Annotated in this window: 35 protein-coding genes, 1 riboswitch and 1 other annotated feature; of the genes, 30 read left to right on the top strand and 5 right to left on the bottom strand. The window is 44.6% G+C overall.

Going from position 1 to position 40,769, the window contains the following annotated elements:
- The 16 genes from mutL to AOQ29_RS07480 all read left to right on the top strand — a co-directional run.
- Window positions 1-2,074, top strand: a 2,074-nt coding sequence (gene mutL, locus AOQ29_RS07555) for a DNA mismatch repair endonuclease MutL (protein ID WP_083989419.1), incomplete at its 5' end; no start/stop codon positions are given.
- A 21-nt stretch (window positions 2,075-2,095) separates the two neighbouring features.
- Window positions 2,096-2,584 carry a YehS family protein gene (locus tag AOQ29_RS07550; protein WP_061993868.1) on the top strand — a complete coding sequence of 163 codons (489 nt, stop codon included), beginning with the start codon at window positions 2,096-2,098 and terminating at the stop codon, window positions 2,582-2,584.
- Between the two features lie 152 nt (window positions 2,585-2,736).
- The gene (gene murB / locus AOQ29_RS07545; RefSeq protein WP_061993867.1) at window positions 2,737-3,615 is read left to right on the top strand and encodes a UDP-N-acetylmuramate dehydrogenase; all 879 of its coding nucleotides are present in this window, start codon (window positions 2,737-2,739) and stop codon (window positions 3,613-3,615) included.
- A 3-nt stretch (window positions 3,616-3,618) separates the two neighbouring features.
- Window positions 3,619-5,718, top strand: a complete 2,100-nt coding sequence (locus tag AOQ29_RS07540; protein WP_061993866.1) for a cation:proton antiporter — start codon at window positions 3,619-3,621, stop codon at window positions 5,716-5,718.
- 3 nt (window positions 5,719-5,721) lie between these two features.
- Complete coding sequence (gene cdaA, locus AOQ29_RS07535) at window positions 5,722-6,549, top strand: diadenylate cyclase CdaA (protein ID WP_061993865.1); 828 nt, start codon at window positions 5,722-5,724, stop codon at window positions 6,547-6,549.
- Window positions 6,546-7,565, top strand: coding sequence for a CdaR family protein (locus AOQ29_RS07530; protein ID WP_061993864.1), 1,020 nt, complete (start codon window positions 6,546-6,548; stop codon window positions 7,563-7,565). Before cdaA ends, AOQ29_RS07530 begins: the two co-directional genes overlap by 4 nt.
- Before the next feature lie 53 nt (window positions 7,566-7,618).
- The gene (gene glmM / locus AOQ29_RS07525; RefSeq protein ID WP_061993863.1) at window positions 7,619-8,980 is read left to right on the top strand and encodes a phosphoglucosamine mutase; all 1,362 of its coding nucleotides are present in this window, start codon (window positions 7,619-7,621) and stop codon (window positions 8,978-8,980) included.
- 125 nt (window positions 8,981-9,105) lie between these two features.
- Window positions 9,106-9,807, top strand: a complete 702-nt coding sequence (rnc, locus tag AOQ29_RS07520; RefSeq protein WP_061993862.1) for a ribonuclease III — start codon at window positions 9,106-9,108, stop codon at window positions 9,805-9,807.
- Between the two features lie 23 nt (window positions 9,808-9,830).
- Entirely contained in the window at window positions 9,831-13,388 is a 3,558-nt protein-coding gene (smc, locus tag AOQ29_RS07515) for a chromosome segregation protein SMC (RefSeq protein ID WP_061993861.1), read from the top strand.
- A 15-nt stretch (window positions 13,389-13,403) separates the two neighbouring features.
- A complete protein-coding gene (gene ftsY, locus AOQ29_RS07510) occupies window positions 13,404-14,690 on the top strand; it encodes a signal recognition particle-docking protein FtsY (RefSeq protein ID WP_061993860.1) in 1,287 nt (428 codons plus the stop codon).
- A complete protein-coding gene (gene ylxM / locus AOQ29_RS07505) occupies window positions 14,690-15,031 on the top strand; it encodes a YlxM family DNA-binding protein (protein WP_061993859.1) in 342 nt (113 codons plus the stop codon). Before ftsY ends, ylxM begins: the two co-directional genes overlap by 1 nt.
- Window positions 15,032-15,067: 36 nt before the next feature.
- A complete protein-coding gene (gene ffh / locus AOQ29_RS07500; protein ID WP_061993858.1) occupies window positions 15,068-16,543 on the top strand; it encodes a signal recognition particle protein in 1,476 nt (491 codons plus the stop codon).
- Window positions 16,544-16,632: 89 nt separating this feature from the next.
- Window positions 16,633-17,445 (top strand): HAD-IIB family hydrolase, encoded by an 813-nt coding sequence (locus AOQ29_RS07495; RefSeq protein WP_061993857.1) that lies wholly within the window; start codon window positions 16,633-16,635, stop codon window positions 17,443-17,445.
- 158 nt (window positions 17,446-17,603) lie between these two features.
- Window positions 17,604-18,365, top strand: a complete 762-nt coding sequence (locus tag AOQ29_RS07490) for a class A sortase (protein ID WP_061993856.1) — start codon at window positions 17,604-17,606, stop codon at window positions 18,363-18,365.
- Window positions 18,366-18,400: 35 nt separating this feature from the next.
- Window positions 18,401-19,009 (top strand): Holliday junction branch migration protein RuvA, encoded by a 609-nt coding sequence (gene ruvA, locus AOQ29_RS07485; protein ID WP_061993855.1) that lies wholly within the window; start codon window positions 18,401-18,403, stop codon window positions 19,007-19,009.
- Window positions 19,010-19,104: 95 nt separating this feature from the next.
- Complete coding sequence (locus AOQ29_RS07480; RefSeq protein WP_061993854.1) at window positions 19,105-19,740, top strand: deoxynucleoside kinase; 636 nt, start codon at window positions 19,105-19,107, stop codon at window positions 19,738-19,740.
- Between the two features lie 48 nt (window positions 19,741-19,788).
- On the opposite strand, the gene mscL is transcribed toward AOQ29_RS07480, so the two are convergent.
- From mscL to rpmF, 3 genes are all read right to left on the bottom strand, one after another.
- The gene (gene mscL / locus AOQ29_RS07475; protein ID WP_061993853.1) at window positions 19,789-20,181 is read right to left on the bottom strand and encodes a large conductance mechanosensitive channel protein MscL; all 393 of its coding nucleotides are present in this window, start codon (window positions 20,179-20,181) and stop codon (window positions 19,789-19,791) included.
- A 35-nt stretch (window positions 20,182-20,216) separates the two neighbouring features.
- Window positions 20,217-21,926: an Rqc2 family fibronectin-binding protein gene (locus AOQ29_RS07470; protein ID WP_061993852.1), complete on the bottom strand. Its 1,710-nt coding sequence runs from the start codon at window positions 21,924-21,926 to the stop codon at window positions 20,217-20,219.
- 120 nt (window positions 21,927-22,046) lie between these two features.
- Entirely contained in the window at window positions 22,047-22,220 is a 174-nt protein-coding gene (gene rpmF, locus AOQ29_RS07465; protein WP_047974236.1) for a 50S ribosomal protein L32, read from the bottom strand.
- A 223-nt stretch (window positions 22,221-22,443) separates the two neighbouring features.
- Here rpmF and AOQ29_RS07460 point away from each other — a divergent pair, with 223 nt between their 5' ends.
- The 7 genes from AOQ29_RS07460 (at window position 22,444) to tuf (ending at window position 29,005) form a co-directional block, all read left to right on the top strand.
- On the top strand, window positions 22,444-23,091 hold the full coding sequence (locus AOQ29_RS07460) for a DUF1361 domain-containing protein (protein WP_061993851.1): 648 nt from the start codon (window positions 22,444-22,446) through the stop codon (window positions 23,089-23,091).
- A 61-nt stretch (window positions 23,092-23,152) separates the two neighbouring features.
- Window positions 23,153-23,278 (top strand) — a sequence feature (ribosomal protein L20 leader region).
- Window positions 23,224-23,829, top strand: a complete 606-nt coding sequence (gene infC / locus AOQ29_RS07455) for a translation initiation factor IF-3 (protein ID WP_322788037.1) — start codon at window positions 23,224-23,226, stop codon at window positions 23,827-23,829. Its footprint overlaps the feature before it by 55 nt.
- Window positions 23,830-23,880: 51 nt before the next feature.
- Window positions 23,881-24,078 (top strand): 50S ribosomal protein L35, encoded by a 198-nt coding sequence (gene rpmI / locus AOQ29_RS07450; RefSeq protein WP_061993849.1) that lies wholly within the window; start codon window positions 23,881-23,883, stop codon window positions 24,076-24,078.
- Window positions 24,079-24,123: 45 nt separating this feature from the next.
- Window positions 24,124-24,543 (top strand): 50S ribosomal protein L20, encoded by a 420-nt coding sequence (gene rplT / locus AOQ29_RS07445; RefSeq protein WP_061993848.1) that lies wholly within the window; start codon window positions 24,124-24,126, stop codon window positions 24,541-24,543.
- Window positions 24,544-24,802: 259 nt separating this feature from the next.
- A complete protein-coding gene (locus AOQ29_RS07440) occupies window positions 24,803-26,674 on the top strand; it encodes a ribonuclease J (RefSeq protein WP_061993847.1) in 1,872 nt (623 codons plus the stop codon).
- A 62-nt stretch (window positions 26,675-26,736) separates the two neighbouring features.
- On the top strand, window positions 26,737-27,654 hold the full coding sequence (locus AOQ29_RS07435) for a hypothetical protein (protein WP_061993846.1): 918 nt from the start codon (window positions 26,737-26,739) through the stop codon (window positions 27,652-27,654).
- Between the two features lie 163 nt (window positions 27,655-27,817).
- Window positions 27,818-29,005: an elongation factor Tu gene (gene tuf / locus AOQ29_RS07430; protein ID WP_061993845.1), complete on the top strand. Its 1,188-nt coding sequence runs from the start codon at window positions 27,818-27,820 to the stop codon at window positions 29,003-29,005.
- A 112-nt stretch (window positions 29,006-29,117) separates the two neighbouring features.
- Here the strand turns inward: tuf and AOQ29_RS08370 are convergent, their stop codons facing one another.
- Together AOQ29_RS08370 and AOQ29_RS07425 are read right to left on the bottom strand one after the other, a co-directional pair.
- Window positions 29,118-29,249 (bottom strand): hypothetical protein, encoded by a 132-nt coding sequence (locus AOQ29_RS08370; protein WP_275936587.1) that lies wholly within the window; start codon window positions 29,247-29,249, stop codon window positions 29,118-29,120.
- 56 nt (window positions 29,250-29,305) lie between these two features.
- A complete protein-coding gene (locus AOQ29_RS07425) occupies window positions 29,306-29,836 on the bottom strand; it encodes a hypothetical protein (RefSeq protein ID WP_061993844.1) in 531 nt (176 codons plus the stop codon).
- Window positions 29,837-30,153: 317 nt separating this feature from the next.
- On the opposite strand from AOQ29_RS07425, the gene leuS reads away from it, so the two are divergent.
- The 7 genes from leuS (at window position 30,154) to AOQ29_RS07390 (ending at window position 40,731) form a co-directional block, all read left to right on the top strand.
- A complete protein-coding gene (gene leuS / locus AOQ29_RS07420) occupies window positions 30,154-32,589 on the top strand; it encodes a leucine--tRNA ligase (RefSeq protein WP_061993843.1) in 2,436 nt (811 codons plus the stop codon).
- Window positions 32,590-32,698: 109 nt separating this feature from the next.
- Entirely contained in the window at window positions 32,699-34,735 is a 2,037-nt protein-coding gene (locus tag AOQ29_RS07415) for a putative polysaccharide biosynthesis protein (protein WP_061993842.1), read from the top strand.
- A gap of 142 nt (window positions 34,736-34,877) precedes the next feature.
- Window positions 34,878-35,867, top strand: a complete 990-nt coding sequence (locus tag AOQ29_RS07410; protein WP_061993841.1) for a YitT family protein — start codon at window positions 34,878-34,880, stop codon at window positions 35,865-35,867.
- A gap of 102 nt (window positions 35,868-35,969) precedes the next feature.
- Window positions 35,970-36,066: riboswitch (purine riboswitch) on the top strand.
- A gap of 87 nt (window positions 36,067-36,153) precedes the next feature.
- On the top strand, window positions 36,154-37,266 hold the full coding sequence (gene guaB / locus AOQ29_RS07405; RefSeq protein WP_061993840.1) for an IMP dehydrogenase: 1,113 nt from the start codon (window positions 36,154-36,156) through the stop codon (window positions 37,264-37,266).
- Window positions 37,267-37,302: 36 nt separating this feature from the next.
- A complete protein-coding gene (locus AOQ29_RS07400) occupies window positions 37,303-38,262 on the top strand; it encodes an IMP dehydrogenase (RefSeq protein ID WP_061993839.1) in 960 nt (319 codons plus the stop codon).
- Window positions 38,263-38,265: 3 nt separating this feature from the next.
- On the top strand, window positions 38,266-39,807 hold the full coding sequence (guaA, locus tag AOQ29_RS07395) for a glutamine-hydrolyzing GMP synthase (protein WP_061993838.1): 1,542 nt from the start codon (window positions 38,266-38,268) through the stop codon (window positions 39,805-39,807).
- 225 nt (window positions 39,808-40,032) lie between these two features.
- A complete protein-coding gene (locus tag AOQ29_RS07390) occupies window positions 40,033-40,731 on the top strand; it encodes a hypothetical protein (protein ID WP_061993837.1) in 699 nt (232 codons plus the stop codon).
- Window positions 40,732-40,769: the final 38 nt, after the last annotated feature.

Raw genomic sequence — 40,769 nt, 5'->3', positions numbered from 1 at the left:
GGCCAACCAGATTGCGGCTGGTGAAGTGATTGAAAGACCGGCATCGGTCGTCAAAGAATTGGTGGAAAACGCCATCGATGCCCATGCCAGTCAAGTGGATGTCGTCATTGAAAATAGCGGTCTGGACCTGATTAAGGTGATTGATAACGGGGATGGAATTGCTAACGAAGATGTGCCATTGGCCTTTGTCCGCCATGCCACCTCAAAAATCCAAAACCGTCATGACCTTTTTAAAATCATGACCCTGGGTTTTCGTGGTGAAGCCTTGCCATCAATTGCCTCAGTGGCTAATGTGACTTTGCAAACTCGGGCTGCTGATTCTGAAACTGGTCTGACTTACCAAATTCAGGGTGGCCAGGTCGTCTCGGAAGCGCCAGCCGCTGGTCGGTTTGGGACCGCCGTTTCGGTTCGGTCGCTCTTTTACAACACACCGGCCCGGCTGAAGTACCTTAAAAAGCCACAGACGGAAATGTCACTGATTGTTGAGACACTCAATCACCTGGCCTTAGCCTATCCACAGATTGCTTTATCTTTGACTCACAACGGGAAATCCTTGTTGAAGACGGCCGGCAACGGCGATTTGAAGCAGGTCTTAGCCGTGGTTTACGACCGTAAGACTGCCGAGAAGTTGGTTGATTTTAAGGGAGCTTCAGAACACTTCAAAATTAACGGCTATTTGTCCTTGCCAGAGCAAACACGGTCATCACGGTCGTACTTCGCCGTAATTGTGAACCACCGCTTTGTTAAAAACTTTTCGGTTTCCAATGCTATTACCAGTGGTTACGGATCGAAGCTAATGGTTGGTCGTTTTCCTATCGGGGCCATCAATATCGAACTTGACCCACTCCTAGTCGATGTCAACGTCCACCCGCAAAAGGCGGAAATTCGCTTGAGTGAAGAGGGGGAGTTGACCAGCTTGATTGCCGCTGTAATTCGCGATCGGTTGAGTCAGGAAAATCTGATACCCCAGGCTTTGGAAAACTTGGGTCAGTCAGTTGATGACCAAGACGATACCTCGGCAGAGACTAGTCAGGTGCAACCCCAGCCGCAGCCAACTAGTCCTAAAAAGATTGAAGAGGTTGCAATTACTAACGAACCGGACCATGTGGTTGAAATCCAAGCTGAAGACCAGTTGACGAGTGGAGTAGTGGCCGACTTTGCTGACCGCTATGCCCACGAACAATACCAAGCTGTTTTTGAAGACCAGATGGACCAAGTAAATGTTGACCAGGTTGCAGAGCCAATGGCTAGCTATCAGAAGTCGGATGAGACAGAGACACCGAGTCAAAGTGACTCAACTGTTGTAACAAACGATGTTCTAGCTGACCAGGCTTTGAGCGAGGTTGGTATTGAATCAGCCACGACTACCAGCCCTGCCGAAAAAGAAGGAAGACCAGCTAAGCCGGTTAACCAAGACCTTGATTTGGCTGACCAGGAAGCTGAGAAAAATGGCTTTCCGACTTTGACCTATATTGGGCAAATGCACGGAACCTTTCTCTTTGCTCAAGACCAGGACCACTTGTACCTGGTTGACCAGCATGCGGCCCAGGAACGACTCAATTATGAGTACTATCGGCAAGCGGTAGGTGAGGTTAGTGATAACCAGCAGCAACTCCTTGCACCGATTACGCTAACCTATTCAACGGCCGATATGCTCAAAATTAACGACTATCACGATGTTTTGGCTCAGGTTGGTTTGACGGTTGAGGAGTTTGGACCGAACACGGTTGCGGTTTATGAGCACCCAACCTGGATACCAGTCGACCAAGCTGAGGCAACAATCGCCGAAATGATTGACTGGGTCCTACACGATGGTCAATTGACCGTGGCCGCCTTTCGTGAAAAGACCGCGATTATGATGTCTTGTAAGCGAGCCATTAAGGCTAATTGGCATATTTCTGACCAAGAAGCCAAGACGTTATTACATGACTTAGCCCGGGCCGAAAATCCCTATAACTGTCCGCATGGCCGGCCAGTCCTGACTTCATTTACATTAACTGAAATGGAACGGATGTTTAAGCGCATTCAGGACTCACATGAGTCTTGGCAGACCTATGATACCCACCCATTTTAATCATTATTTAAAGGAAAATTTATGAACTATAACGATATTATTATCCGTCTGCGTTACGCTTTGGACCTTTCAAACCAAGACATTATTGCTATCTTTGCCTTGGGTGGCTTGAAAGTTTCTCAAAGCCAATTGGACAAGATTTTAACTAAGCAAGACGATGATAGCCTGCCAAATCAAAACTTGTCAGCTCGGAATTTAGAGGCCTTTTTGAATGGCCTAGTGATTGAAAAGCGGGGTGAACGGACAGACAAGGACGGCAAAATCGTTCCACCAACTTTTGATATCACCAACCATGAATTAGTTAATAACGTGGCCATTAAGAAAATCAAAATTGCCATGGCTTACACGTCAGATGATATTCAAGAATTATTAGCATTGGCTGGGGACAAGATTTCTAATGGTGAATTATCAGCCATTCTTCGCCGTCCAGACCACCGCAATTACCGGCCAGCCGGTGACCGTTATCTGCGGAAAATGTTGGCAGGGATGAGTAAAAAGTACCGCGGCTAAGACTCCTAACCCATTTGCTGGGATGAATAAGACAACACTGCGGACCTGAATTCTGTTTTTCAGAAGAGGTCGGGCACGGTTGTCTTTTTTCTTTATATTACATTTATGAAAATTTGTTATGATAGATAGTAGAAGAATTATTGGAGATGACCATGGAAAAAGCCCCACTGCAAATCAAAGAACAGCAAGCCATTGCTCCCTATGCCTATACACAGGCCGGTGGGGTTGCAGATTATTTAGCAATTCCCCAGACTTTAACTGAATTGACGGATTTGTTAGCTTGGGCCAAAGACCAAGACTTACCAGTTCACATTTTTGGTCGGCTCTCAAACTTAGTGGTTCGCTCCGGCGGCCTCCGAGGCCTGGTCATCTTAACAACAGACTTAAAAGACATTCGCCAAGATGGACTGAAACTGACGGCTCAAGCCGGCTGCGATATTATTTGGTTAGCTGCAGTTGCCCAAGAAAAAGGATTGGCTGGTCTAGAATGGTCGGCAGGAATTCCTGGAACGGTTGGAGGGGCGGTCTTTATGAACGCTGGAGCCTACGGTGGCCAGGCTGATATGGTCGTCACAGAGGTCAAGGCGGTCATGCCCGATTTGACCCTCCAGACCTTTGCTCAAGATGACTTGGCCTTTGCCTATCGTCATTCAGTTTTCCAGGATAATGGGGGCGTAATTGTTGAGGTTACCTTTGCTTTAACTGAAGGTAACCAAGCCGATATTCGCGCTAAGATGGATGAAATTAACTACGCTCGGGCTAACAAGCAACCGCTGTCTTGGCCATCAAATGGTTCTGTCTTTAAACGACCAACGGGCCACTTTGCTGGTAAGTTAATTATGGATGCTGGCCTCCAAGGCACCCGGGTTGGTGGCGTTGAGGTATCCAAAAAGCATGCCGGCTTTATGGTTAATTTGGCCCAAGGAACTGGCAATGACTACGAAGATTTGATCCATTTAGTTCAAGAAAAAGTTTTTGAGGCCTACCAAGTTGAATTGGAGCCCGAGGTACGCATATTAGGAGACCGATAAATTATGGATATAATTGAGTTGATGATTGTTTTAGTGATAGGAGTTGCCCTTTCGAGTATCATTTCTCACTTTATCCCCGCTATTCCAATCTCACTATTCCAAATTTTGATTGGTTTTTTACTCGCCACCTTAGGCGGGACATACATAGAGGTTGATTCTCACTGGTTCATGATGCTTTTCGTTGCTCCAATCCTGTTTAACGATGCTTGGCGGTTTCCCAAACGTGAGCTGTGGAAGTTACGAGTGCCAATTTTGGCCAATGCGATTTGGCTGGTCTTATTAACAACCATTGTTGGTGGCTTTGCCATTTATTGGCTTGTGCCGGCATTACCACTGCCAGTGGCTTTGGCCTTAGCAGCGGTTGTTTCACCAACTGACCCGGTTGCCGTTCAAGCAATTGCTAAACGAGTGAAATTACCTGAAAACTTGTTACACGTCGTGACTGGTGAAAGTTTGGTTAATGACGCCACTGGTTTGGTTTCCTTTAATACGGCGATTAAAGCCGTTGTGGTGGGAACTTTTATGGTGACGGATGCCTTACTTAATTTTGCCTGGATGACATTGGCGGGAATTGTGACAGGAATCATTGTTGGTGCCGTTGTCATCTGGATTCGTGATTCAGTTTCACGCTTTGGCTTGGCGGATGTGGTCTTTTATACCATTGTCACCGTCTTGTTGCCCTTTATCATTTATTGGATTGCTGAGTACCCCTTACATGCCTCTGGCTTGATTGCGGTGGTAACGGGTGGCGTAACAGCCAAACTGTTGAATGACCGTCATGAGGGACAATTATCGGCTGAGGCAACCATTGTTTCCTTACATGCTTGGGAAGTTTTGGTTTATGTCTTAAATGGCTTAATTTTTGTTCTTTTAGGCGTAACCTTGCCTAATGCTTTGCATAACATTTTAGAAGATACTCAGATTGCCAACTGGCAAGCCTTGTTATATGGATTGCTCGTTTGGTTGATTGTCTTTGCTATCCGAGTGATATGGGCCTATGGAACGCAAGTTGGTCAAAAGTGGCGACACCATGGTCAAAATGTTTCCTTCAAGTCTGCGATTGTTTCTGGTTTAACGGGAGTTCGTGGTGCAGTGACTATGGCCGCTGTCTTGACTATCCCTCTGACAACCAAAGAGGGTGGGGCCTTTATTGGCCGCGACCTAGTGATTTTCATTGCCGCTGTCGTTGTAATTTTTTCGTTGATTGCTGCAGCTGTGATGTTACCAATCGTGACTAAGCAAAGCACCAAGCATGACTTTACTCGACCTGAAGGAGCCATGGAGGTCGACGATGATATTCCTGAAGACCACCGTGCAGACCTTTCAGAAGAACAGGCCCGCCTCTGGGTAACACGTGTTGGTATCCAACAATTACGGGATATGCAGACCAACCAAAACCGGCGAATTGTTCATGAACTGGTTGCCCGAAGACAGAAGAAGGTTCGTCAGTTAAGACGGTCTTTGCATGAAGATCAGGACCAGCGCGACTTCGTGGCCGAAAAAGATCTAGAATTGCAAGAATTAGCGGTTCGAGCACAAAAAGATCGTCTGCGTCAATTGTTAGTCAATGAAGAAATCACACCGATTACTTATTCTATCCAGGTTCGTTATTTAAACCAAGCTGAAGCTGATTTGGGTTCTAGTCAAGATTTCTACTCTAAAAAACGAATTAAGTGGTTATACCGTCGGGTGCGGGCAAACTTTTTGATTTGGTTGTCTGATGAAGAATCTGAAAAAGTACGTGACGAGAACGCCTACGCCAAACGGGAATTATTAAAGGCCGCAATCGCAGCAATTTCAAATTATGTTGCTTTGCAAGTTGGGGATACAGTTATGCAGCGTGTCCTGCGCCAAGAGGCGTATAATTTAATTGTTGTCTATCGGTTTGAAATTGAAAAAACGAAGCACGTTGCTTCCTTTGATCAACAAGAGAAAGATGATCGGATGCGATTAGAATTAGAGCTCAAGGCTTTGAATGCCGAACGAGATTTTATTCAGCAGCTTTATGAACAAAAACGAATTTCTCGACAAACTAGTATTAACTTAAGACAAGTGATAAACTATGCGGAAACTAGGATTTTAGTTGGCCGAAATGAGGAGTAAAAAATGGAAATTTGGGCGTACATGACCAGTAGTAATTTGGTCCACATACTCGATGTATTAATTATTTGGTTCTTACTTTACAAGGTAATTACCTTTGTGGAAGGGACGCGGGCTCTCCAAATTCTTTTAGGGGTTGGAGCCATTATCTTAATCAAGGTCGTTGCCTGGTACGTTGGTCTAGTCGTGGTTTCATGGCTGATGGACCAATTGATTACATGGGCACCAATCGCCTTAGTTGTGATTTTCCAGCAAGAAATTCGGCGTGGTTTAGAAAACCTTGGTCGTCGACTAACCGTTCGTCGACGACACTTAGATAATGAGCAGGCCCGGGAATTGATTAAGGGGCTCGATATGGCCTTGGAATATATGTCTAAGCGTCGAATTGGGGCTTTAATCACCATCAACGGGAAGGACAGTTTAGACGAGTATATCAAAACTGGGATTTCCCTTGACGCTGTTGTCACTGGTCAATTACTTATTAACATCTTTATTCCAAATACGCCACTGCATGACGGGGCTGTCATCATTAATGATGATAAAATCGCTGTTGCGGCTGCTTACTTGCCTTTGTCAGACTCAACTCGAATTCCAAAAGAATTGGGTACTCGACACCGAGCCGCAGTGGGAATTTCTGAAGCAACTGATGCGGTCACGGTCGTCGTTTCCGAAGAAACCGGGGAAATTTCGATCACCCAACGGGGTGACTTGCTCCGTAACATGGACCGTGATTCTTACCTGAATTTCTTTGAAAAGCAATGGGTTGAAACATCCCAGAAGAATAGCAAGAAATGGCCAATTGTTAATTTCTTGATTCGGGGGAAGAAACTATGAAAAAGTTGAGTTCATCAAAAGCACTTAGTTTACTTTTTTCATTTTTCTTGGCACTATTGATTGCTGCCTATGTTTTGTCGACCAAGCCAAGCTATTCCGGTTCGAATAGTTCACAGTATACGACCTCTTTGTTACCGGAAAAGAAGGCAACATTAACAGTGCCACTAACGGTACAATATGATTCGGATGATTATGTAATTGTTGGTGGACGAAGCACGGTTGCTGTAAATATCCAAGGGACATCGGCCCTTGTAACGGCGGCACAAAACCACAACGAGATCCAGGCTGTAGCTGACTTGCGTGGCCTGTACTCTGGTCAACATACGGTGACGGTTGCCTTAACTGGTGTTAGCTCATCGTTGACAGCGACGGCTAACCCGCAAACGGTGACGATGACTCTGGCAGTCAAGGATTCAGCCAAGAAGAACGTCAAGGTTCAATATGATAATAGCAAGATTGCTGACGGCTATGAAGTAACGGATACTAGCACGGATACGAAGACAGTCACGGTGACTGGACCGAAGGATATAGTTGCAGCCGTTGACCACGTTGGTGCGGACGTGGACCTAGATAAAAATACTAAGTCCAATGTTAGCCAAACGGCCAAATTAACGGCATATGACAAGAACAATCAACCCCTCCAAGTGACACTCTCTCAGAAGACGGCTAAGGTTTCATTGACGGTCGATAGTTCATCTTCAAGTAGCTCATCTTCGTCATCATCGTCAGCTTCTTCAGCTGCCAGTTCTTCATCAAGCAGTTCAACGAGTAAAAAAGTTGGTCTAGCGTCTCAAGCGACCAGCGGTTCACTTGATAATTTCACGATTAGCTTTAATCCTGGGTCAGTGACAATTTCTGGTTCCAGTGATACACTAAATAGCATTGATTCAATTCCACTTAGCTTGGATTTATCAAATATCACGAGTAAAGTAACCAAGACCGTGGCCCTTACAAAGCCTAGTGGTGTCGATACAATATCGGACCAGAGCGTCCAGGTAACGATTATCCCCAAATAGGTCCTGTAAGCATTAAGCAGGCAACCAGAGCAACCATTATTGGAGATTATTAAATGACAGACATAAAACTTAAATACTTCGGCACTGATGGTGTCCGTGGTATTGCCAACCAAAGTTTGACGCCAGAACTGGCCTTAAGCTTAGGTCGGGCGGGTGGAACAATTCTGACCCGACATAATGATAGTTCGGACCGCCGTCCGGTCGTTGTGGTTGGACAAGACACACGAATTTCATCAGAAATGCTACAACAGGCCCTAACAGCCGGACTTTTGTCAGTTGGGGTTGATGTTTTGAACCTTGGTGTAATTACCACCCCAGCGGTGGCTTACCTCGTGGAAGCACTAGAAGCTGATGCCGGTATTCAAATTACGGCTTCGCATAACCCAGCGGCAGATAATGGGATTAAGTTTTTTGGCCAAGACGGCTTTAAACTATCAGATGAATTAGAGGCTGAAATCGAAGTTTTGTTGGACAGCCCCAGCGATGATTTGCCTCGGCCAAGTGCATTAGGCCTTGGAAAAGTTTCTCACTACCAGGAGGGAGCCCAAAAGTACTTGGCCTTCTTACAGAAGACGATTCCAACGGACTTAGCCGGCTTTAATTTGGCCCTCGATGGTGCCAATGGTGCGACCTTTGACCTCTTACCACGACTATTTGCTGACTTGGGTGCTGACTTTAAGACGATGGGGACTGAACCCGATGGTTTGAACATCAATGACCATGTCGGTTCAACCCACCCAGAAGCCTTGATTGAAATGGTGAAGAATGGCAATTTCAATGCTGGTTTGGCCTTTGATGGCGATGGTGACCGGTTGATTGCCGTTGATGAAAACGGCGATATTGTTGATGGTGATAAGATTATGTATATCACTGCTCGCTTTATGAATGATCAGGGCCGGTTGAAGCACCAAACAGTAGTTTCAACGGTGATGTCAAACATTGGTTTTTACAAAGCATTAGAAGCTCAAGGGATTAAGTCTGTTAAAACCCAAGTTGGTGACCGTTATGTGATGGAAAAGATGGTCGCTGACGATGATAACCTTGGTGGTGAACAATCAGGCCATATTATCTTTAGTGATTGGGCCAAAACCGGGGATGGTATGTTGACAGCCTTGCAATTGATTTATATCATGCGTGAGACTGGGAAGCCTTTGTCCGAATTAGCCCAAGATGTGACTTTGTATCCACAAAAGTTAGTCAACATCGCTGTTCCTGATAAGGCCGCCATGATGGCTAATCCAGCTCTGCAAGAAAAAATTGCAGAAGTTGAAAAGCAGATGGCGGGGGATGGCCGAGTTTTGGTCCGACCTTCTGGAACGGAATCAATTGTTCGAGTAATGGCTGAAGCCAAAACAGAAGATTTAGTTGATCAATATGTTGCTGCAATTGTTGCAGTCGTTAACGAAGAAAAATAAGTAACGTTAAAAACCAAGGAAAGAGAATGAGTACCTTCTTTCCTTGGTTTTTTGTCTGGATTCAGCTCAATGAAAATGGCAAATCTGTTATAATAATAGCAACTGTATTTTGAAAGGAAACTACCTTGTCACCATCTGACTTTAAAAGCTATTTAGAAGAGAATTTTCAAATTAGTTTTAATAATATCCCCCTCTTACAAGAGGCATTGACGCAACGCAATTACTTAAATGAACATCCAAAGGAAACCGGCCGTGATTATCAACGACTTGAGTTTTTAGGTGATGCCATCATGCAAGCGACTGTGACAGAATACTTATTCAAGCGCTATCCCGATTGGGATGAAGGCCAATTGACTGAAATGCGGATCACGATGGTCCAAACAAAATCATTTGCTCACTTCGCCCGGGTAATTCACTTGAACGAGGCTATTCGCCTCGGTAAGGGTGAAGAAATGAACGGTGCTCGTGACCGGGCATCCTTACTAGAAGATATCTGGGAAGCCTTTATCGGGGCCTTATTCCTCGACCAGGGCCAAAAAGCAGTTGTTGATTTGTTGAACCAAACTGTTTTTGCCGCAATTGATGAAAATTTCTTCGACCAATTTATTGATTTTAAATCACGGCTGCAAGAAAAATTGCAAGCGCAAGGATCTGTTGACATCAGCTACGAAATCGAAAAAGAAGAACGGAACGAAGACAACAGTCAAGTCTTTGAAGTCTTTGTTGCCGTTGATGGCAAGACACTGGCCCATGGTGCCGGTCAATCCATTAAAGATGCGGAAAAAGCAGCCGCACAAAAAGCTTATCAAGAGCTAACTGCTAAATAAAAATAAGAGTAAACTGACCCCCTATGAAATTAAAAACATTGGAAATTATTGGTTTTAAGTCTTTTGCAAATAAAACTGTCATCGATTTCCAGCAGGGAATGACAGGGATTGTTGGCCCAAACGGGTCCGGAAAATCAAATATTATTGAAGCCATCCGTTGGGTGATGGGTGAACAGTCAGCCAAAGACCTTCGGGGAAATAAGATGGCTGACGTTATTTTTGGTGGAACTAAAGACCGGAAGGCCTTGAACCGAGCTGAGGTTTCAATTACTTTCGATAACTCAGACCACTATATTGCTTCTGATTTTTCCGAAATTCGGATTACCCGTCGTCTTTACCGGTCTGGTGAGTCCGCCTACCAATTGAATGGGTCAGATTGTCGGTTGAAGGATATCCATGATCTCTTTATGGATACTGGCCTTGGTCGCGATGGCTTTTCAATTATTTCTCAGGGTCAAGTTGAAAAGATTTTTTCAGCTAAGCCAGAGGACCGGCGCGGCATTATCGAAGAAGTTGCCGGCGTTTATAAGTATAAGCAAAACAAGGACAAGGCCGAAAAGGACCTTGCTGCAACAGAAGATAATTTAGCCCGTGTTGACGATATTGTTCAAGAAGTGGAAAGTCAATTATTGCCTTTGGCACATCAGGCTGACACGGCGAAAGACTATTTGGCTAAGCGAGAAAAGTTTGAAAAGCTCGACCAGGTTCGGCTAACACGGTCAATTTTGGCTTTGCAAAAAGCAGTTGCCCAGCAAGGCCTTGAGGTCGACCAAGCCAAAGTTTTGGTTGAACAAAAGCAGGCTAGCGTTCAGGATACACAAAACAACTTGAACCAAACTCGCCGAGACTTAGACCAGGTTCAATCTCAACGCGACCAATTACAAAACGAAATTGTTGCCAAGACTCAAGAAAAAGAGCAATTAATTGGGAACCAAAAACTAGCCTCCCAAGAACAAGCAACATTGGTTCGTGATTTAGCTAATGTTCAGGAAAGTCGGACGGCTGAAAATGAACGGTTGACAGCTGCAACTGCCGACTTGGAAGAGGTCCAAGACCACCTAACGGCCCTAGTTGACCAAGAAAAAGCATTGAAGCAAACGATTACTAAGATTGACCAAGACCATGGTTCAGCTAAAATAACTGCGGTTCAAAGTCAATTAGATGAAAATCGGAATGCCTATGTTGCGACGATGCAAGAGTTGGCCTCATTACATAATAAGTTGGCCTATCAAAAACAGGCAGCCGAGCAAAGCCAGCGTCAGTTGGGTGAAAAACAAGCTGCCTTGGCCAGTGCTCAGGGCAACCTGCAAGAAGCGGAAGCAAAACTAAGCCAATACCAGGAAAGTCATCCAACGGTGGCTAGTGGTGAAAATCCCTTTGTCGATAAGATTAATCGGGCAACCGATGCCTTAGAGTTGGCGAAGCAGGCCTACCAAAGCCAACAAAAAGACTGGCAACAGGCTGCCTACCGGTTAGAACAAGCACAATCACGGTACCATGCTGAAGCGGCCTTAGACGAATATGCGGGCTTCTATCAGGGTGTCAAAAACTTGATGAATCCTCAAGCACGGGGGCAGTTTCCCGGTATTAAGGGCGTTGTGGCGGAGTTGTTATCCGTGCCAACCGACTATACTAAGGCGATTGAAACTGTTTTGGGTGGAGCCCTTCAACAGGTTGTTGTCGATACGACGGCGACAGCCAAGGGGATTGTTTCTTACCTGACGAAAAACAAGAAGGGGCGGGTAACGCTCTTACCAGTTGATACGATCAAGCCTCGGTCAATTCGTGATATTCATGCGGCAACGCGGGAAAATGGTTATATTGGGGTGGCAGCCGATTTGGTTAAGATGCCAGCGGGAATGGATAACATTCTTTCCGCTCTGCTCGGAACAACCTTAGTTGTGACTAACTTGGATGCAGCCACTCGAGTTGCCAGAGCTTGTCAAAACCGAGTACGAGTCGTTTCTCTTGATGGGCAGTTGGTTAACGCTGGTGGGTCAATTACCGGTGGTGCCAATTTCCGTCAAGGACCATCTGTCCTATCTCGACAAAACGATTTAAAGGCTAAGGAGCAGGAACTCGCACAAAGCCAGCAAGCCTTGAACGACTTAGCACAAAAGCGAGACCAAAGCCAAGACAAGGTTCTAACCTTACAAAACCAATTGGCCGATTTGGAACAATCAAGTCGGACCTTTGTTGCTCAAGGACAACAGGTTGATTATGAATTGGCAACTTTGAAAGATAATGTTGCTAAGTATCAAACCGAAGTTCAAACGCTGTCATTGGATTTGGACGATTTGCAGGCGCAGTTGGCTGACTTGGACACTGACCAGCAAGAAGCTGAAGCAGCCTTGACAGCCAGCGACCAAGCCAAGGCCGAAGCTGAAAGCCAAAGTGCTGATTTAACGACGCAATTAGAACAGTTAAACCATGAGCACCAGGCCTACCAAGACCAAAAGGCTGAATTTCAAGCTGAGTTGGCTAAGGTTCAAGCTCAAAAGGTCGGGGACCAGGATAACCAAAAGCGGTTCCAGACCAGCTTGAACCAAGCTCAAAACCAATTGCAGGTCTTAGCGGACAAAGAAGAAAAGCTTCAAGCAACCTTGAACCAAGTTCAAAGTGCTGAAGAATTGGACCAAGCTGTTACGGCTTTGACGGAAGTCTTAGACCAAGATCAGGCCAAGGCGCAAACTTTGGCTGACCAGTGGACGCAGTTATCGACACAGGTTAAGGACCAAGAACAGGCGTTGAGTCAAGTGCAAGAAAGCCTGAATACCGGCTTAGTCGACCAATCGACGGTGACTCATCAATTGCAGACGAGCCAAGAAAAGTTGGTTAAGCTAGTGACAACTCTTCGTCAGACATATGGATTAAACGTCGAGTCTGAAGATGACCTCGTCCAATCAGACCAGTCTGACCAGGAAGTTGACCGCGAATTATCAGCAACCAAAAAGGCCTTGGATGCTCTTGGCCCGGTTAACATCGCAGCTATTCAAGAGTATGATGAAATTAAAGTTCGTCATGATTTCTTGACCCAGCAATCAGCCGATTTGCGGACAGCTAAACAAACCTTGCAAGACACGATTGATGAGATGGACCAAGAGGTCCAGGTCCGGTTCAAGCAGACCTTTGATGCAGTGGCAGAAAACTTTTCTGACGTCTTTACCAAAATGTTTGCTGGTGGTCAGGCTCAGCTTGAGCTGACTGACCCAGAACACTTATTAACAACTGGAATCGATATTAAGGCCCAGCCACCAGGCAAAAAATTCCAACAAATGTCATTGCTGTCGGGTGGAGAGAAGGCTTTAACAGCCATTTCTTTGCTTTTTGCAATTTTGCAAGTTCGACCAGTGCCTTTTGCCGTTTTGGATGAAGCTGAGGCGGCTTTGGATGAAGCGAACGTTGATCGTTTTGCTGCTTATCTGAAGAATTTTGCCGGTGATACGCAATTCATTACCATTACTCACCGAAAGGGAACAATGGTGGCCGCGAAGGTCTTGTATGGGGTAACGATGCAAGAAGCTGGTATTTCAAAGATGGTGGCCGTTAATTTGGAAGAAGCACACCAACAACTCGCTTAAAGAGGAGAGTAGTCTATGGGACTTTTTGATATTTTTAAGAAAAAGAACCGGGTTGACAGCCCAGAAGAATCACTTGACCAAGAGGAAGGACTAGCCAATCCTGCTGACCAGGAGTCAGTTGACAAAAGTGCCCCTGCCAATGATGGCCAAACAGAAGAAGAACCGAAGGCAGCGACGGAAGAAACGTCGGTGACTCAAGCTACTGGTGACTCTACTGATTCAAAAGATCAATTTGACCCGATGCAATTTGTCATAACCGAGGAAGAAACACCGGGTGAAATTGAAATTCCTGCTAGTCAGTCAGACAAAGTCGATGACGTTGCCGAATCGGTTAAGTCTGGAAATCCTGATGAGTCGGAAAAAACAACAGCTGAAGCCTATGACCAGGGTTTGTCCCAGTCACGGAAGGGCTTTGCCCAACGGTTTAACCAATTCTTGGCCAATTTTCGATCGGTTGATGAGGACTTCTTTGAACAGTTAGAGGACACGTTGATCGGGGCCGACTTGGGTTTTGATTTGTCGATTCAGATTTCAAACCAGGTCCGAGAAGCCGTTAAAGAACGCAACATCAAAGACAAAGCTGAGATTCAGGCTTTAATCATTGAAAAAATGGTTAACCAGTATGAAGAACAGGGTCAAAACGAAGACCAATCGATGCACTTTGCCCCAGCGGGACAACCAACGGTGATTTTGTTTGTTGGCGTCAACGGGGTTGGAAAGACCACGACTGTTGGTAAGTTGGCATCAACTTATAAGCAAGAAGGTAAAAAGGTTTTGTTGGCCGCTGCGGATACTTTCCGGGCCGGTGCTGTTAAGCAACTCCAAGAATGGGGAACGCGAGACGGTGTCCCTGTTGTAGCCGGGCCGGAAAAGGCTGACCCAGCTTCTGTCGTATATACGGCGGTTGAAAAGGCTAAGAACGAAAATTACGATGTTTTGTTCGTTGACACTGCCGGCCGGTTGCAGAACAATGTTAATTTGATGAACGAATTAGCAAAAATGAACCGAGTTATCCAGAAGGTTTTGCCGGAGGCACCCCAGGAAGTTTTGTTAGTCTTGGATGCCACGACCGGACAAAACGCCTTGCAACAAGCCAAGCTCTTCCAGAATTCATCGGACGTCACGGGAATTGTCTTGACGAAGATGGACGGAACGGCCAAGGGTGGAATTGTCTTTGCTATCCGCGACAGCCTTCACCTGCCAGTGAAATGGATTGGCTTTGGTGAAAAAGCGACTGACTTGCGGGTTTTCTCGGCGGAAGACTTTGTCTATGGTCTTTTTAAAGATTTGGTCCAAGAATAATGGACTTAGCCAAGAAGAACCAAGTTAACGCTCTTTTACCCTTTTATGGGCCACTCCTAACAGATAAGCAACAAAGTTACCTGCGGTCATACTTTGAAGATGACTTTTCCATTATTGAAATTGCTGAGTCTGAAGTTGTCAGTCGCCAAGCGGTTTCGGATAATTTAAAGCGGGGAGTCGAGGCTTTAAACCACTATGAAGACCTATTAGGTCTTTACCGTGACTCTTTAAGTCGGCAACAGCAGGAACAAGACCTGTTGGCCTATGTTGAAAAAAATTACCACTCCGACCAACATTTGAAGCAAATTTTAGATGATTTGGTTAACCAAGAAATTAATTAAGGAGGTGCTGGTGGTTGAGTCACCAGCCAAATTACCATGGCATTTGAAAATTTGACGCAACGCCTATCGAAGGCACTGAAAAACCTAACTGGTAAGGGGAAAATTAACGAAGAAGACTTGCAGGCGACCCTGCGAGAAATTCGTTTAGCCTTATTGGAAGCCGATGTTTCTTACCCAACGGTAAAGAAATTTATTGATCAAATCCGCCAAAAAGCCAAGGGGACTGAAATCCTCGATGGTTTGAACGGTGCCCAACAAGTCATCAAGGTTGTTAATGATGAATTAACGGCTTTGATGGGGGACGAAGCGGTTCCTTTAAACAAGCCCGACAAGATTCCAACCAAGATTATGATGGCTGGGTTGCAGGGGGCTGGTAAGACAACGACAATTGCGAAGTTGGCTTACAAGTTGAAGAAGGAAGAAAATGCTCGCCCACTTTTGATTGCGGCCGACATTTATCGTCCGGCTGCCATTGACCAGTTGGAAATCCTTGGTAAAGACTTGGGTGTTCCTGTCTTCTCAATGGGAACTGATGTTGATCCCCGTGAAATCGTTAAGGCTGGGTTAGCAGAAGCCGCAGCTAACAAGAACGACTATGTCTTGATCGATACGGCCGGTCGTTTGCAAATCGATGCCGAATTAATGGCTGAATTGAAGGATGTGCAAGAAATTGCCCAACCTGATGAAGTCTTGTTGACGGTCGATGCCATGACCGGTCAGAACGCAACCGAAACGGCCCAAGGGTTTGCTGACGAATTGAACCTAACTGGGGTTGTTTTGACCAAGTTGGATGGGGATACTCGTGGTGGAGCAGCCCTTTCAATCCGTGATGTGACGGGTAAGCCTATTAAGTTTGTGGGTCAAGGTGAAAAGCCAACGGACTTGGATGTTTTCTACCCTGACCGAATGGCTTCTCGTATCTTGGGCATGGGTGATATCCTGACCTTGATTGAAAAGGCTCAACAGGATGTTGATGAAAAGAAGCAGGCAGAGCAACTGGAAAAGATGCGCCTGAACACCTTTGATTTCAACGACTTTATCGAACAACTCCACCAGGTTCAAAATATGGGACCAATGGAAGACTTGATTAAGATGATTCCAGGAATGGCTGGTAACCCGGCCTTGGCCAACTTATCAATTGACCCTAAGCAGTTTACTCATATGGAAGCCATTGTTTCATCAATGACTAAGGCCGAACGGGAAGATCCTGATTTGATTAACCCATCACGTCGTCGACGTTTGGCAGCCGGTGCTGGTCGTCCAATTGTTGAAGTTAACAAGATGATCAAACAATTCGACCAAATGCGGAAGATGATGAACCAAGCCTCAAATGGTAACTTCTCTGGCATGGAATCAATGATGGGCCAATCTGGCATGGACATGAACGCCATGATGGGCGGCATGGGTGGCGGCATGCCAAGTGGTAACTTTGGGCAAAAGGTCCAAAACTTTGCCATGAAGCAGGCTGCTCGCAAAATGAAGAAGTTGAAGAAGAAGCGCGGTAAGAAGTAAGCCGAGGATTGTGGATTTTTTGCCACCTAATTGATTGACCTGGACCAAGGCTAAATAGGATTGGTTGATTCACAAACGATAGGAAAACGATGACGATTAAACTAATTGCAACTGATTTAGACGCCACTTTTTTACGGGCGGATAAGACTTTTGACCACCAGGCCTACCAGACAATGGTTGAAATGGCTCAACAACGGGGGGTTACTTTTGTCGTGGCAACGGGGAACCACCCCGATAAAGTTGCTAGCTATTTTGCGGGAACTAACCAGGACTTCATTTTAATTGCCAATAATGGGGCCGAAGTGGTTCGAAATGGTCAGATTTTAAAAACCTATCCAATTGATCCACAAGCATTTGCACCAATTGTGCAAACTGTCAAAGACAACCAGGCTCGGGTTTCGATGGGAATGGTCTTTACGGGGGTGACAAAAGCCTTCATGCTCAAGGAAATGGCTGATTTAGGGATGGGTGAACGAAAGGCCCAATCCTACTTTAAAGACTTACAGATGATTGATGACCTGTCTGAAATTGATGAACCAATTTTGAAGCTAACAGTTGATTTACCTGATTATGAATTGCCGTTTATGGCTGCGATTGAAAAACAAGGTCTACCGATTCATGTCACGACGTCGGGTTATGGTGCCGTTGATATGGTTAACCCTCAAATTAATAAGGGGGTCGCCTTGCATGACTTAGGTCAGCAATTAGGCATTTCTGCAGAAGAAATGGCGGCCTTTGGTGATGGGCTCAACGACTTAGAAATGTTGCAATTTGTCGGGCACCCCTTTATTATGCCTAACGCCGATCCAGCTTTATTTGCTCATGGTTTTAATGAAGCTGTCACTGACTCAAACCATGATGGTGTTTTAAAAACAATTTTAACGAAGCTCTTTATTTCTTAAATGAATTAAGCAATCCAGTTGGATTGTTTTTCTTCTTTGTCTGGGTCTGTCTGACTTGGTGATGAATTCCTTATGCTATAATAAGCATCATTGAGCCAGAAAATTTTCTTTGTATTTATAATGCTAAATTAAGACGAAATGGATTGGAGAAATGAATCATGTCTAAGCGAATGATTAAGTGGATTCGACGATCGTTATGGCTAGTTTTAATTGTCTTGGTCGCCTATATGGGGTATCACTGGTATGAAACTCAACCAGCACTGAGCCCCGTTAAGACAACAACGAAAAAGTTGTTGACGCAAAAGAAGACTTACAATGCTAGTGCTCGAAAAAAGATTGCTAGTCATGTCGGTGAAAATGACCAGACGGGCTATAAAATTAATAAACAGGGCTTTGTTGCCATTCCAAAGCTATCAATCTTACTACCCATCTACGATAATGCCTATTCATTGAAGGCCTTGGATGTTGGTGCAGATACGGCTCAAAAGGGGACACCCGTGCCAACCATGGGTCAAGGAAACTATACTTTGGCTGCCCACAATTGGGACAATGGTTACACCGGATTTTCTGCCTTACAGCAGCATTTAAAGCAAGATGCACCCTATTACCAGAGTGGACAAATGGGCACATCTGACTGGTTGAATGGCGAAAAGATTTATTTAGCTAATACTGACGGTATTTATACCTATGAAATTACCGGTCAAAAAGGTGTTGATCAAAATGATGGGTCTGTTTTGGACGTTAATAACCGAGACCAAGGTCAGGCAATGTTGACGATTATTACCTGTCTTTTCCCGGATACAACTAAGCGAATTATCACGAATGCTAAGTTCACCAAGTTTGAATCCTGGTCAAAGGCCAGCAATCAAGAGGTTGGTTATTTTGATACTAAAACGCAAAAAACAAACGTCACGCCGTAATACGGTTAAGTTAAAATAACAAACAAGGAGTTACTATGTTTGAGTACCTGAAAGGCATGATAACTGGAGTTTATCCTGGTTATATTGTTTTAGAAAATCAAGGAGGGGTCGGCTATAAGATTTATCCGGCCAATCCTTACCATTTCAAAGTTGACCAAGAGGCCCAAGTCTACATTGAACAAATCGTTCGCGAAACGGAACTGTCATTGTATGGTTTTGCGACACTAACTGAAAAAGGTCTCTTTAATAAGCTGTTGAACGTTTCCGGGATTGGTCCTAAGTCGGCGCTAGCCATTTTAGCTGGGGCAGACCCGGCTGCTTTGGTGGCCGCGATTGACCAAGATGAGGTCACGTACCTTACTCAGTTCCCGGGGGTTGGTAAGAAAACAGCCCAACAAATCATTTTGGATTTGAAGGGGAAGATGTCTGACTTTGAAAACCTAGCCCGACAAGAGCCGGCCATTGGTGGACAAATGACATTGACAGCCAATGACAATCAGAACTTGACCGACGCCCTCGAGGCTTTGACGGCCCTTGGCTACAGTGCTAAGGACGTTGCCAAAGTTAAAAAGGCATTGGCAGGCGAACCGGGTCCAACGGAAGATTTGATTTCTAAGGCCTTAGCCTTATTGGTTTCAGCATAATAATGACAGTCGATGCGGTGTAAGCAACCGTGAACCACAAGAGCGAATGCGATGGTTTTGAAAAGAATCGTTAGCGAAAAGAAGAAGGAGTAAGTATGGTGATAATTACAGCAGGAATGATTGGGGTTGGAAAAACAACATTAACGGAGCTAGTGGCTAACCACTTCGGTACACAGGCATTCTTTGAACCCGTTGGTGATAATCCGGTCTTACCCTTGTACTATGAAGACCCAAAGCAATATGGCTTTTTACTCCAGATTTTCTTTTTGAACCGCCGTTTTGACATGATTAAGAAGGCTTTGGCTGATGATAATAATGTTTTAGACCGGTCAATTTATGAAGATGAGTTGTTCACAGAAGAAAACCACAAGGATGGCAATATTTCCGACATGGAAATGGATGTTTACCATAACCTTCTAACAAGAATGATGGATGAACTTCAGGCCCTACCCAAAAAGGCACCCGACCTGATGGTTTATGCTGATGCTGACTTTGACACGATTTTGAAGCGAATTAAGAAACGTGGGCGTGAGTATGAACAATTCGAAAATAATGAAGAATTAAAGGCTTACTACCGCAAAATGTGGGAAGCCTACCAAGGTTGGTTTGCTAGTTATGACCAATCACCAAAAATTAAGGTCGATTTGCAAAAGTACGACTTAGAAGATCCAAAAAATCAAGAAATTATCTTGGGTCAAATTGAGGATGCGCTTCAAGCGGTCCGTTCATAATAACTAAAAAACGGTTCCAATCAAATCTGATTGGAACCGTTTTTTATGTTAGTTATTTTGATTTTGTTGGTCAGCCAGCAATTTTTTGATGTCTTGCAAAACGACTAATTCAGGACTTGGCGCAGCAGGCTTTTCTTTTTCTTTAACAACTAGCTTCGTTAAAATCTTGATTAAGAAAAAGACCACTAAGGCAGTGATGAAGAAGTTAACCAAGTCATTCAAGAAAGCACCATACTTGAAGACCAGGTGCTTATAGGCCACCCACTTTAAACTGGTCAGGCTGTCGCCTTGGCCGGTAAAAAATCCCACTAGGGGGTTGATCAAGTTGGTCGTTAATGACTTGACAATTCCTGTGAAAGCACCACCAATAATGACACCAACAGCGAGGTCAACCATGTTCCCCCGACTAATAAATTCTTTAAATTCTTTTACCCAGCGCATAGTAGACTCCTTTGTATAATGAGTCTATTATAACACTACTGTTTCAATTTTTGCACTAGACTTGGGTCTGGTGTGACATAAGTGGTGGATTGTCCTTCAAAAATCACATAACCCGGCTTGGCACCATTTGGTTTCCGCAACTTGCCAGCTGGCAGATAGTCAACGGGTACGTTGGCTGATTCGCGAGCCTTGGAGAAATAGGCGGCCAATTTAGCCGCTTCATCAATTGTTTGGTCAGAAGGGTGGTCCGAGTGAATAATGACGTGCGAACCTGGGAGCTTTTGAACGTGGAGCCAAATGTTCTGACGGTTAGCCTTTTTAAGTGACAATTGATCATTTTGTAAGTTATTTTTACCAATTTCAATCAAAGTACCATCACTAGCCGTGAACTTATCTGGGGCTGACAAAACGTGCTTGGGCTTTTTAGTCTGCTTACCCTTAGTTTTAATCCGGACTTTTTCACGAAGGTAACCCTGGTCGATTAGCTCCACTTTGATGTCGGCGACATCTTTTGGGGAAGCAACAGTTAGCTGGGTGGCAATCTGGTTAAAGTAGTCAATTTCTTGGTCGGTGGTAGCTAACTGATCAATGACGTAATCCTTAGCTGACCGGAGCTTGCGGTACTTGCGGAAATAGCGGTTGGCGTTTTGCAGACCGTCAAAACGGGGGTCTAAGGCGATATCTAAGAGTTTGTTATCGTCGTAGTAGTTTTCGATTTTAACGGACTGCATACCTTTTTTAACCAGATGAGGGTAGGTGATTAAGAGATCACCCTTAACCTTGAAGGTATCGGCATTATCCGAGTCAGTTAGGGTTTGTTCCAACTTCTTCTTCTTCGTTAGATTTTTCTTTAATTCATTTTTTACCAAACGAACTAGGGAACTGGCCTGTTGGTTAACGCGGTCCGCTTCTGCTTGGCCTTGGAAATAGGCATCGAGCAAGGCCCCAAGAGTTTCAAAATGTTGTCCACCTAGTTCAGGTTGCCAATCAAAGGCGGCAAATGAAAACTTGTTTTTGATTTGGTAGAGAGTTGGTTGAGCCTGATCAAAGTTGGCTAGCCAGTCCTTGGCGGTTTGGATAGCATCAGCTCCGGTTTCGAGGGCAGTTGCTAAGTTTTGAGCGGCAATTGTCGAAAAGCCCTGGTAGGTTTGTTGGATAGCCTTTGCCCAATCAGCCTTATCTTGGTCAAGGAGGATTGGGCCGAGAGCTTGAAAGTCGCTGCCGAAGGGGTTCGTCATATTTTGAGCTGGTGGCAAGGTATAGGTTGCCCCAGGAATTAGTGAACGAACACGGTTTTGGTCAGCGGGGACATGCTTAATGAGCTCGAGAATTCGCTGATCTTTTTGGCGAACTAAGAAGAGGTTTGAATGCCGGCCCATCATTTCCAAAGTCAGTACTAAGGTTTGCATATCACCTAATTCATCGTGGGTACTGATTGAAAAATTAAGGATTCGGTCGTTTTCGACTTGGTCAACAGCCGTCAATCGAGCACCCTCGAGGTTCCGTCGCAAAAACATGGCAAAGTTAGGAGGGGTAGCTGGATTTTGATAAGGAATCTTTGTTACTTGAGCTCGAGCATAGGCGGGGTTTGCTGAAAGTAGGACCGGATAATTTGTGCTGTTATTCCGGACAACCATAATAATTTCGTTTGGGTATGGTTGGTGGATTTTAGTAATGCGGCCACCAGCGAGTTGTTCATTTAATTCTTTGGCCAGGGAATGGACAAAGAGGCCATCAAGGGGCATGTGCGTTCCTCCTTTAAAGGAAATAGGGATACATCTATTATAACGGATGAGGACTTGAAATGCTTTTAGCAAAAGAAGACAACAAAAAACCTCGCTTTGAAAGCGAGGTTTAAAGTGAAATTACTTATTTTCAGTCACTTGCTTACCGTTGTACATCCCTGATGGAGAGACGCGATGAGCAACGCGGTATTCACCGGTAGTCTTGTCCAAAACGATGTTTGGTACATTCAAACCGATGTGTCCGCGACGGTTACGCTTGTGAGACTTAGAATTCTTGTTTGATGGGGTAGCCATGCTGGCACCTCCTTTCGGTCCAATTTATTCAACCTATTAAGTCTATCGAATTTGTTCTCGAATGTCAACATCTTGCCTTTAAATTTCAAAGAAATAACCTTAAAATCAAGAAACAAAGCTTAACGTAGACAAAGAGTTCTGTTAAAATAGTAGGTACTGAAGTGCTTGGGATTGTCGATTGTTAACAAGCCAAGCAAACTATATTTTAAAGGACACCGGGCAAATGGTAAAGCAAAATGTTAAAAATATGATAATGGTTCATTTAGTGGTCATTGCTTTTATTCTTTTTGTCGAGGTTACACCGACGCATTTTACCTTTTTAATGTGGAATGTCTTTTTGGCTATTTTACCACTGGACTTTGCCTTAATGGTCTTAGTGACACCAACGAAGGTTTTGCGGGCCGTTTTTTCAACGCTTTGGCTCTTGTTCTTCCCAAATACTATGTACATGATTACGGACTTTATTCATCTGCAGTACATCAGCGATGGCCTAGATGTCCGTTTCCAATACTTTAACTATTCAGTCCTAGCTACTGGGATTTTCATCGGTGTGTTCTTAGGAGCCTTGTCGCTGGACATTATCATGTATCACTACCTACCAAAACAAAAAGATGCAGCTATCTTGATTACTTTGGCAGTGGTTTCACTAGTATCATCCTTTGGGATTTACCTGGGTCGGTTCCTACGGTTGAACTCCTGGGATGTCTTTACTAACCTGCAGATGGTTTGGGACTATATGAAGGCCTCTGCTTCGACACATATGGCTGCCTTTGTGATTTTCTTTGCGGGCGCCCAGTTCGCCATCCTAGTTGTTTATCATTTTGGTGGCCGCTTGTTAGCAAATTTGGCTATTGAACGACCAGAACAATAAATTCATTTAAAATTAAAAAGGTGCTTGACTTTAGCACCAAAAGAACGTATAGTTACTGTTGTTGAACAAGTAGAAGCGCCCGCTTCTCGCCTAGTGATGATTGCTGTTGCTAGGCAGATACACGTTGTACTTATGTACAGTCAGGTAAAGTGGGCGAACTTCGGTTCGTCCACTTTTTTCTTCGTTGTTCACAACAAAATATTTTGGAGGTACCTAGCCATAGCACGCCAACCACGACAAGTTGATTTGATCAACGACAATATTCGAGCAAGTCGAGTTTTATTGATTCATGACGGTAAGCAAGAGGAAATGTCAACTGCTGATGCGCAACGCATCGCTGATGACAAGGGAGAAGATTTGGTCTTAGTACAGGCTAACGCTGTCCCACCAGTTGCTAAAATCATGGACTGGGGTAAAGCGAAGTTCGAAGCGCAAAAGCGCCAAAAAGAACAACGTAAAAACCAAAAGGTTGTCCAGGTTAAAGAAGTCCGGATGTCTCCGGTGATTGATTCTGGCGATTTCGAAACACGTAAAAAGGCTGCTATCAAGTTCCTTGAAAAAGGTAACAAGGTTAAGCTAAACTTGCGGTTCCGCGGTCGGATGATTACTCACCAAGACATTGGACGAGAAGTCTTAGAACGAATGGCCAACGAATTGGATGATATTGCCAAGGTTGAACAACGCGCTAAGATGGATGGCCGGCAAATGTTCTTGGTTCTTTCACCTAAGAAGGGCTAAGACAAACTGCTGGTTTCTGGGATACTTGAAAAACGATAGGAGAATGGACTCATGCCCAAGATGAAGACTCATCGCGCTGCAGCAAAGCGTTTCAAGAAGACAGCTAAGGGTGGCTTTAAGTCAGCCTCAGCTTATACTTCACACCGTTTCCACGGTAAGACAAAGAAGCAACGTCGTCAATTGCGTGGTACGCGAATGATGAACAAGACAACCATCAAGAAGTACGCAAAGATGTTGTCTACCCTCTAATTTTAAAGGGTCGTTAAATTACTAATTATTTAGGAGGAATTACCCATGCGAGTTAAGGGTGGTACAGTTTCACGCGCACGTCGTAAAAAGTTTATTAAGTTGGCTAAGGGTTACCGTGGCCAACGTCACATCAATTACAAGGTTGCTAAGCAACAAGTGTACAAGTCATACTTGTACGCTTTCCGCGACCGTCGTAACCGTAAGCGTGACTTCCGTAAGTTGTGGATTGCTCGTATTAACGCAGCCGCCCGCATGAACGGTTTGTCATACTCAAAGTTGATGCACGGCTTGGATTTGGCCGGTGTTCAATTGAACCGTAAGATGTTGGCTGATTTGGCCGTATCTGACTTCGATACTTTCTCAAAGCTTGCTGAACAAGCAAAGTCAGCTTTGTCAAACGATTCAGTATTGGTTCAAGAACGTCATGCAGCAACTACTGAAACAACTGTTAAGGTTGATCGTTAATCAGTATTGGTTAATGATTTTAAAAGATCTGACTTCGGTCAGGTCTTTTTTTGATTTTATTGTTGCCGCAGGCGACTTAGTCTAAACTTCTTTGATTACCTTTAAAAAAACTTTTTGGACTCACTAAGTCTTAACTGTTTAAATATGAGCGAATTATGGTAAACTAGATATAATTGAAATCGAGACAAAGAGAAGAATGGTCAAATGTACCGCTTTTCAAGCTGATTCACTTTATAAAAAAGTAATTAAAGGAAACAACATGACAAACTTAAATATAATTCCCTTCGGGGGCGTACGTGAAAACGGAAAAAACATGTATGCTGTAGAAGTCAACGATGAGATTTTCATCTTAGATGCAGGGTTAAAGTATCCTGAAACTGAACAACTCGGGATTGACGTCGTCATCCCAGACTTTGAATATCTGTTGAAAAACCAAGATAGGATTGCTGGAATCTTTTTGACTCATGGTCACGCAGATTCAATTGGGGCTTTACCTTATTTACTCCAACAATTACAGGTGCCGATTTTTGGTTCTGAATTGACGGTAGCCCTAGCCAAGTTGGCCATTGAGGGTGAAGACTCACTGAAGCATTTTGATGATTTTCATGCTGTTAATGAGAATACTGAAATTGATTTTGGGACCGTAAAAGTATCGTTCTTCAACACCACCCACACCATTCCTGATGCTTTGGGAATTGTTTTGGGAACAGACGAAGGACAAGTGGTTTATACTGGCCATTTCAAGTTTGACCAAACAGCCCAGGCTGGGTACCAAACAAACTTTGCTCGCTTGGCAGAAATCGGTTCTAAGCCAGTTTTGGCTTTGTTGGCCGATACGGCCGGAACTGAAGATATTGGCAAGCCAATGGTCAGCGAAAAGCGGATTCACGAGTATGTTCAAGAAAGTTTTGAAAATGCTAAAGGAAAGCGGATTATCGTTGCTGTTGTGGCATCGAATATCCAACGAGTCCAACAAGTCATCGATGCAACGGTCAAGACTCATCGCCGCTTGATTTTTTCAGGCCAAGATGTTGAACAAATCGTGACGACTGCTTTGGACCTCGGAAAGTTAAACTTGCCTGCACCGAAGGAAGAACTTTTTGCAACCCTAGCTGACTTAGAAACCTTGCCAGCGGGTCAGATTGTCGTCTTGGAAACAGGTAAGATGGGCGAACCTGTCAAAAATCTACACAAGATGGCTAAGGGCGAAAACCCCAATATTTCGTTGGGCAACTCGGACCTGGTCTTTATTGCGACAACACCTTCGTTTGCGGTTGAATCTTATGTTGCACAGACACGAAACCTCTTGTTCCAACAGGGCGCTGATGTTAAACAAATTTCAACTGACTTGCGGTCATCTGGTCACGGATCAGCAGAAGACTTGCAAATGATGATTAATTTCTTGAAGCCGGAATTCTTGTTCCCTGTCTCTGGTGAATACCGGGTGATGGTAACTGGCAAGAAGGCTGCGGAAGAAGTAAATATTGCGAGCGATAAAATTATCATGGCCAAACGTGGTGACCAATACCGTTATAACGGTGAAACCTTTGCCAAAGAAGGCGGAATTACCGTTGGTGAAACCATGATTGATGGTGATTCATTGAATGATATCGGTAATGTTGTTTTGCGCGATCGCCGAATCTTGTCTGAGGATGGTGTCTTTGTCACTGTTGTGACCATCGATCGTAAAAAGCGTAAGGTTGTTTCAAAGCCTAAGATGACATCGCGTGGTTTTGTCTACGTCAAGGCGAACCGTGACTTGATGAAAGAAGCTGGCAAATTAACCATCGATGCCATTGAAGACTATTTGAAGGATTCAAAGGTCTTTGATTGGAACGAGTTGAAGAATGGGGTCCGTGAGACGTTATCACGGTTCTTGTTTAATGAAACCCGTCGCCGGCCAATGGTGATGCCAGTGGTAATGGAAGTTAACCAAAACCGCCGTCCGCACCATAAGGGTCCTGAACAGACAGGTAAAAAGCCTGGCGAAAAGGGTGAAAGTAACAAGCCCCAGGCTAAAAACCAAAATAATAAAAAGCAAAATAATAAAAACCAAGGGAAGGGTCAGAAAAAGTCGAACCCCAACCAAGCAAAGAAAAAGGCAATAGCAGAGTCTGCTACTGCCAAATAAAAGGACCCGGAAGGGCCTTTTTTACTTTCTTAAAAATTAAAAAACAGATGGAGGACGAGAATTTGTCAATTGAAATTAGCAAGTTAATCGATCAGGCCCAAAATGAGTATGACCAGGAAAATTACCGTCAGGCTGCAGATTTATTGGCTGAAGTTTACCAAGAAGAATCGAGCCTCCAGGTTAATCATAGTTTGGTCTTGGCTTTGCAAAAAGACCAACAATTTCAGCTAGCAAAAGACTATGCTAATGACCATATTAATGATTATTTGCAGGACACCGACCTTTTTACCTTGTACTTAGATTTACTGTTAGCCACCCAAAATTTTGTGCTGGCACAACAATGGGTGTTGCAAGGACCAGAGGATTTAGACCGGGAAACTGAGCTAGGAAAAATCCGTGCTGCTGAAAATGAAGCTATCGCGAACCAGGGCCAAACAATTGCTGTGATTGAAAAGCAATTCTATCACTTGAGTGACGAAGACTGGTCCGGCCAACAAGACCGCTACCAACAGGGATTTCATTTGCCGGTCGCCAGCTTCACTACGGGGGCAAAATTTTTGTTAGTTGACCCATTTGCCACACCGTTGATGCGGGCAACCTTGATGGCAGACTTACAACAATTAGGTGAGGATGGCTCAACCACATACCAATGGCTGGATGGAAACCGCTACCAGGTTGATTTTCAAGCAACAGCCCCTGTTTTCGCATCAAAGACCTTTACGGACCTAGTAGGGGCCTTGGATGACTTAGTTGGTCAAGAAGACCCAGTCGCCTATCAGGCTCTCTTTGACCAGTTACGACTGGAAGCAATGTTGGTCTTCCCACGATTAAGCGAAGGAATTCCTGATCCTGAAGCCTGGGTAGATGTTGATTTGGCAAATTTTTATCAGGACCAAAAGCCAGATGAAGAGCCAGACCAAAAGCAAGTTCATGACCTCGTTCAAAAGGCTTTTATTGAGTTGGCCCAACAACAACTTTAACAATAATAGGTGTTTACAAAGAATAGAGAAATTAGTATAATAATTCTCGGCTTAAGTGCCAGAAAAACGCTGATTAAGGTTGCCTTTATGGCCCAGGCGTTGTAAAATATAAACATACGATTTTCTCGGGACAAACTGAGAGACAAAATTGGAGGAAACTACATTGGCTAAGGAAACTTACGTTCGCAATAAGCCCCACGTTAACATTGGTACGATCGGACACGTCGATCACGGAAAGACTACTTTGACTGCTGCTATCTCAAAGGTATTGGCAAAAAAAGATGGTGGAACTGCTACTGATTTCGCTGAAATCGATAACGCTCCTGAAGAAAAGGAACGTGGTATCACGATCAACACTTCTCATATCGAATATGAGACGGATGCTCGTCACTACGCCCACATCGATGCCCCAGGTCACGCCGATTACGTTAAGAACATGATCACTGGTGCCGCACAAATGGATGGTGCCATCCTTGTTGTTGCCGCAACTGATGGTCCTATGCCACAAACTCGCGAACACATCTTGCTTGCTCGCCAGGTTGGTGTTGAACATTTGGTTGTCTTCTTGAACAAGACTGACTTGGTTGATGATGAAGAATTAATCGAATTGGTTGAAATCGAAGTTCGTGAATTGTTGTCAGAATATGACTTCCCAGGCGATGATATCCCAGTTATCAAGGGATCAGCTTTGAAGGCATTGGAAGGCGACGAAGAACAAGCTAAGGTTATCTTGGAATTGATGGATGCTGTTGATACTTACATCCCAACTCCAGCACGTGAAGATGACAAGCCATTCTTGATGCCTATCGAAGACGTATTTACGATCACTGGTCGTGGTACTGTTGCTTCAGGTCGTGTTGACCGTGGTGTCTTGACTACTGGTACTGAAGTTGAAATCGTTGGTTTGAAGGAAGAAATCCAAAAGACTACGGTTACTGGAATCGAAATGTTCCGTAAGACTTTGGAAGAAGCTCAAGCTGGTGACAACATCGGTGCATTGCTTCGTGGTGTTGATCGTGACCAGATCGAACGTGGTCAAGTTTTGGCTGCTCCTGGCTCAATCAAGACTCACAAGAAGTTCATGGCTGAAGTTTATGTCTTGACTAAGGAAGAAGGAGGCCGTCACACGCCATTCTTCACTAACTACCGTCCACAATTCTACTTCCACACAACTGATGTTACTGGTGTCGTAGAATTGCCAGCAGGTGTTGAAATGGTTATGCCTGGTGATCAAGTAACGTTCGACGTTGAATTGATTGCACCAGTTGCCATTGAAAAGGGATTGAAGTTTACTGTTCGTGAAGGTGGCCACACTGTTGGTGCCGGAACTGTTACTGAAATCGAAGAATAATCTAATTATTTTTCAAAAAAGTCCACTTAGGTGGGCTTTTTTCTTTGCAGTAAATTGGGCTACAAAAAAAGGAGGCAACCAGCTGTTCAGCTGGTTGCCTCCTTTTATTTCACTATTTGTTCTTATCTTGTCCCAAGGCCTTGTCACGAGCAGCCTTATCGGCTTCCGCGTCGACAGCGGGCATGCTAATCAAATCTTCTAAAGGTGTATTGATACGTTCTTCTTGGTTAACAATTCGTCCCATCGCATGTTTCCTCCAATTGGCTTTGATTGGCACCTATTATAGCACGATTTTAACTGTTATTCTGCTGGTACTTTTTCAAAGAGGTAGGTTGTATCAGTTGTTGTTTGGTAGGTCGCGTTTTCCATATCTTCATCAGTAAGTGAGAAACTTTGTGGTCCTTGATTATTGTTTTTGGCGATATTGACCACCAGAAGACCGGTATCTTTTAGGTGATCAAATAAAAGCTGAGCCTGGTCTGTGATTTGCTCTGCTACCGGAAGGGCCTGGTCGGTGTCTGACCCATAATCAAGGATGGCTAGGTCTAACTTGGTAAACTTACCAATTTCGGCCTGGAGCTTACTAGCATCCAATTCGCCATTAATTACGGCTACCCGGTCTTGCAGACCGGCCATAAAGAGGGAAGAAGCGGTCTTGTTAGCGTCTTCCTTGTGCTGGTGGAAGCTCAATACTTGACCTTGGCTACCAACGCGACTGGCTAAAAATCGGGTGTTAAGCCCGGTAGCGGCGGCACCGTCCAAAACTAGGGCGCCAGCTTGGATGGTATTTTCTAAAATATTTTGAATAAATGAACGATTTGAAATTTGCATCATGTACTCCACTTGTTTTCTTAGTCCTAGTATAGCGAATTTTTGTGACCTTGTGCTATAATAAAGTTACTTTTCAACACTAGTAGTGATAGCGGAGCTTCAGAAAGTAGACGGGACTGCGAGTCTACCAACTAAAATCACGAACTCGGTTGATGCACCTGCCGGTGAAGTCCAGTAGTCGGTACGTTTTTGCTGCGTTAAGGCATTCTTGAGGTTCATTAATTTGGACAAAACGTAGGTGGTACCGCGGTGATAATCGCCCTATGTTAGGCTTTTTTTGTCTAACATAGGGCTTTTTTTGTTTGATGGAGGAAAAAATGGGATACGATCACAAGAAGATTGAAGGAAAGTGGCAACACTATTGGGAAGAAAACAAGACCTTTAAGGCGGACGACAAGTCAGACAAGGAAAAGTACTTTGTCATGGACATGTTCCCTTACCCATCTGGTCAAGGACTCCACGTTGGTCACCCTGAAGGGTATACGGCAACGGATATTGTGTCGCGGTTTAAGCGTGCACAGGGGAAGAACGTCTTACATCCAATGGGATGGGATGCCTTTGGTTTGCCCGCTGAACAGTATGCTTTGAAGACTGGAAATAACCCAGCTACCTTTACAGATCAAAATATCCAAGTTTTCAAGAACCAAGTTCAATCATTGGGATTCTCTTATGACTGGGACCGGGAAATCAAAACGACTGACCCTAACTATTACCGTTGGACCCAATGGATTTTTGAAAAGCTCTACGAAATGGGCTTAGCCTATGAAGATGAAATCATGGTTAACTGGGCACCAGACTTCCCAGGTGGTGGTTTGGTTGTTTCCAACGAAGAAGTCATTAATGGTAAGACGGAACGTGGTGGTTACCCCGTTTACCGTAAGCCAATGAAGCAATGGGTTTTGCGGATTACGGCCTATGCCGACCGCTTAATCGATGATTTGGATGGTTTGGATTGGCCAGAAGCCATCAAGGAACAACAACGCAACTGGATTGGTCGTTCAATTGGGGCCTCAATTCGTTTTGATGTTGAAAACCATGCTGGTGAAAAAATTGAAGTTTTCTCAACCCGTCCTGATACTTTGTTCGGGGCCTCATACCTGGTCTTGGCACCGGAACATGATTTGGTCGACCAAATCACAACAGCCGACCAAAAGGCTGCTGTCGCTGCTTACCAAGAAAAGATTGCCTTGAAGTCTGATTTGGAACGAACAGACTTGAACAAGGATAAGTCAGGGGTCTTCACTGGGGCTTATGCGAAAAACCCAGTCAATGGTGACTTGTTACCAATCTGGATTGCCGACTATGTCCTAGGTTCATATGGAACTGGTGCCGTTATGGGTGTTGGTGCCCACGACCAACGTGATTACGACTTTGCTAAGAAATTTGACTTAAAGATTACGCCAGTCATCGAAGGTGGTGACTTGTCTGATGAAGCTTACACAGGTACTGGGGTGCATATCAATTCTGGTTTCTTGAACGGGATGGGTAAGCAAGAAGCCATTGACGCCATGATTGAATGGCTGGAAGAACATGGCGACGGTGAAAAGAAGGTTAACTACCGCTTGCGTGATTGGATTTTCTCTCGTCAACGTTACTGGGGTGAACCAATTCCTGTTATCCATTGGGAAGATGGCACGCAAACTTTGGTTCCCGAAGATGAATTGCCATTGCGCTTGCCAGACATGACAGAAGAACAATTGAAGCCGTCTGGAACTGGTGAATCACCTTTGGCCAATGCCAAGGACTGGTTGGAAGTTACTCGTGAAGATGGTATGAAGGGTCGTCGTGAAACGAATACGATGCCTCAGTGGGCCGGTTCATCATGGTACTTCTTGCGCTATGTTGACCCTCGCAACGAAAATGCTTTAGCAGATCCTGAAAAATTGGCTTACTGGAAGAATGTTGATTTGTACGTTGGTGGGGCTGAACACGCTGTTTTGCACCTCCTCTACGCCCGGTTCTGGAACAAGGTCTTGTACGACTTGGGTGTTGTCAAGGAAAAGGAACCGTTCCACAAGCTGGTTAACCAAGGAATGATTTTGGGTGAAAACCACGAAAAGATGTCAAAGTCAAAGGGTAACGTTGTTAACCCTGATGATATCGTCAACGAATACGGGGCCGACACTTTGCGGATTTATGAAATGTTCATGGGTCCTTTGACGCAAAGTAAGCCTTGGTCTGAAGAAGGGGTGACAGGATCACGCCGTTGGTTAGACCGGGTTTGGCGCTTGTTCGTTCAAGAAGATGGATCATTGACTGATAAGTTGACTGACAAGGTTAACGATGACACGTTGAAAAAAGAGTACAACATGACCGTTAAGAAGGTCACGGAAGACTTGGAAAACTTGCATTTCAACACGGCTATTTCAGCCATGATGGTCTTCATCAATGATGCATACAAGGCTGATGCTTTGCCAGAAGCTTACATGGAGGGCTTCGTTCAAATGTTGGCGCCATTTGCACCGCACTTGGCTGAAGAACTTTGGTCAAAGTTGACCGGTTCAACGGAATCAATCACATATGTTGCTTGGCCTACTTATGACGAATCTGCCTTGGTTGATGATAGTAAGGAAATTATTTTCCAAATTAACGGTAAGGTTCGTTCAAAGCAAGTTATGTCGGTTGACGCTAGCCAAGATGACATGATTGCTGCTGCCAAAGCAGATGACAAGATTCAAAAGAACTTAGAAGGTTTGGATATCAAAAAGGTAATTGCCATTCCAGGTAAGTTCGTCAATATTGTTGCCAAGTAAGAGGTAACGTGTTATCTTAGTCTTTAGCTGATTAATGCTAATGATTCCAAGATTGACCTGACGGTTGTTTAACCAACCGCCGGGATACATATTTAAAGGTGATAAAAGCATGTCCCAGGATTCAAATCAAAATCAAGAAAAAAAGCAAGGACCACTTGACCGTAGTGCCCTTGATAACCAATTGTTAACGGCGGATGAACTCTTAGCCAAGTTGGAAGTAAACTTACGGCCAAAAAGCCGGCGGGCGAAGTCCTTTGGCAAGTCACGGTTAAATAAACCCTATAGTAAAAAGCAGAGTTGGTGGTCTTTTTCATCAGAAAAAAAGGCCCGGCAAAAAGCGTCGAAAGATCTAGTTAAGCGACAAGAAACTCGCCAAAAGAACCAGCAAGATTGGGCCGCAAGTCAGGGTGATGAAGTCACGACCTTAGCTGATGAAGCTGTTGCTAGTTTTGGCCAGTCGGCTAGTGATAGTCAGGCCTTAGACCAAAGTCAAGGTGGGGGCAATAATGCCCTGGTTCGCGGATCTTTTTGGCTGTCGTTAGGAAACATCGTGTCCCGGCTGCTCGGGGCAGTCTACATCTTGCCATGGTTAGCGATGTTAGGCCAAGCAGCCAACCAGGGAAACGCCTTGTTTTCTCAGGGTTATAACATCTATGCTATTTTGCTTTCGATTGCGACCTTTGGATTTCCATCGGCGATTTCGAAGGTCATGGCTCAGTTAATTGCCAAAAAAGATCAAAAGGGTCTCTGGTCTTTGACAATCAAGTCCTTGCAAATTGGTGTGATTTTGGGAATTGTCTTCTCAATTTTGCTTTATGTGGCTGCACCGGCCTTGTCGAATGGCAACTCGGCGGTTGTGCCAGTCTTACATTCCTTGGCTCCGGCTGTCCTGATTTTCCCGGTTATGTCAATGATTCGAGGGATTTTTCAAGGTCACCAGTTAATGCACATCTCGGCCATGTCTGATATCTTTGAACAAGTTGGCCGGGTGATTTATTTGCTTGGAGCAACATGGTTGGTTTTGAGCCATGATAGCAGTAACTGGACCGGTGCGGTTGTTCAATCCACCTTTGCTGCCTTTATTGGAGCCTTGTTCTCAATGGCGGTCTTGGGCTATGGCTGGGTCCGCTATGCACGGTTAATTCACCCAGTTGCGGGTGTGCCGGATGAGCAGGCGGTCTTAGCTCAGCGGAGCAATGCCGGTCGCAGCGCTAGCTCTGATGAAAAGACACCAGAACCCACTGCTAAGGCTTTGGACCTGGTTTGGAGTATCTTGAAGGAATCATGGCCTTTTGTCGTGATTGGGTCATCAACCAACCTCTTCTTGTTCGTTGACCAGTACACCTACTTCCCATTGATGAAGACCTTCTTCCATTCAACGGCTAATAATTTACAAATTCAATTCGCCCTCTTTTCGGCTAATCCGAATAAGTTGGTCATGATCGTGATTTCCTTTGCCACTAGTATCGCTGCGACGGCCTTGCCAATCTTGGCTGCTAAGAAAGCGGCTGGGAATGCCAAGGAGTTGAAGGAACAGTTGGTAGCGGTTTTGCGCCTAACCTCACTGGTCCTTATTCCATCGGCATTGGGGATGTATGCCATCGCTGACCCGCTCTACCGGTTCTTCTACCCAATCGACCATACTGTTCAAGAAGGGGTTTACCTCTTGCAGTTCTCCGCATTTTTGACGGTAATTATGTCCTTCTTCATGCTCTTGGCCTTTATCTTACAGGCCTTGTCCCATGGAACAGAGGTGATGCGGGCCTTTGGTTGGGGCTTCTTGATTAAGCTAATTGTCCAAGCACCCTTGATTTACCTCTTCCAGGGGATGGGGGCCTTGATTGCTACCGCCCTTGGATTGGGTTGGTCATTGATTTTGATGATGAAGTTCCTCAAACGAGAGTACCACGTCTCATTAGGAACGATTCGGACAACCATGACAAAGACTTATGTTGCTGCGATTATAATGGCAATTGTTGCCTTTGCAGTGTCCTGGCTTTCAACCCATTATCTTTTGGCGGCAACGTCTAAGATCGGGGCTGGCTTAGCCACTGCCTTAGGTGTTGGTGCCGGTTTAGTCGTCTTGGTTATCTTGTACAAGAAGATGGGCTTGTTGCGCCAAGTTTTGGCACGCGGTCAAAAATAACAATATCGTTTAAAGCCTGAATGACTAGGGAAATCCCTAGTCATTTTTCTTTGAAATTTTTAAAATCAAGGGCTGTAGATGGGGCTAGTCTATGATATTATGAAACTTGAATACAAAATTCTTTTTTGAAAGTGAGGCTGCCATGCAAGCTCGTATTAAATCTTGGCGGAAGAGTGCCTTAACTGGTGCTGTTTTTATCATTTCTGTGGGTCTTCAGGTCTTCGGTCTGAACTATTTTTTAATCCCAAATGACATTTTCTCAGTTGGAATTAACGGGGTTTCCCAGTTGTTGTCACTTTTGACATTGGATTTTTGGCATGTGCATATTCCAACCGGATTATTCTTCTTGATTTTTAACATCCCAATTGGAATTATGGGTTGGAAATTGATTGGCGGTAAGTTTACTATCTTATCATTTCTGAATGCGGTCGCCGTTTCATTTTGTTTGATTTTCGTGCCGGTTCACCACTTTACGACCCAGCCTTTGCTGGCCTCACTCTTTGGGGGATTGTTAGTCGGTGCTTCCGTAGGAATTGCCCTTCGTTATGGTTTTTCAACTGGTGGCCTTGATATCATTTCGATGGTGGTTCAGAAACGAACAGGAAAGTCGATTGGTGTCTTCTCAAATATGGTCAATTTCATCATTGTTCTTTTGTCTGGATCATTTATTGGCTGGCAGAACGCCCTTTATACTTTGATTGGTATTTATGCGACTGGACGGATGATTGACAGTATCTATACCGGATATCAGAAATTGACGGCAATGATTGTCACTTCTAAGGGCGAAGAGGTTATCGATGCTTTGCACCGTGACTTAATTCGCGGTATTACTATCTTGCCCTCAGAAGGTGCATACACTAAGCGTGAGTCAACAACCTTGATGATGGTTCTATCACGGTTTGAACTTTTTGAAATGCAAGAAACTGTTCGTGCAGTTGATCCGCGGGCCTTTATTAACTTCTTATCAACTGTTTCGGTGGCAGGTGAATTCCTCGATGCCGACCGGCAGTTGCAAATGAAAAAATCAATGGGGCCCAAGGCGGTCACGATTGACGCCCAATTGGAAGCTGAACAACAATTAGCTGACCAGTTGGAACAACTTAAAGAGCAACATCAAGACGATTCAAAATAAAACTGATGCTGGTTGTCCGCGAAATGTGGAACCAGCATTTTTTATTTGAATGTTCGGAAATTTTTATTGCTAAATGAGAAAAAACCAAGTACAATAGATATAACAATTTAAGAGGAATTTACAGATATATCGCTGGAAAATGGCCAGCAGTCTCTACCACGCACCCAAAGCCGTGACTATCCGTGAATGCGAACTTCTAAACTTTTTAGGGAGCATTTTGCGGAGCTGTTATTGCTAGCAAAGTGCTTTTTTGGTAGATATATTTGTACAGATGGTGAGGAGAATCATGGCAGAATTTAAGATCAAAAATAAGTTCGTCCCAATGGGTTTGACTTTTGATGACATGCAAATGTCAGCCCCTAAACAAGACGACGTAGCATTAGATGATGTTTCTCTTGAAACTGAGTTGACACCAACTTTGAAGCTCAAAATCCCTTTGCTTTCCGCTGCAATGGATACAGTCACTGAAGCCAACTTTGCCATTACTTTGGCCCAGTTTGGTGGTCTTGGTGTCGTTCACAAGAACATGACAATTGCTGCCCAAGCAGGTGAAATTGCTAAGGTTAAGGCCCACCCCGTTGATTTGGAAAAGTTTCCCAATGCGGCAACTGATGCTAATGGTGCCTTGATTGTTGCCGGTGCTGTTGGTGTTACTAACGATACGGTTGACCGGGCTGGTGCCATGGTTGATGCCGGTGCCGATGCTATTATCTTGGATTCTGCCCACGGCCAATCAGAAGGCGTTTTACGCAAGGTTCGTGAAGTTAAGGATGCTTTCCCAGATGTCAACATTATTGCCGGTAACATCGCCACAGAGGGAGCTGCTTCAGACCTTTACGATGCCGGTGCCGATGTGGTTAAAGTTGGAATCGGACCTGGTTCAATTTGTACAACTCGTGTTGTCGCCGGAATCGGTGTACCACAGTTGTCAGCTATTCGTGACGCTGCTAAGGAAGCTAAGCGCCGTGGTAAGACCATCATCGCTGATGGTGGGGCTAAGACCGCTGATGACATCATGAAGGCGATTGCCATGGGTGGAAATGCCGTGATGCTCGGTTCAATGTTCTCAGGAACAAAGGAAACTCCTGGTGAGGTCTTTGAAGACAACGGCCAAAAGTTTAAGTTCTACCGGGGCATGGGTTCAATTGCAGCCATGGAAAACGGGTCAAAGGACCGGTACTTCCAAGGTGAAGTTAATGAAGCCAAGAAGATGGTTCCAGAAGGAATTGAAGCCCGCGTTGCCTACAAGGGTACTTTGGCTGATATCTTAGGGCCAATTTTGGACCACGTCCGCCATGAAATGGCTGAAATGGGTGTTAAAACTGTCCAAGAAGCCATCGACCAAGCTGATAACGTCGAAAAGACCACTGGTGTCTTTGACTACCAAGCTTCTTTGTAATTTTTGCGAACACTAAACGATTGATCGGGAGAAATTATGACTGACACACATGCACAACACGGACTGGGCTACGATGAAACCTTGCTCGTGCCAGCAGCATCAAATGTTTTGCCTCACTTAGTTGATTTGAAAACAAAATTGGGTGCCTTAGAATTAGCCAACCCATTGGCTGGGGCACCATTGAACCCAGCAGCTGATGCCAAGGAAGTAATCTTGGCAATTGCGCAATCAGGTGGTTTAGGCTTGGTACCAGCAACTGAAAAGATTGAAGATCAAGCAGCTCAAGTTGTTGCCATTAAGGGAACAGCTGTTGATTTGGCAGTGAGCCCACAGACTTTGACTGCCGCTGACGAAACATACGCCGTTGGAGCCGAGGTTTGGTTAACAGCTGATGTCCAAGACCGCGTAGCAGCCTTGGTTGAAGCCGGCGTATCAGCCGTCTTCTTGTACTTAAATGATGACGTAACGGAAGAAGTTGCCGCAGCTATCAAGGCTGTGAAGGATCAATTGCAAAACGCCGTTTTGGCAGTTGGAACCTTGGAAGACCCAGCCGCAGCAGAAAAGGTTTTGGCCTTGGGCGCTGACGCCGTTATCGCTGGTCGGTCAGTCCATTCTGCCTGGCCAGATGATATCCACTATCCATTCTTGACGACAGTGATGGGCTTGGCTGAAGTAGCTACCCCATTGAACAAGGCTGTGATTGCCCAGGGTGGAATCCACTATTCTGGGGATGTTGTTAAAGCCTTGGCCGGTGGGGCTGACCTGGTGATGGTTTCAGATTACCTTGCCAAAGAAGAAGTTCCAGCCGATGCTGTTTTCCAAATTGATGGTGGGCTCCGGGCCGGAATGGGTTATACTGGGTCACATACGGTTGTTGATTTGAAAGAGAAAGCGCAATTTGTCCAAATTACGGATAATGGCTTGAAAGAATCACACCCCCACGATGTGGAAATTACGAAAAAAGCACCGAACTACGTTGAACAAGAAAGAGACTAAGCCATGACCACAGGTAATGACAAAATCTTAGTATTGGACTATGGGTCACAATACAACCAATTAATCACGCGCCGTGTCCGTGAATTGGGCGTTTTTTCTGAATTGAAGTCATCAAAGATGACCATTGATGAAATCAAGGCCTACAACCCCAAAGGAATTATCCTCTCAGGTGGACCAAAGTCAGTTTATGAAGACGATGCCTTCAAGATTGATCCAGAAGTCTTCAAGCTTGGTATCCCTGTTTTGGGTGTTTGCTACGGCATGCAATTGATGGCCCAACACTTGGGTGGAAAAGTTGAAGCCAACCCTGGTAACGGGGAATTTGGTCAAACTGTCATCAAGCAAACGGAACCATCAAAGCTCTTTGCTGGCACACCCGAAGAACAAGTTGTCTTGATGTCTCACTCAGACAACGTGACAAAGTTGCCAGAAAACTTCGTCGTTGCTGCTGGGTCTGAAAAGACACCAATCGCTGCAATTGCTAACGACAAGGACCGGTTGTACGGAGTACAATTCCATTCAGAAACCACTTTGTCAGAACATGGGAAGGAAATCATCAAGAACTTCGTTATCGAAGTTGCTGGTGCCGACGCCTCATGGACGATGGCCGGCTTTATCGATGAACAAATCGAAAAGATTCGTGCCGAAGTTGGCGACAAGAAGGTCTTGCTCGGTTTGTCAGGTGGGGTTGATTCCTCAGTTGTTGGGGTTTTGCTCCAAAAGGCCATCGGTGACCAATTAACTTGTATCTTCGTTGACCACGGTTTGTTGCGGAAGAACGAAGCCCAACAAGTTATGGACATGTTAGGTGGCAAGTTCGGTTTGAACATCATCAAGGTTGATGCCCAAGAACGTTTCTTGTCAAAGTTGGCTGATGTTACTGACCCTGAACAAAAGCGTAAGATTATCGGTAACGAATTCATCGAAGTCTTTAACGATGAAGCCTTGAAGTTGAAGGATGTTGATTTCCTAGCTCAAGGAACTTTGTATACTGATGTCATCGAATCTGGAACTGACACTGCTCAGACCATCAAGTCTCACCACAATGTTGGTGGCTTGCCAGAAGAAATGCACTTCAAGTTGATCGAACCATTGAACAAGTTGTTCAAGGATGAAGCTCGCGCCTTAGGGGAAGAGTTAAACATGGACCACGAATTGGTTTGGCGTCAGCCATTCCCTGGTCCTGGTTTGGGTATCCGTATCATGGGTGCCATCACCGAAGACCGTTTGGAAACTGTTCGTGAATCAGACTACATCTTGCGCGATGAAATCGCCAAGGCGGGTCTTGAGGCCGACGTTTGGCAGTACTTTACTGTCTTGACCAACAATAAGTCAGTCGGGGTCATGGGGGACTTTAGAACCTATGAATACACGATTGCTGTTCGGGCCATCACTTCTGTTGATGGGATGACGGCTGACTTTGCCCGTTTGCCATGGGATGTCTTGCAAAAGGTCTCATCACGGATTGTTAACGAAGTCGACCACATTAACCGAGTCGTGTACGACATTACCGCTAAGCCACCAGCAACGGTTGAGTGGGAATAAATATAAAATTGCTTGATTTTTAAAAGACCTTGTTCACTTTGAACAGGTTTTTTTTTAGTTGAAACTATAGTTGAGGCCCATACTATCTGGCCATGTTAGTAGCAATCCGACCAGACACGGGCAATATGTTAAAATAGAATCATTGTTTTTGAGGGAAGAATGGATTGATTTTAATTGATAAAAATGAATAACTCAATTAGTTATTACGTATCTAGGAGAAGAAAAATGAAAAAATTTGCTCGATTACTTTCGAAAAAGCAAGTCTGCACTTTACTGATACTGACGTTGTTGGTTATTGGTGTTGGAACTAGTTGGGTTATAAATCGAATTGACAAAAATACCAATATCGAGGGGACCTATGACCATCAACTATCAGAATCTCTGGTGGGATTAAAAGTCGCTACTCAATTGAAAATTACTAGTCATCACCGCGTTACCTTGAGGACAATAAGTGACAGTCCTGAGGTTGGGATTTTTGGTATTCAGGCAGGAGATCAGGTAAGTGGAACCTATCGAGTGACAAATGTCTGGACAGGTCAGATGGAAATTACGATTCAAACACTAAAATTTAAGGGGTTCTGGGATGATTCCCACAAGCACTTAATTCTTTCGACGTCGGAGGGTAATATCGGTATCTACACAAAGGCCCACCAGAAAAAGACGACACCACAAATGTCTGGTTCTTATCGATACAAGCCTGCTAGTTCTGATGCTTACCCACAAAATTCAAAGATTGTTTTTGCCGGTAACCAGGCTAAATTTGTTAATAAAAATGGTCAGATTGATTTTTCTTGTGAATATGTAATCCGAAAGGGTTTGGTTTACATCGGTGAATATGGGATAGTTAAAATTACAAATCCATCTCCTGTTAAAGGTTTAGAACTAACGTTTGAGGATGCAATGAAGAGGACATGGTTACTGTAAAGTAATTTATTTGGCAAAAGTCAGGCTTTCAATTTTTA

Source organism: Fructobacillus ficulneus, from assembly GCF_001047075.2.
In the GTDB taxonomy this organism is placed as follows: Bacteria; Bacillota; Bacilli; order Lactobacillales; family Lactobacillaceae; genus Fructobacillus; species Fructobacillus ficulneus.
The sequence above is the reverse complement of the archived record's forward strand: the minus strand, read 5'-3'. Positions and strand labels throughout refer to the sequence as shown.

Excerpts from the sequence above, each read along its gene's own strand:
- AOQ29_RS08370 (WP_275936587.1), bottom strand. The coding sequence starts at position 29,249 with ATGGGACGAATTGTTAACCAAGAAGAACGTATCAATACACCTTTAGAA.
- AOQ29_RS07550 (WP_061993868.1), top strand. The coding sequence starts at position 2,096 with ATGAACTATAACGATATTATTATCCGTCTGCGTTACGCTTTGGACCTT.
- ftsY (WP_061993860.1), top strand. The coding sequence starts at position 13,404 with ATGGGACTTTTTGATATTTTTAAGAAAAAGAACCGGGTTGACAGCCCA.
- smc (WP_061993861.1), top strand. The coding sequence starts at position 9,831 with ATGAAATTAAAAACATTGGAAATTATTGGTTTTAAGTCTTTTGCAAAT.
- ffh (WP_061993858.1), top strand. The coding sequence starts at position 15,068 with ATGGCATTTGAAAATTTGACGCAACGCCTATCGAAGGCACTGAAAAAC.
- leuS (WP_061993843.1), top strand. The coding sequence starts at position 30,154 with ATGGGATACGATCACAAGAAGATTGAAGGAAAGTGGCAACACTATTGG.
- AOQ29_RS07460 (WP_061993851.1), top strand. The coding sequence starts at position 22,444 with ATGGTAAAGCAAAATGTTAAAAATATGATAATGGTTCATTTAGTGGTC.
- infC (WP_322788037.1), top strand. The coding sequence starts at position 23,224 with ATGTACAGTCAGGTAAAGTGGGCGAACTTCGGTTCGTCCACTTTTTTC.
- mscL (WP_061993853.1), bottom strand. The coding sequence starts at position 20,181 with ATGCGCTGGGTAAAAGAATTTAAAGAATTTATTAGTCGGGGGAACATG.
- glmM (WP_061993863.1), top strand. The coding sequence starts at position 7,619 with ATGACAGACATAAAACTTAAATACTTCGGCACTGATGGTGTCCGTGGT.
- rplT (WP_061993848.1), top strand. The coding sequence starts at position 24,124 with ATGCGAGTTAAGGGTGGTACAGTTTCACGCGCACGTCGTAAAAAGTTT.
- guaB (WP_061993840.1), top strand. The coding sequence starts at position 36,154 with ATGGCAGAATTTAAGATCAAAAATAAGTTCGTCCCAATGGGTTTGACT.
- ylxM (WP_061993859.1), top strand. The coding sequence starts at position 14,690 with ATGGACTTAGCCAAGAAGAACCAAGTTAACGCTCTTTTACCCTTTTAT.
- cdaA (WP_061993865.1), top strand. The coding sequence starts at position 5,722 with ATGGAAATTTGGGCGTACATGACCAGTAGTAATTTGGTCCACATACTC.
- AOQ29_RS07400 (WP_061993839.1), top strand. The coding sequence starts at position 37,303 with ATGACTGACACACATGCACAACACGGACTGGGCTACGATGAAACCTTG.
- AOQ29_RS07440 (WP_061993847.1), top strand. The coding sequence starts at position 24,803 with ATGACAAACTTAAATATAATTCCCTTCGGGGGCGTACGTGAAAACGGA.
- AOQ29_RS07540 (WP_061993866.1), top strand. The coding sequence starts at position 3,619 with ATGGATATAATTGAGTTGATGATTGTTTTAGTGATAGGAGTTGCCCTT.
- rpmF (WP_047974236.1), bottom strand. The coding sequence starts at position 22,220 with ATGGCTACCCCATCAAACAAGAATTCTAAGTCTCACAAGCGTAACCGT.
- AOQ29_RS07410 (WP_061993841.1), top strand. The coding sequence starts at position 34,878 with ATGCAAGCTCGTATTAAATCTTGGCGGAAGAGTGCCTTAACTGGTGCT.
- AOQ29_RS07425 (WP_061993844.1), bottom strand. The coding sequence starts at position 29,836 with ATGCAAATTTCAAATCGTTCATTTATTCAAAATATTTTAGAAAATACC.
- murB (WP_061993867.1), top strand. The coding sequence starts at position 2,737 with ATGGAAAAAGCCCCACTGCAAATCAAAGAACAGCAAGCCATTGCTCCC.
- AOQ29_RS07390 (WP_061993837.1), top strand. The coding sequence starts at position 40,033 with ATGAAAAAATTTGCTCGATTACTTTCGAAAAAGCAAGTCTGCACTTTA.
- AOQ29_RS07480 (WP_061993854.1), top strand. The coding sequence starts at position 19,105 with ATGGTGATAATTACAGCAGGAATGATTGGGGTTGGAAAAACAACATTA.
- AOQ29_RS07530 (WP_061993864.1), top strand. The coding sequence starts at position 6,546 with ATGAAAAAGTTGAGTTCATCAAAAGCACTTAGTTTACTTTTTTCATTT.
- rpmI (WP_061993849.1), top strand. The coding sequence starts at position 23,881 with ATGCCCAAGATGAAGACTCATCGCGCTGCAGCAAAGCGTTTCAAGAAG.
- ruvA (WP_061993855.1), top strand. The coding sequence starts at position 18,401 with ATGTTTGAGTACCTGAAAGGCATGATAACTGGAGTTTATCCTGGTTAT.
- AOQ29_RS07495 (WP_061993857.1), top strand. The coding sequence starts at position 16,633 with ATGACGATTAAACTAATTGCAACTGATTTAGACGCCACTTTTTTACGG.
- AOQ29_RS07415 (WP_061993842.1), top strand. The coding sequence starts at position 32,699 with ATGTCCCAGGATTCAAATCAAAATCAAGAAAAAAAGCAAGGACCACTT.
- AOQ29_RS07490 (WP_061993856.1), top strand. The coding sequence starts at position 17,604 with ATGTCTAAGCGAATGATTAAGTGGATTCGACGATCGTTATGGCTAGTT.
- guaA (WP_061993838.1), top strand. The coding sequence starts at position 38,266 with ATGACCACAGGTAATGACAAAATCTTAGTATTGGACTATGGGTCACAA.
- AOQ29_RS07470 (WP_061993852.1), bottom strand. The coding sequence starts at position 21,926 with ATGCCCCTTGATGGCCTCTTTGTCCATTCCCTGGCCAAAGAATTAAAT.